This window comes from Actinoplanes sp. TBRC 11911 (assembly GCF_012933445.1).
In the GTDB taxonomy this organism is placed as follows: domain Bacteria; phylum Actinomycetota; class Actinomycetes; order Mycobacteriales; family Micromonosporaceae; genus Actinoplanes.
Genome location: NZ_JABBNC010000001.1, coordinates 514,760 through 572,430 on the forward strand (window position 1 = coordinate 514,760; position 57,671 = coordinate 572,430).

The 57,671-nt window shown below is 69.5% G+C and carries 52 protein-coding genes, 1 pseudogene and 1 riboswitch (2 of these 54 running past the window's edge); of the genes and pseudogenes, 27 read left to right on the forward strand and 26 right to left on the reverse strand.

Going from position 1 to position 57,671, the window contains the following annotated elements:
* Positions 1-63, forward strand: the 3' end of a protein-coding gene (locus HH310_RS02190) for an ABC transporter permease (RefSeq protein WP_169173643.1). Its footprint begins 1,122 nt before the window's first position; only the last 63 of its 1,185 coding nucleotides appear in the window; the start codon falls outside the window, past its left edge; it ends in the stop codon at positions 61-63.
* Between the two features lie 88 nt (positions 64-151).
* On the opposite strand, the gene HH310_RS02195 is transcribed toward HH310_RS02190, so the two are convergent.
* Positions 152-829 (reverse strand): response regulator transcription factor, encoded by a 678-nt coding sequence (locus tag HH310_RS02195; protein WP_169173644.1) that lies wholly within the window; start codon positions 827-829, stop codon positions 152-154.
* A gap of 86 nt (positions 830-915) precedes the next feature.
* Between HH310_RS02195 and HH310_RS02200 the strand changes: the two genes are divergently transcribed.
* From HH310_RS02200 to HH310_RS45190, 3 genes are all read left to right on the forward strand, one after another.
* Positions 916-2,286, forward strand: a complete 1,371-nt coding sequence (locus tag HH310_RS02200) for a cell wall metabolism sensor histidine kinase WalK (RefSeq protein WP_169173645.1) — start codon at positions 916-918, stop codon at positions 2,284-2,286.
* Positions 2,287-2,540: 254 nt separating this feature from the next.
* Positions 2,541-6,035, forward strand: coding sequence for a choice-of-anchor D domain-containing protein (locus tag HH310_RS02205; RefSeq protein WP_169173646.1), 3,495 nt, complete (start codon positions 2,541-2,543; stop codon positions 6,033-6,035).
* A gap of 91 nt (positions 6,036-6,126) precedes the next feature.
* Complete coding sequence (locus HH310_RS45190) at positions 6,127-7,260, forward strand: MFS transporter (protein WP_169173647.1); 1,134 nt, start codon at positions 6,127-6,129, stop codon at positions 7,258-7,260.
* A gap of 732 nt (positions 7,261-7,992) precedes the next feature.
* Here the strand turns inward: HH310_RS45190 and HH310_RS02215 are convergent.
* Positions 7,993-9,378 (reverse strand): MFS transporter, encoded by a 1,386-nt coding sequence (locus HH310_RS02215; protein ID WP_169173648.1) that lies wholly within the window; start codon positions 9,376-9,378, stop codon positions 7,993-7,995.
* 149 nt (positions 9,379-9,527) lie between these two features.
* Between HH310_RS02215 and HH310_RS43500 the strand changes: the two genes are divergently transcribed.
* Positions 9,528-10,193 carry a helix-turn-helix domain-containing protein gene (locus HH310_RS43500; protein WP_312033758.1) on the forward strand — a complete coding sequence of 222 codons (666 nt, stop codon included), beginning with the start codon at positions 9,528-9,530 and terminating at the stop codon, positions 10,191-10,193.
* Here the strand turns inward: HH310_RS43500 and HH310_RS02220 are convergent.
* Positions 10,148-12,058: a translation factor GTPase family protein gene (locus HH310_RS02220; protein WP_248293558.1), complete on the reverse strand. Its 1,911-nt coding sequence runs from the start codon at positions 12,056-12,058 to the stop codon at positions 10,148-10,150. The two genes, HH310_RS43500 and HH310_RS02220, sit on opposite strands and share 46 nt — an antisense overlap.
* Positions 12,059-12,358: 300 nt before the next feature.
* Between HH310_RS02220 and HH310_RS02225 the strand changes: the two genes are divergently transcribed.
* Genes HH310_RS02225 through HH310_RS02235 form a run of 3 tightly spaced genes read left to right on the forward strand, consistent with a single transcriptional unit; the run spans position 12,359 to position 15,824 of the window.
* On the forward strand, positions 12,359-12,544 hold the full coding sequence (locus HH310_RS02225) for a hypothetical protein (RefSeq protein ID WP_169173649.1): 186 nt from the start codon (positions 12,359-12,361) through the stop codon (positions 12,542-12,544).
* A complete protein-coding gene (locus HH310_RS02230; protein WP_312033759.1) occupies positions 12,511-15,246 on the forward strand; it encodes an AAA family ATPase in 2,736 nt (911 codons plus the stop codon). The genes HH310_RS02225 and HH310_RS02230 overlap by 34 nt, the downstream gene beginning before the upstream one ends.
* A 2-nt stretch (positions 15,247-15,248) precedes the next feature.
* Positions 15,249-15,824, forward strand: coding sequence for a sugar O-acetyltransferase (locus HH310_RS02235; RefSeq protein ID WP_312033760.1), 576 nt, complete (start codon positions 15,249-15,251; stop codon positions 15,822-15,824).
* Between the two features lie 10 nt (positions 15,825-15,834).
* On the opposite strand, the gene HH310_RS02240 is transcribed toward HH310_RS02235, so the two are convergent.
* On the reverse strand, positions 15,835-16,428 hold the full coding sequence (locus tag HH310_RS02240) for a TetR/AcrR family transcriptional regulator (protein WP_169173650.1): 594 nt from the start codon (positions 16,426-16,428) through the stop codon (positions 15,835-15,837).
* A gap of 39 nt (positions 16,429-16,467) precedes the next feature.
* On the opposite strand from HH310_RS02240, the gene HH310_RS02245 reads away from it, so the two are divergent.
* Positions 16,468-17,706, forward strand: coding sequence for an MFS transporter (locus tag HH310_RS02245; RefSeq protein ID WP_169173651.1), 1,239 nt, complete (start codon positions 16,468-16,470; stop codon positions 17,704-17,706).
* Here HH310_RS02245 and HH310_RS02250 read toward each other — a convergent pair.
* From HH310_RS02250 to HH310_RS02270, 5 genes are all read right to left on the reverse strand, one after another.
* Complete coding sequence (locus HH310_RS02250) at positions 17,663-18,808, reverse strand: RNA polymerase sigma factor (protein ID WP_169173652.1); 1,146 nt, start codon at positions 18,806-18,808, stop codon at positions 17,663-17,665. The two genes, HH310_RS02245 and HH310_RS02250, sit on opposite strands and share 44 nt — an antisense overlap.
* Positions 18,805-19,215 (reverse strand): YciI family protein, encoded by a 411-nt coding sequence (locus HH310_RS02255; protein WP_169173653.1) that lies wholly within the window; start codon positions 19,213-19,215, stop codon positions 18,805-18,807. Before HH310_RS02255 ends, HH310_RS02250 begins: the two co-directional genes overlap by 4 nt.
* Before the next feature lie 83 nt (positions 19,216-19,298).
* On the reverse strand, positions 19,299-19,739 hold the full coding sequence (locus HH310_RS02260) for a VOC family protein (protein WP_312033763.1): 441 nt from the start codon (positions 19,737-19,739) through the stop codon (positions 19,299-19,301).
* A gap of 90 nt (positions 19,740-19,829) precedes the next feature.
* On the reverse strand, positions 19,830-20,453 hold the full coding sequence (locus HH310_RS02265; protein ID WP_169173654.1) for a cation transporter: 624 nt from the start codon (positions 20,451-20,453) through the stop codon (positions 19,830-19,832).
* Positions 20,453-20,782: a helix-turn-helix transcriptional regulator gene (locus HH310_RS02270; protein ID WP_169173655.1), complete on the reverse strand. Its 330-nt coding sequence runs from the start codon at positions 20,780-20,782 to the stop codon at positions 20,453-20,455. Before HH310_RS02270 ends, HH310_RS02265 begins: the two co-directional genes overlap by 1 nt.
* Positions 20,783-20,913: 131 nt before the next feature.
* Between HH310_RS02270 and HH310_RS02275 the strand changes: the two genes are divergently transcribed.
* Complete coding sequence (locus HH310_RS02275; RefSeq protein ID WP_169173656.1) at positions 20,914-21,735, forward strand: MIP/aquaporin family protein; 822 nt, start codon at positions 20,914-20,916, stop codon at positions 21,733-21,735.
* A gap of 31 nt (positions 21,736-21,766) precedes the next feature.
* Entirely contained in the window at positions 21,767-22,204 is a 438-nt protein-coding gene (locus HH310_RS02280) for a VOC family protein (RefSeq protein WP_169173657.1), read from the forward strand.
* Here the strand turns inward: HH310_RS02280 and HH310_RS02285 are convergent, their stop codons facing one another.
* On the reverse strand, positions 22,205-23,131 hold the full coding sequence (locus HH310_RS02285) for an NAD(+)/NADH kinase (protein WP_169173658.1): 927 nt from the start codon (positions 23,129-23,131) through the stop codon (positions 22,205-22,207). It lies immediately after the preceding gene.
* 171 nt (positions 23,132-23,302) lie between these two features.
* On the opposite strand from HH310_RS02285, the gene HH310_RS02290 reads away from it, so the two are divergent.
* Positions 23,303-24,124: an alpha/beta fold hydrolase gene (locus HH310_RS02290; protein WP_169173659.1), complete on the forward strand. Its 822-nt coding sequence runs from the start codon at positions 23,303-23,305 to the stop codon at positions 24,122-24,124.
* A 190-nt stretch (positions 24,125-24,314) separates the two neighbouring features.
* Here the strand turns inward: HH310_RS02290 and HH310_RS45705 are convergent.
* A pseudogene (locus HH310_RS45705) lies at positions 24,315-24,641 on the reverse strand (hypothetical protein); the annotation flags it as partial.
* Positions 24,642-25,393: 752 nt separating this feature from the next.
* Complete coding sequence (locus tag HH310_RS02295) at positions 25,394-28,135, reverse strand: LuxR family transcriptional regulator (RefSeq protein WP_169173660.1); 2,742 nt, start codon at positions 28,133-28,135, stop codon at positions 25,394-25,396.
* 114 nt (positions 28,136-28,249) lie between these two features.
* Here HH310_RS02295 and HH310_RS02300 point away from each other — a divergent pair, with 114 nt between their 5' ends.
* The gene (locus HH310_RS02300) at positions 28,250-29,098 is read left to right on the forward strand and encodes an SDR family oxidoreductase (RefSeq protein WP_169173661.1); all 849 of its coding nucleotides are present in this window, start codon (positions 28,250-28,252) and stop codon (positions 29,096-29,098) included.
* The gene (locus HH310_RS02305; RefSeq protein WP_169173662.1) at positions 29,095-29,847 is read left to right on the forward strand and encodes an SDR family oxidoreductase; all 753 of its coding nucleotides are present in this window, start codon (positions 29,095-29,097) and stop codon (positions 29,845-29,847) included. Before HH310_RS02300 ends, HH310_RS02305 begins: the two co-directional genes overlap by 4 nt.
* A 67-nt stretch (positions 29,848-29,914) precedes the next feature.
* Here HH310_RS02305 and HH310_RS02310 read toward each other — a convergent pair whose 3' ends face one another.
* Complete coding sequence (locus HH310_RS02310) at positions 29,915-30,892, reverse strand: helix-turn-helix domain-containing protein (protein ID WP_169173663.1); 978 nt, start codon at positions 30,890-30,892, stop codon at positions 29,915-29,917.
* Positions 30,846-31,634 carry an SDR family NAD(P)-dependent oxidoreductase gene (locus tag HH310_RS02315; protein WP_169173664.1) on the reverse strand — a complete coding sequence of 263 codons (789 nt, stop codon included), beginning with the start codon at positions 31,632-31,634 and terminating at the stop codon, positions 30,846-30,848. Before HH310_RS02315 ends, HH310_RS02310 begins: the two co-directional genes overlap by 47 nt.
* Before the next feature lie 402 nt (positions 31,635-32,036).
* Between HH310_RS02315 and HH310_RS02320 the strand changes: the two genes are divergently transcribed.
* Positions 32,037-32,546: a MarR family winged helix-turn-helix transcriptional regulator gene (locus tag HH310_RS02320; RefSeq protein ID WP_169173665.1), complete on the forward strand. Its 510-nt coding sequence runs from the start codon at positions 32,037-32,039 to the stop codon at positions 32,544-32,546.
* A 137-nt stretch (positions 32,547-32,683) separates the two neighbouring features.
* Entirely contained in the window at positions 32,684-34,147 is a 1,464-nt protein-coding gene (locus tag HH310_RS02325; protein WP_211191624.1) for a GMC family oxidoreductase N-terminal domain-containing protein, read from the forward strand.
* Between the two features lie 70 nt (positions 34,148-34,217).
* Here HH310_RS02325 and HH310_RS02330 read toward each other — a convergent pair whose 3' ends face one another.
* The 3 genes from HH310_RS02330 to HH310_RS02340 form a co-directional block, all read right to left on the reverse strand.
* On the reverse strand, positions 34,218-34,592 hold the full coding sequence (locus HH310_RS02330; RefSeq protein WP_169173667.1) for a VOC family protein: 375 nt from the start codon (positions 34,590-34,592) through the stop codon (positions 34,218-34,220).
* A 59-nt stretch (positions 34,593-34,651) separates the two neighbouring features.
* A complete protein-coding gene (locus HH310_RS02335; RefSeq protein ID WP_169173668.1) occupies positions 34,652-36,106 on the reverse strand; it encodes an FAD-dependent monooxygenase in 1,455 nt (484 codons plus the stop codon).
* 134 nt (positions 36,107-36,240) lie between these two features.
* Positions 36,241-37,182 (reverse strand): LysR family transcriptional regulator, encoded by a 942-nt coding sequence (locus HH310_RS02340; protein WP_169173669.1) that lies wholly within the window; start codon positions 37,180-37,182, stop codon positions 36,241-36,243.
* Positions 37,183-37,253: 71 nt separating this feature from the next.
* Between HH310_RS02340 and HH310_RS02345 the strand changes: the two genes are divergently transcribed.
* A complete protein-coding gene (locus HH310_RS02345; protein ID WP_169173670.1) occupies positions 37,254-37,895 on the forward strand; it encodes a PhoU domain-containing protein in 642 nt (213 codons plus the stop codon).
* Between the two features lie 408 nt (positions 37,896-38,303).
* Here HH310_RS02345 and HH310_RS02350 read toward each other — a convergent pair whose 3' ends face one another.
* The 4 genes from HH310_RS02350 to HH310_RS02365 all read right to left on the reverse strand — a co-directional run bounded on the left by HH310_RS02350 (position 38,304) and on the right by HH310_RS02365 (position 43,137).
* Entirely contained in the window at positions 38,304-39,281 is a 978-nt protein-coding gene (locus HH310_RS02350) for a ribonucleotide-diphosphate reductase subunit beta (RefSeq protein WP_248293640.1), read from the reverse strand.
* A gap of 29 nt (positions 39,282-39,310) precedes the next feature.
* Positions 39,311-41,650 carry a ribonucleoside-diphosphate reductase subunit alpha gene (locus HH310_RS02355; RefSeq protein ID WP_169173671.1) on the reverse strand — a complete coding sequence of 780 codons (2,340 nt, stop codon included), beginning with the start codon at positions 41,648-41,650 and terminating at the stop codon, positions 39,311-39,313.
* A 96-nt stretch (positions 41,651-41,746) separates the two neighbouring features.
* Positions 41,747-41,952: riboswitch (cobalamin riboswitch) on the reverse strand.
* Positions 41,953-42,059: 107 nt separating this feature from the next.
* Entirely contained in the window at positions 42,060-42,899 is an 840-nt protein-coding gene (locus HH310_RS02360) for a CbtA family protein (protein ID WP_169173672.1), read from the reverse strand.
* A 19-nt stretch (positions 42,900-42,918) separates the two neighbouring features.
* The gene (locus tag HH310_RS02365) at positions 42,919-43,137 is read right to left on the reverse strand and encodes a CbtB-domain containing protein (RefSeq protein WP_248293559.1); all 219 of its coding nucleotides are present in this window, start codon (positions 43,135-43,137) and stop codon (positions 42,919-42,921) included.
* 280 nt (positions 43,138-43,417) lie between these two features.
* On the opposite strand from HH310_RS02365, the gene HH310_RS02370 reads away from it, so the two are divergent.
* The 7 genes from HH310_RS02370 (at position 43,418) to HH310_RS02400 (ending at position 49,727) form a co-directional block, all read left to right on the forward strand.
* On the forward strand, positions 43,418-44,386 hold the full coding sequence (locus HH310_RS02370; protein ID WP_169173673.1) for a class I SAM-dependent methyltransferase: 969 nt from the start codon (positions 43,418-43,420) through the stop codon (positions 44,384-44,386).
* A 61-nt stretch (positions 44,387-44,447) separates the two neighbouring features.
* A complete protein-coding gene (locus tag HH310_RS02375; RefSeq protein WP_248293641.1) occupies positions 44,448-45,479 on the forward strand; it encodes a M15 family metallopeptidase in 1,032 nt (343 codons plus the stop codon).
* A gap of 141 nt (positions 45,480-45,620) precedes the next feature.
* Positions 45,621-46,553 (forward strand): metal ABC transporter solute-binding protein, Zn/Mn family, encoded by a 933-nt coding sequence (locus HH310_RS02380; protein WP_312033768.1) that lies wholly within the window; start codon positions 45,621-45,623, stop codon positions 46,551-46,553.
* 5 nt (positions 46,554-46,558) lie between these two features.
* Positions 46,559-47,374 carry a metal ABC transporter ATP-binding protein gene (locus HH310_RS02385; protein WP_169173674.1) on the forward strand — a complete coding sequence of 272 codons (816 nt, stop codon included), beginning with the start codon at positions 46,559-46,561 and terminating at the stop codon, positions 47,372-47,374.
* Positions 47,371-48,261, forward strand: a complete 891-nt coding sequence (locus HH310_RS02390; RefSeq protein ID WP_169173675.1) for a metal ABC transporter permease — start codon at positions 47,371-47,373, stop codon at positions 48,259-48,261. Before HH310_RS02385 ends, HH310_RS02390 begins: the two co-directional genes overlap by 4 nt.
* Positions 48,262-48,501: 240 nt before the next feature.
* On the forward strand, positions 48,502-49,401 hold the full coding sequence (locus HH310_RS02395) for a hypothetical protein (RefSeq protein ID WP_169173676.1): 900 nt from the start codon (positions 48,502-48,504) through the stop codon (positions 49,399-49,401).
* On the forward strand, positions 49,398-49,727 hold the full coding sequence (locus HH310_RS02400) for a hypothetical protein (RefSeq protein ID WP_169173677.1): 330 nt from the start codon (positions 49,398-49,400) through the stop codon (positions 49,725-49,727). Before HH310_RS02395 ends, HH310_RS02400 begins: the two co-directional genes overlap by 4 nt.
* 46 nt (positions 49,728-49,773) lie before the next feature.
* On the opposite strand, the gene HH310_RS02405 is transcribed toward HH310_RS02400, so the two are convergent.
* Together HH310_RS02405 and HH310_RS02410 are read right to left on the reverse strand one after the other, a co-directional pair.
* A complete protein-coding gene (locus HH310_RS02405; protein WP_169173678.1) occupies positions 49,774-50,922 on the reverse strand; it encodes a hypothetical protein in 1,149 nt (382 codons plus the stop codon).
* Positions 50,919-51,440, reverse strand: coding sequence for a SigE family RNA polymerase sigma factor (locus tag HH310_RS02410; protein WP_312033770.1), 522 nt, complete (start codon positions 51,438-51,440; stop codon positions 50,919-50,921). The genes HH310_RS02405 and HH310_RS02410 overlap by 4 nt, the downstream gene beginning before the upstream one ends.
* A gap of 233 nt (positions 51,441-51,673) precedes the next feature.
* Here HH310_RS02410 and HH310_RS02415 point away from each other — a divergent pair, with 233 nt between their 5' ends.
* Positions 51,674-52,069, forward strand: coding sequence for a hypothetical protein (locus HH310_RS02415; protein ID WP_169173680.1), 396 nt, complete (start codon positions 51,674-51,676; stop codon positions 52,067-52,069).
* Between the two features lie 58 nt (positions 52,070-52,127).
* Positions 52,128-52,946 carry an SDR family oxidoreductase gene (locus HH310_RS02420; protein WP_169173681.1) on the forward strand — a complete coding sequence of 273 codons (819 nt, stop codon included), beginning with the start codon at positions 52,128-52,130 and terminating at the stop codon, positions 52,944-52,946.
* An 11-nt stretch (positions 52,947-52,957) separates the two neighbouring features.
* Here the strand turns inward: HH310_RS02420 and HH310_RS02425 are convergent, their stop codons facing one another.
* A complete protein-coding gene (locus HH310_RS02425) occupies positions 52,958-53,506 on the reverse strand; it encodes a CGNR zinc finger domain-containing protein (protein WP_169173682.1) in 549 nt (182 codons plus the stop codon).
* Positions 53,507-53,589: 83 nt separating this feature from the next.
* On the opposite strand from HH310_RS02425, the gene HH310_RS02430 reads away from it, so the two are divergent.
* Positions 53,590-54,243, forward strand: a complete 654-nt coding sequence (locus tag HH310_RS02430; RefSeq protein WP_169173683.1) for a pyridoxamine 5'-phosphate oxidase family protein — start codon at positions 53,590-53,592, stop codon at positions 54,241-54,243.
* Between the two features lie 44 nt (positions 54,244-54,287).
* Here HH310_RS02430 and HH310_RS02435 read toward each other — a convergent pair whose 3' ends face one another.
* Both HH310_RS02435 and HH310_RS02440 read right to left on the reverse strand, forming a co-directional pair.
* Entirely contained in the window at positions 54,288-54,647 is a 360-nt protein-coding gene (locus HH310_RS02435) for a response regulator transcription factor (RefSeq protein WP_169173684.1), read from the reverse strand.
* Positions 54,648-54,696: 49 nt separating this feature from the next.
* A protein-coding gene (locus HH310_RS02440; RefSeq protein WP_169173685.1) for a protein kinase domain-containing protein crosses the window boundary here: on the reverse strand, positions 54,697-57,671 show its 3' portion. 2,380 nt of this gene lie beyond the right edge of the window; the window shows 2,975 of its 5,355 coding nt (coding positions 2,381-5,355); the start codon falls outside the window, past its right edge; the stop codon is at positions 54,697-54,699.

The following is a 57,671-nucleotide window of genomic DNA, read 5'->3' on the forward strand; positions in this document are numbered from 1 at the left end:
GGCGTCTACCCGGCCGCACGCGCGGCTCGCTTGTCACCGGTGGAAGCGCTGCGCGCGCTATGACCACCGCCGCACCCCCCGGGGCGGTGCTGATCGTGGCCTCGGGCACCTTGTTCGGGACGCGGTCCTTGCTCACGGCCGCGGCCGGCGGCTACGAAATTCCGGAACGGGGCACGCGGTAGCCGGCGCCGCGGACGGTCTCGATCGTGTCGCGGCCGATCTTCTTGCGGAGGTAGCCGATGTAGACCTCGACGATGTTCGGGTCGCCGTCGAAGTGGGCGTCCCACACGTTCTCGATGATCGCGGTCTTCGTCACGGCCTCGCCGCGGTGCCGCAGCAGGAACTCGAGCAGGGCGAACTCACGGGGCGTGACCGCGATCGGGGCACCGGCGAGGCGTACGCGGCGCTCGGCCGGGTCGAGACTGAGGTCACCGACGGTGAGCACGGCCGGGCGTTCCGGAGCGCCTCGCCGGATCAGCGCGCGCAGGTGAGCGACCAGCACCACGAACGAGAACGGCTTGACCAGGTAGTCGTCGGCGCCCAGGTCGAGCGCGTCGGCCTCGTCGTACTCGCCGTCCTTGGCGGTGAGCATCAGCACCGGCGTCCACACTCCGCGTGATCGCAACCGCCGGCACACTTCGTAACCACTCAGGAGCGGCAACATGATATCGAGAACGATGACGTCGTACGCTCCGTGCGGCGTCTCGGTCGCGGCCCAGAGCCCGTCGACGCCGTCGTGCATGAGGTCGACGGTGAAACCCTCCCGGGCCAGCCCGTCACGGATCGTCTCCGCCAGGCTCACCTCGTCCTCCACCACCAGCACCCGCATGACTTCAGACTTCCCCCGTACGCCTGAGAAACCCCTGAACATCACATTCGGTGCTCATTGAGCGTGCCAGGGTTAACGTGGCCGCCATGCGAACACTGATAGTGAGGCTACGACGACGGCTGGGCGTGCGGATGCGATCCGCGCTCGCCGCCGGAGTTGTCGTCGCCGTCGCCTCGCTGCTCGCCGGCGGTGTGCTCCTGCTCACCGCGCGCTGGGTTCTGGTCAACAATGTGAACGCCGCCGCGACCGTCCGCGCCGACCAGGTGTCCGCCGCACTCGCTGCGGGTGACCAGTCGGCGCTGCAGACCGCCCTGCGTGCTCCCGACCGCACGGTCACGCAGGTCCTCGACCCCGCCGGCCGGGTGATCGGCGCCTCCGCGGCGGTTGCCGGCGAAGCGCCGGTGTCGGCCCTGCGCCCCCGGCCGGGCCAGCGCCTGCGGGCGACCGAGCATCTGCCGGGCGTGGACCCACCGTTCCGGATCATCGCGGTCGGCGTCGCCACCCCGTCCGGCACCCGGACCGCGCTGATCGCCGAGTCGATGGACTCGGTCGACGACGCCACCGACGCGATCATCGCGGCGGTGCTGGCCGGGCTGCCCGTACTCGCCGTCGTGGTCGGCGTCGCGACCTTCCTGTTCGTCGGCCGCACCCTGCGCCCGGTCGAGGCGATGAGCCGGCAGGCCGCGACGATCACCGCGCGGAGCCTGCACACCCGGCTGCCGGTGCCGTTCGCCGACGACGAGATCGCGGCACTGGCCACCACCATGAACACCATGCTGGACCGGATCGAGGCAGCCTCGGCCGCGCAGCGCCGGTTCGTCGCCGACGCCAGCCACGAGCTGCGCAGCCCCCTCGCGACCATCCACGCGAACGCCGACCTGCTGGTCGCCGCCGATCTGCCGGAGGCGGAGGCAGGCCCGGCCGGGCGCATCCACACGGAGAGCCGTCGCATGGCCAAGCTCGTCGACGACCTGCTCCTGCTGGCCCGCGTCGACGACCAGGCGCTGCGCATCCGGCACGAGGACGTCGACCTGGACGACCTGGTCTACGCCCAGCGGGATCGGGTCACGCTGGAGCAGCCGCAGTTGCTGGTGGAGGGCCGCGTCGAGCCGGTCCGGGTCACCGGGGACCCCGATCAGCTGCACCGGGTGCTGCGCAACCTCGTCGACAACGCCGTACGCCACGCGCGCAAGACGGTCACGATCAGCGTGACCACCGGAGACGGCGGCGGCGAGATCGTCATCGGCAACGACGGTCCGCCGATCCCGGCCGCGGACCGCGAACGGATCTTCGACCGGTTCGTCCGGCTCGACGACAGCCGCTCCCGCACGGGCGGCGGCGCCGGCCTGGGACTGGCGATCGCCCGCGACATCGTCACCGCGCACGGCGGCACCCTCACCGTCGACGACCTGGCCGACGGCGCGGCGATGCGGATCCGAATCCCCGCCAAGCGCTGACCGCGCACAAACGGCATGCGCGATCCGGAGGCAGCCGCATGGGCCCGCGGCGCCACGATCTTCGGCCAGGTCACGTCGCGGAGTCGCGCCCGCCGCTCCCGCTCCCCGCGCTGACGTTCCGAACTTACGACCGTCGCGTCTCAAGCTTGCAAAGATTTGTTTCGATATTGCGTTGATGTGTCGCAGCGATTACGGTCCCCCTTAGTTCCTCGCTCATCCCCATCGATGGCCGCTCCCCCTGAAAGCGAGCCCCCATGTCCAAAAGAAGGCTCGGCGCCGCCTTTGCCGGTGCCGCGCTGATCGCGTCCGCGATCACCGTGCTCTCTCCGTCCGTCGCAAACGCAGCCGCAGCCACCGGCGGCGTCGGCGCCACCCTGCCCTACACCGAGGTCCAGGCCGAGAACGCGAGCACCAACGGCACGGTGATCGGCCCGACCGCCGCCTACAACCAGTTAGCCGCCGAGGCTTCGTACCGTAAGGCCGTCACGCTCTCCGGCAGCGGAAAGTACGTCGAGTTCACGACCCCGGTCGCGACCAACTCGATCGTCTTCCGGTACAGCATTCCGGACAGTGGCGGCGGCTCGGTCTACACGGCGCCGCTGTCGCTCTACGTGAACGGCACGCGATCCACCGACTTCACTCTGACCAACGCGTACAGCTGGTATTACGGCGGATACCCGTTCACCAACTCGCCGGGCAGCAACCCGCACCACTTCTACGACGAGACCCAGCGGCTGTTCGGCAGCACGTACCCGGCGGGCACGAAGTTCCGGCTGCAGGTCGACGCGAGCATCCCGGTGACCGTCGACTTCGCCGACTTCGAGAACGTCGCGGCCCCGTTGTCGCAGCCCAGCGGCTCGGTGTCGATCACCAGCAAGGGCGCCGACCCGACCGGCGCGCAGGATTCGACCTCGGCGATGAACCAGGCGATCGCGTCGGCCGGCTCCGGCGGCACGGTGTGGATCCCGCCGGGCACGTTCAAGATCCTCGGGCACATCGCGGTCGACAACATCACCATCAAGGGCGCGGGCATGTGGTATTCGCGTACCCAGGGTGACCGCATCGGCTTCTACGGCAACTACGCTCCGACGCCGTCGACGAACGTGCATCTGTCGGACTTCGCGATCTTCGGGAACGTGCAGGAGCGTAACGACGGCGACCAGGTCAACGGCATCGGCGGCGCGCTGACGAACTCCACGGTGGACCGGGTGTGGATCGAGCACACCAAGGTCGGCGCCTGGATGGACGGGCCGTTCACCGGCCTGACGTTCAACCAGATGCGGCTGCGGAACTTCACCGCCGACGGCGTCAACTTCCACAACGGCGTGACCAACTCGAAGGTCACCAACAGCGACATCCGCAACGCCGGGGACGACGCGCTGGCGATGTGGGCCGAGCAGAACGCGGACGCGAACAACTCGTTCGACCACAACACGGTGCAGTACCCGATCCTGGCGAACGGCATCGCGATCTACGGCGGTCACGACAACTTCGTCACGGACAACCGGGTGATCGACTCCGGCCTCACCCAGGGTGGCGGCATCCACGTGGCGCAGCGTTTCGCGTCCACGGCTCTCGGGCGCACCGACGTGCTGCGCAACACGATCATCCGGTCCGGCGCCCTCGACCCCAACTGGCAGTTCGGCGTCGGCGCGCTCTGGTTCGACGCCCGCGACGGCGCGATGACCGGACTGACCAATGTGGACGACATCCTCATCCAGCAGAGCCCGTACGAGGCCATCCAGTTCGTCTCCGGTTCGCAGATCTCGAACGTGAAGATCAACAACGCGACGATCCAGAACACCGGCACGTACGTCGTACAGCAGCAAGTGGGTGGTTCGGCGACCATCACGAACAGCACCGCGACCGGCACCCAGGGGCCCGCGCCGCTCTACAACTGCGGGGTCGGCTTCACGCTCACCGACGGTGGCGGCAACTCCGGCATCTTCGGGTCGTCCGCGTGCACCATGCCGAACCCGACGTTCCCGCCGTACCTGCCGGACAACGGCTCGGCGATCTCGATCAGCCCGACCGCGCTCGGCTTCGGCACGGTCGCGACCGGTTCGACGAGCGCGGCACAGACCGTCACGGTGACCAACTCGGGCTCGGCGGCCGCGCCCGTCTCCGGGGTCAGCGTCTCCGGCGATTTCAGCCAGACGAACACCTGCGGATCGTCGCTGGCGGCCGGCGCGTCCTGCACGGTGAGCGTCCGGTTCGCACCGTCCGCGACCGGCTCGCGCACCGGGAACCTGACGGTCACGGCGGCCGGCATCACCAACACGATTCCGTTGTCCGGCACCGGTGTCGCTCCGGGACCGCGGCTGACGGCCGATCCGTCATCGCTCACCTTCCCGGCCACCCTCGTCGGTAACGCCTCGGCGTCGCAGACGGTCACGGTCACCAACGAGGGAACCGCGACGGCGACGATCTCCGGCGTCACCGCCGCCGGCGACTTCGGCCAGACGAGCAACTGCGGATCCCTCGCGGTGGGTGCCTCCTGCACGGTCACCGTCACGTTCCGTCCAACGGCTTCCGGTACGCGTACGGGAAGTCTGTCGGTGTCGGGGTTGACCGTCGCCTTGACCGGCAGCGGGATCGGCTCGACCACCAACGTCGCGGCCGGCCGCCCCGCCACCGCGTCCAGCCAGGTCAACGGCACCCAGGCCGCGTCCACGGTCACCGACGGAGACGCGAACACGTACTGGGAGAGCGCCAACAACGCCTTCCCGCAATGGGTTCAGGCTGACCTGGGAACGCCGTACGCGATCGGGAAGCTGACCTTGAAGCTCCCGCCGGCGACGGCGTGGGCCACCCGGACGCAGACGTTGTCCGTGCAGACCAGCACGGACGGCACCTCGTTCGGCACGGCGGTGAGCAGCGCGACCTACACCTTCAACCCCGCCTCCGCGAACACGGTCAGCATCACCGTGCCGGGCACCAGCGCCCGCTACGTCCGCGTCAACATCACCGCGAACTCCGGCTGGCCGGCCGGTCAGATCAGCGAGCTGGAGGTCTACCCGGGCAGCGGCGGCGGCACCGGAAGCCTGTCGGCCTCGCCGTCCGCCCTCACCTTCGGTAGCCAGGCACTGAACACCACCAGCGCCGGGCAGACCGTCACCATCACCAACGGTGGCACCGCGGCGGTCACCGGCGTGGGTGCCTCGACCACCGGCGACTTCGCGCAGACCAGTAACTGCGGGTCGTCGCTCGCGGCCGGCGCCACCTGCACGGTCACGGTGACGTTCCGGCCCACCGCGGCCGGCACGCGCACCGGCACGCTGACCGTCACGCCCGGTGTGTCGGTCGCCCTCACCGGCACCGGAGCCGGCCAGACCAGCAGCAACCTGGCGGCCGGGAAACCGACCGCCGAGTCCGGCCACAACGACGTGTACCCGTCGTCCAACCTGACCGACAGCGACCAGAACACGTACTGGGAAAGCCCGAACAACGCCTTCCCGCAGTGGGCGCAGGTGGATCTCGGTGCGGCGGTCTCGGCGAGCCGGGTGGTGCTGCAGCTGCCGGCGACGTGGGGCGCGCGCAACGAGACGCTGTCCGTGCAGGGCAGCACGAACGGTTCCAGCTGGACCACGGTGAAGGACTCCGCCTCGTACGCCTTCACCCCGTCCGCCGGTAACACGGTGACCATCACGTTCCCGGCGACAACCCAGCGCTACATCCGCGTCAACGTCACCGCCAACACCGGGTGGCCGGCCGCGCAGCTCTCCAGCCTGCAGGTCTGGAACAGCTGACCGCCGCAAGGGGGATTCCGGCCCACCAGCCGGAATCCCTCCCCGGTCTTATTCGGTGTCGCCGGACACATCGGACCGGTACGAAGACCACGTGCCCCTTTTCGTCCTCTTCGCCGCCGTCCTCCTGCTCGGCATCGCGGATTCGATGGTCAACTCGTACATCGTCCTGTTCGGCGCCGACGTCGCCCGGTTGTCGCCGCTGCAGATCGGCGTGTGGTCCTCGGTGTACGCCCTCGCCGGTATCATTATCGGCTGGTGGCTGGGCCGGCTGTTCGACCGGCGGCCGACCCGCGCGTACGCGATTGTCGTGACCCTGCTGGGCTCGGCGGGCTACCTGCTGCTGGCCCGGGTCACGAGCTTCCCGGTGCTGCTCCTGATGGCGGGCACCGTGCTCGGGGCGATGGGCGCGGCCTTCCCGCAGTATTTCTCGCTGGCCCGTGCCGTGCTGGGTGAGGGCACCGCCGGGCAGCGTTCCGCTCCGGTTTTGCGCGCGGCCTGGTCGCTGGCGTGGGCGGTCGGGCCGTTGCTGGGCGCGCTCGTGCTGTCCCGCGGCGGGTACTCCGGTCTGTTCGCGACGGCCGCCGTGGTGTTTCTCGTGGCCGCGCTGAGCGTGTTCGTCGTGCCGCGGCCGGGGTCCGTCGCCGTGCCGGCGGGTGAGTCGCCGGGCGGCGCCCCGGTGCTGCTCATCGTCGGTGTCACCCTGTTCTTCACGGCGTTGTGCGCGGGTGGCCTGGCGGTGCCGTTGTTCGTCACCCGGGTCCTGCACCAGCCACCCGCGGCGGTCGGCGTGCTCTTCAGCGTGTGCGCCGCGGTCGAGGTGGTGGCGACGCTCGGGCTGGCCGCGGTCCCGACCCGGATCAGTCAGCGGGCCCTGATCCTCGGCGGCTTCGGCTCGTTCGTCGCGTATTACGCCCTGACGGTGGTGTCGTCGAACATGATGATGCTGGTGGTCGCCCAGGTTTTCCGTGCCGTCGGGATCGCGGTCGTGGCCGGTGCCGGCATCCGCTACTTCCAGGACCTGCTCGCCCCGGCGACCGGCCGCGCCACCACGCTGTTCGCCAACGCCTGCACGGCCGGCCTGCTGGTCTCCGGCATCCTGTCCGGCGCCGCGATCGAGCACTATGGCTACCGCACGACGCTGTTGCTCTGCGCGGTGGTGGCCGGGCTGGGCGGGGTGGCTTTCACGGCCGGGAGCGGGCGGCGAGCTCTGGTGCCCGCCCGGTGACGCCGCCGATCACCGAGGCGGCGCTCTTGTCAGCACATATCCGATATTTCGGTCATTGGTGGCGTTGAAAGGTACGCGCGGGGCGTAGGCGCGTTGCCCAGGACGCGGGCGGGGGCGCGGGGCGCGGGGCGCGGGGCGCGGGGCGCGGGGCGCGGGGCGCGGGGCGCGGGGCGCGGGGCGCGGGGCGCGCCCATTATGTGGGACTGGCGGCCACCAGCTGAGACCAGCGGCCACGTCCTGGACTCGGCGTCCGCGATGTGGGACTCCCGTCCATCATGGACGATGCTTCTGGCTTGAAATACGCCTTTTGCCCGGCGGGTTTTTCATGGCGGATGTGGACCTTGGAGAGTTATGGCTCATATGTGGGCGCAACTCTCCAAGGTTCACAAAAATCCACGATGTGGCCGCGGAATCCACATAGTGGGACCGCCCGACCCGCGAACAGACCGGCGACTGGCGAACAGGCCGCTGCCGACCCGCGAACAGACCGCCGGCGGCCGTGAGCAGATCGCAACCGACCCGCGAACAGGCCGCTGCCAGCCCACGAACAGACCGCCGGCCACCGCGACGACTATCCCGGCCACCTAAAGGGTGACAAAAACCCTATGGGGAGCCGTTACCACGGTGTGGGCTGCGTTCCCCGAGCGTATGCCCACCTCGACCACCAACCCGACATGCTCAGCGAGTAGCGACCCAGCCACACCGACACTCCGGCGCCCGAAGGAAATCCATCTAGGACGCCTCGGCGTACGCCGGCGATGAAGCTTCCTCCTCCTCGACGTGCTGGTGATGCCGAGGCACCAGAAAGGCCGCCACCGCCGCTCCCGCCGTTGCGATGCCGAGCGCCGTGAAGCCGTACGTGTAACCCTCCTCCGTAGGCAGGCCGCTAACCATGGTGTGCCCGCTGACGATGCTCGCCATCACCGCGGCGCCGATCGCCCCGCCAATGCTGCGGATGTTCGTGTTCATCCCGTTCGCCACCCCGGTCTGGTGCGGCGGCACCGCCGAAACGATCACATTGGACATGGTGGCGAAGGCCGCCCCGAACCGCACCCCGAGCACAGCCATCGCGAGCAGGATCTCCCACTCGCGGTCGTGCGCCGCGACGAGGATCACGAACGACACCAGCGCGATGATCGTGGCGCCGGCCAGGATCCACTTGGCGCCGAGCCGGTGCACGAGGCGGGGCGTGGACACCCCGGACAGGAACATGGTCACGCTCATCGGCAGCATCAGCAGGCCGGCCTTGGTGATGCTCGCCCCGAACCCGTAGCCGGCCGCCGACGGGGTCTGCAGAAACGCCGGCAGGAAGCCGATCAGGCCGTACATGGACGCCCCGAACAGCATCGACACCAGGTTGGTCGTCCACACCCCGGGCAGGCGCATCATGCGCATGTCGATGAGCGGGTTCGCCACCTTCGCCTCGACCACGATCCAGACGATCAGAAGAACAAGGGCGGCAAAGAGCATTCCCAGTACGCGTGTGGAGGTCCACCCCCACGTGGACGCCTCGCTCAGCGGCACGAGCAGCAGGACCAGCCACGCCCCGAGCAGCACCGAGGCGAGCCAGCTGAACTGACCCGCGCTGCGCGTCGGCGACGGCGGGATCACGAAATACGCCGTGACGGCCGCGATGATCACCAGGATCATGGGCATCCAGAACAGCGCCCGGTAGTTCACGGCGTCGACGACCGGACCGGCCAGCACCGCGCCGAGACCGAGGCCGACCGCCAGCAGCGAGGCGAGGACGCCGACCACGCCGGCGACCCGGTCGCGGGGCATCTCGTCACGGACGATGCCGAAGGCCAGCGGGAAGATGCCGCCGCCGAACCCCTGGATGACCCGGCCCACGAGCATCACGCCGATGTTGGGGGCGACCGCCGACACCGCCAGTCCGACGGCCAGCACGATCAACGAGACGAACAGGACCTTGTCCTTGCCGATCCGGTCACCGAGCCGGCCCAGGATGGGCGTGACGATCGAGGCGGACAGCAGGTACGCGGTGATGATCCAGGTGACCGTGCTCTGCGAGGTGTGCAGTTCGCGCTGGATCTCCGGCAGCACCGGCGAGACGAGCGACTGGATGATCGAGAACGAGAAGGCGCTGAGGATCAGCACCGGAAATATCAGGCGCGCGGCCCTACCGCTTCCCGACATGGATGCCCCGACTCGGAAGATGTGTTTCCAAAGACATGATGCGAGACTATCCATTAGAAGCCTCTCTAGCCAATAGTGAGACTTCACCTGTGAGGTAAGGTACAAACCTTGTGACCAGCAGTTATCACTCCCCACGGCGCGCCGACGCGGCGCGGGCCACCCGCGCTGCGATCTTGGCCAGCGCCCGCGCGATGTTCCTGGAGCGCGGCTACGCCGACGTCCCGGTGAGTGACATCGCCAAGGGCGCCCGCGTCGCCATCCAGACGGTGTATGTCAGCGTCGGCAGCAAGGCCGCGATCCTGGCGGCGCTGCTGCAGCCGGCCATCGGCAGCCCGATCCTCGACGAGACCCTCACCGCCGTCGCCGCCACGAACGATCCCGGCGAGGTCATCGACCGCACCGCGGACGGCACCCGCCGGGCCAACGAGCTGCACTGGGACATGCTGTACGGGCTGTTCCGCCACGCGCCCGCCGAACCCGCGGCCCGGCAGGTCCACCACGACGCGGTAACCGCCTACCTGGCCGCGCTGCGAACCGTCGTCGACCGCCTGACCGACCTGACCGCCCTCGCCCCCGGCCTGACCCCGGAGCGCGCGCTGGACCTGCTGTGGTTCCACCTCGGCCAGTCGGCCTGGTTCACCCTGGTCGGCGACCGCGGCTGGAGCTTCGACGAGGCGCAACCGTGGCTGGCCGGCGCGGCCCGCCACGCCCTGCTGGACCCGGCGCCGATTCAGCGGGTCCGCCGTCGCGACGGCGGTTCGCCGCGCACCGGCTGATACCCCGCGAACGCCGACTCGAGCACCCCGTCGCCGTTCGTCACGGGCGGCAGCGCCCGTTGCACCCCGGGCAGCCGGTCGGCCGGCAGATCGGCCTCGACGCTGACGCTTCCGTCGTGCACCGACTGCCCGTGAATCACCGCGCCGTGCCGGGCGAGCATCCCCAGGACGCTTCCCAGACTCGTCGCCGGCGCGTCGATCCGCGCCCGGGACATCGGCTCGCACACGCGGGTGCCGGCCTGCCGCAACGCCCGCATCAGCACCAGCGGCGTCAGCTTGCGGAAGTCGGCGGCGGTCGCGAGGGGCCCGCGCCGCGACGGCGGCCCGTCCGCGATGCTGTAGTTGCTGCTGATCATGGTGACCAGGCAGTCGTTCACCTGCCAGCCGTACAGCCCCTCGCCGAGCGCGGCCCGCACGTACTCCTGCATCGCCGCCGCGAACTCGTCCACGTTGCGGTAGACGTACAGCGGCACCGACTGGTAATCGACGTCGAGACGGAACGCGAAACCCGAGGCCGGTTCGACGCGCAGACCGATCGCGGCGTGGAACGGGTTGGTCGGGCTGTTCAGGATCTCCTCCGCCGCACCGACGCCGACCGGCCGCTCGATGTAGAGCGGGCTGGTCTCGCGGAACGTCACCGCGATGCCGTAGTCGGCGGCGAGCGTCGCCTGGATGACCTCCTTCTGGACCTCCCCGTAGAGCGACACGGACAGCTCACCGGACGGTTCGGAGCGGATGTTGATGAGTGGGTCCTGCTCGACGAGCTGCGCCAGCGCGGCCCGCAGCGCGACGTGCTGGTCGTGCCGGTCGGGAGTGATGCGGGCTTCGAGCGTCGGCGGCGCGAAGTGGTGCGGTGCCGCGTCTTGCGCCGAGGAGCCGATCGCCTCGCCGACCCGGACGTGCGCGAGTCCGGACAGCTTGCCGATGTCCCCCGCTCGAACGGTGCTCCGGCGCACCCACGCGCCGCGCTCGAAGACGCTGATCCCGGTGACCTTGTCGGCGTCGTCGCGCACCCGATCGCGTACCTGCAAAGCGCCCGAGAACATCCGTACGTAAGCAATCTTTTCGCCGGCGGCACCTCGCTCGATCTTGAAGATGCGGCCGGCACCCGGCCCGTGATCGTCCGGTTCGGCCACCGGCAGCAGGCTGACCAGCCCGTCCATCAACTCGGCGGTGCCCACGCCGGTCATCGCCGAGCCGGCATAGACGGGGCACACGAGCGACTTCGCCGTCTGCTCGGCCAGCGCCGCCCACAGCCGGTCCGGGGTCACCCGTGCGGAGTCGGCCACGTACGCCGCGAAGAGCGCCTCGTCATCGTCGGCGAGCGCGTCGATCAGCCCGTCCGGCGCGGCCTTGGCGACGGCAGCCGCGCGCGTCCCGGCGGCGCTTGCTTCAGTCAACGGCACCGCCCGTACGCCTAAACGCCGTTGAATTTCGCGCAGCACCGCCGCCACGTCGGCACCACCGCGGTCGATCTTGTTGATGAACATCACCGTCGGCACGCGCAGCCGCCGCAGCGCCCGCATGAGCACCCGGGTCTGCGGCTGCACGCCTTCCACCGCGGAGACCACCAGCACCGCGCCGTCGAGCACGCCGAGCACCCGGTCCACCTCCGCGATGAAGTCGGGGTGCCCGGGCGTGTCGATGATGTTGACCGACACGTCGCCGATGACCAGCGAGGCGACCGCCGAGCGGATGGTGATGCCGCGCCGGCGTTCCAGATCGAGCGAATCGGTCAGCGTCGTCCCGTCGTCGACGCGCCCGATCGCGCCGATGGCGCCCGCCTCGTACAGCAGGCGTTCGGTCAGTGTCGTCTTACCGGCGTCGACGTGCGCCAGAATGCCGAGATTGAGTGTGCGCGACAACAGCCACATCCTTCGAACCAAGGGACAGGTTTTCGAGAGACATGACGGCTGGACGCATGCGGACTCCTCGGGTTCGGCAGCAGTTCCGGTCAGCTAAGCACGCGGCCCGGCGGCGGGCGACCGATTTCCGAACCGCATGACCCAGTCTCGGCGGCCTAGGTATACCTAGACCCGTCCACGACCCGCCTAAACCCTTCTGACCAGCGAATATAGGTAATCGCTGCCGATGTGACAGCTCCCTCGCCGACCGAAGATTGACTCATCGAACGGAACGCGAAACGGAAAGCAGGGAGACAGGCCATGTCGATGTACCCGGACCTCATGCTCGCCATCGCCTACGACCGCCACCGCGAGATGATCGCCGACGGTCAGCGGGAGCGGCTGCTCGCCAGCGCCCGGCGAGCCCGCAAAGCCCGTCGGGTTCGCGGGCAGCCCACCGGTACCCTGGCGGCGTGCGAACCCTCCGCGGTGGTGCCAGCCCGATGATGATCGGGCGAGACAGCGAGCTGCGCCGATTGGCGCGGCTCGCTTCGGCACGTGAGCCGGCGGTCGCGATCATCGCGGGCGAGCCCGGGATCGGGAAGACCAGGCTGGTGCACGAGCTGCTGCGGGCCGTCCCGGCGGGCACGGTGGTGCTGGTCGGCCAGGCCGAGCCGGGTTCGCTGTCCCGCCCGTACGAGGTGCTGCTGGACGCGATCGACGGCCGCCCCGGGGTCGACGAGGAGCAGCTGGCGGCGCTCGCGGACGCGCGGCGCAGCCCGGTCGAGCGGCTGCACACCGGGCTCACCCTGCTGGCCGACCTGATCGGCGACTCCCCCGCGGTCATCGTCTTCGAGGATCTCCATTGGGCCGACTCGGAGAGCGCGGCGCTGTTCGAGCGGATCGCCGACCAGAGCGGGCCGCGGCTGCTCATCGGCACGTACCGGCCGGACGAGGTGACGCTGCGCCAGCCGGTGGCCGGCCTGCTGGCCCGGATGGAGCGCCGGCACGCCGTCACCCATGTCCACCTTGATCGCCTGACCCCGGCGCAGACCGCGGCGTTGCTCGCGGCGGCCACCGGCGCCCCGGCTCCGCTGCGCGCCGCAACCGCTCTGCACCAGCGCACCGGCGGCAACCCGTTCTTCCTGGAGGAGCTGCTCCGCGCGCTGCCCGGCCACGACCTGGAGGCGCTGGTCGACCAGCCGCTGCCGTGGAGCCTCGCGGACGTGTTGCGCCGCCAGGTCGACGACCTCGACCCGGTCAGCCACCGCATTCTCGAGGCCGCCACGGTGCTCGGCCACCGCATCCCGTTCGACCTGCTCGCCGACGTCACCGACGCCCGCGAGGAGGAGCTCATCGCGGTGCTGCGCGACCTGGTCACCCGGGGTGTGCTGGTCGAGTCCGGCGAGGACGAGTTCGCGTTCCGGCACGCGCTGGTCCGCGAGGCGATCGCCGGTCAGATGCTGGGCCGCCAGCGCCGCCGGCTGCACGAGGCGGCACTGGAGGTGCTGCTGCGCGCCGGCGCCTCCGACCCGGCCATGGTGGCGCACCACGCACGCGGCGCCGGCCGGTACGACGACATGATCGCCGCGGCGCGCAGCGGCACCGCGCTCTACCTCTCCATCGGCTCGCCGTACCAGGCGTTGCAGCTGGCCGAGATGGGCCTCGACGAGATGCCCGACGACCCCGGCCTGCTGGGCGCCGCGGCCCGGGCGGCGTGGCTGGTCGGCCTGCTGGACGACGCGCTGCGCTACGGCCGCCGGTGGCGCGACCTCGCCGGCAGCGCGACCGACCGGGCCGAGGCGCTGTACCTGCTGGTCCGCATCGCGTGGGAGTCCCGGCTCACCGACGAGATGCGCGAGCTGACGCACCACATCGAGACCCTGATCGCGGAGCTGCCGCCGGGTGCCGCCCAGGCGCGGGCGATGACCGCGATCGCGCAGTCCACCTCGCTGCGCGACGAGTTCGATGCGGCGCTGCTCTGGTCCGATCGCGCGATCGCGCTGGCGGACGAGTTCGATCTGCCGGTCGTCCGGCTCGCCGCGCTGCTGGAAAAGGGCTTGGTGCTGCTGGAACGGCCGCAGACCGTCGCCGAGGGCCGGGACATCCTGTCCGCGCTCATCGACGACGCCGAGAAGGCGGGCGAGTGGGTGCTGGCCGCTCGCGCATTGCAGAACCTGGTGCAGGGCGAGCCGCCCGCCTCGCCGATCGAGCACGCCGAGATCCTGGAACGGATGCGGATCGACGCCGAGCGCGCCGGTTTCGAGTCGCTCGCGGCGGCCAGCTATTTCCAGGGCCGGGCCCGGCTGGCGATGCGGGCCGGCGACCTGCGGGCCGCGATCGGGGCGCTGGAGGCGGGCCGCGAGCAGGACATCAGCTACCGGCGACCGGGCCGCTGGGCCGACTATCACGGGGTCTTCTTAGCGGGCCTCTACCTGGAGGCCGGCGAGCTGGACCGGGTCGAGGAGCTCATCGGCGACCTGGCGGCACTGCCCGACAACCCGCCGACCACGATCCCCGGCCTCGCGTTCCACCTCGCCTGCCGCCGCGGCGACCTGCCCCGCGCCGAGTCGACCCTGGACGAGCTCATCGCGGCCCTGGACGAGCAGACCTGGCGCGCGGGCGAACAGGCGCACGACCTGATCTCCGCCGCGCTGGAGGTCGGCCTGCCGATGCCGCGGCTCGACCAGATGGCCGTCGCGCTGCTCGACGCCGACGTCTGGGACGCCTTCCGCACCCTCGTCGACGCCCAGCTGGCGGAGGCGCGCGGCCGGCACGCCGAGGCCCTGGCCGGCTATCTGTCCATCATCGAGGCACACGTTCTCAACCCCCCAACCCGGGGCACCGTACGCGTCGGCGCCGCCCGCTGCCTGCTCGCCGCGGATCGCCGCGCGGAAGCCACCGTGCACGTCGAGGCGGCCGCGTCCCTGCTGGCCGAGTGGGAGGGCTGGCGGGTGGCCCAGCTGGCCCAGGTCCGCGCCCGATTAGGGATGGCCCCACTCGACGCGCCGGACGCGGTCACCGGCCCGGCCGCGCTGACGCCGCGCGAGCGCGAGGTGGCGTTGCTGATCAGCGACGGGCTGACCAACACCGAGCTGGCCCGGCGCCTTTACATCTCCCCGAAGACCGCCGCCGTGCACGTCTCGAACATCCTGCGCAAGTTGGGCGTCTCGTCGAGGACCGAGGTCGGCGACCTACTAGGTTCATAGCCGTGGTCTCGGAAACCGACGGTCGATCCATGCGGGAGCGGATGCTCGCGGGCGACCTCTACATCGCGGACGATCCGGAGCTCGCCGCGCAGAGCCTGCGGGCGATGGACCTGACGGACGCGTTCAACGCCACGTCGGCCCGCGACCCGGAGCAGCGCCGCCGGCTGCTGACCGAGTTGCTCGGCGAGGTGGGCGAGGGCGTGGAGATCCGGCCGCCGCTGCGGGTCGACTACGGCAGTCACATCCGGATCGGTGCGGGGACGTTCGCCAATTTCGGGCTGATCGCGCTGGATGTCGCGCCGATCTCGATCGGCGCCGACGTGCAGATCGGCACGAACGTCCAGTTGCTGACGCCGACCCACCCGATCGATCCGGGGCTGCGGCGCGCCAAGTGGGAGGCGGCCGAGCCGATCGTCATCGGCGACAACGTGTGGCTGGGCAGCGGCGCGATCGTGCTGCCGGGGGTGACGATCGGGGAGAACACCGTGGTGGGCGCGGGGGCGGTGGTCACCCGTGATCTGCCGGCGAACGTGGTCGCGGTGGGCAACCCGGCCCGGGTGGTGCGGAGCATCGACTGACGCCGGAGCGTCAGGTCCGGGTGTCGGACCGCAGGGCCGTGATGCGTTCGATGGCGGTGCGGACCAGGGCCGGGTCCTGCGGCTTGGTGTCGAGGGCACGGTGAATGGTCAGCCCCTCGATGAGCGCGTCGAGCATCTGCGCGGTGACCGGGTCGAAATGGCGTTCGAGCGCGGCGCGGCTGCGGGTCATCCACGCGTTGGTGATCACCCGGTACGCCGGCTCGCGCGAGGCCAGCGTGTACAGCTCGTGGGTGAGCACCAGGTCGCGCTGGCTGCCGAACACGTCGCGGGTGATGAGGTCGGCGACCGCCCGGCGGGCCGAGTCGACGTCCGTCGCGGCGGTCATGCGCTGCTCGAACTGGTCGCTGACGCCGCGCGCGAACCGGGTGAACGCCTCGACCAGCAGCTCGTCCATGCCGGCGAAGTGGTAGGTCATCGAGCCCAGCGGCACGCCCGCGGCGGCGGCGACCCGGCGGTGTGAGGCGCCGGCGACCCCGGACTCGGCGATCACGTCCAGGCAGGCGTCGATGATCCGGTCGCGGCGGCCGGGATCGTTGCGCCGGGTGCGGGCCGGTGCTGTGGAATACGGCACAACTTCCTCCATGCGTACGATCGTACACTCCCTATGTGTACGATCGTACGCATGAGCCAGCAGACCCTCGACCTCCGGCGCGCGCGTGTCGCGGTGGCGGCGCTGTTCTTCACGAATGGCGCGCTGTTCGCGAACCTGATCCCGCGCTACCCGCAGATCAAGGCCGGCCTGGGGCTCAGCAACGCCGCGTACGGGCTGTCGATCGCCGCGTTCCCGACCGGCGCGATCGTCGCCGGGATGGCGGCCGGCATCCTGGTCCGGCGGTTCGGGTCCGCGAAGGTGGCCGTCGCCGGCACCCTGCTGACCGCCGCCGGGGTCCTCGCGGCCGGCCTCGCCCCGGCGGTGGCCGTGTTCGCCGCGGCACTGTTCCTGGCGGGCTCGATGGACGCGATCACCGACGTGGCGCAGAACGCGCACGGCCTGCGGGTCCAGCGACACTACGGGCGCTCGATCATCAACTCGTTCCACGCGATCTGGTCGGTCGGCGCGGTCACCGGCGGCGCGATGGCCGCCGCCGCGATCGCGCTCGACCTGCCGCTCGGGGTGCACCTGAGCATCTCCGGCGTGCTGTTCGGGGTCGTCGCGCTGGTGGCCCTGCGCTTCTGCCTGCCCGGCCCCGAAACGCCCGGCACCGAAACGGCGCCGCTCCAAACCCGCGCCGACACCGCCCGCACCGCGCTGCTCGGCCCCCGGATCTGGCTGATGGTCGGCGCTCTGGTGCTCATCGCCATCGGCGGCACCCTCGTCGAGGACGCCGGCAACTCGTGGGCCGCCGTCTACCTCTCCGGCTCGCTGCACACCGCCGCCGCGACCGCCGCCTGGGGTTACATCACGCTGGTCGGCGCCCAGTTCATCGGCCGCCTGATCGGCGACCGGCTCGTCGACCGGTTCGGCCAGCGCCTGGTCGCCCGCACCGGCGGTCTCATCGTGGCCGCGGGCATGGGCCTGGCCTTGGCCGTACCGACCGTCCCCGGCACGATCCTCGGCTTCGCCGCCGCCGGCTTCGGTGTCGCCACCCTCGTGCCCGCCGCCATGCACGAGGCCGACGAACTGCCCGGCCTGCGGCCCGGCACCGGCCTGACCGTCGTCTCCTGGCTGATGCGCCTGGGGTTCCTGCTGTCCCCGCCGGTGGTCGGCGCGGTCGCCGACGCCACCAGCCTGCGCGCCGGCCTGCTCGTCGTCCCGGCCGCCGGTCTGCTGGTCATCGTCCTGGCCGGCGTCCTGCAGCCGCGCCGCCGGCTGCCGGTCAGCTCCGCAGCCGAGCGTTCAGCCGCGCTGCCTGTCGGGTGAGGTGATCACGTTCCGGCACATTCGGCGCTGACCGCGCCGCCTCCGCGTAGAGCCGCGCCGCACTGAGCAGGTCACCGTCGCGCTCATGCAGATACGCGGCAGCGGCGGCGTAGCGCGGCAGCGACGAATCGATCCCGGCGAGGGCCGTCAGCCCGGCCCGCGCACCGTCGGCCTCCCCCACGGCGACGGCCCGGTTGAGCCGGGCCACCGGGTTGCCGGTGAGCCGCAGCAGCTCGTCGTACCACTCGACGATCTGCACCCAGTCGGTCTCCTCGGCCGTCTGCGCGTCGGCGTGCAGCGCCGCGATGGCCGCCTGGCACTGGAACTCCCCGAGCCGATCGCGGGCCAGCGCCGTCTGGAGCACGTCCACGCCCTCGGCGATCATGCGGGTGTCCCACATTCCGCGGTCCTGCTCGGCGAGCGGCACGAGGCTGCCGTCGGCGCGGGTCCGGGCTGGGCGCCGCGCGTGGTGCAGCAGCATGAGCGCGAGCAGGCCGGCCACCTCCTCGAGGTCGGCCAGGGCGGCGAGCTGGCGGGTCAGCCGGATCGCCTCGGCGGCGAGGTCGACGTCGCCCGAGTAGCCCTCGTTGAAGACCAGGTAGAGCACCCGCAGCACGGTGCCGAGGTCGCCGGGCTGGTGGAACCGGACGCCCGCGACGGTCCGCTTGGCCCGGCTGATCCGCTGGGCCATGGTCGCCTCGGGCACCAGGTACGCCTGCGCGATCTGCCGCGTGGTCAGCCCGCCGACCGCGCGCAGCGTCAGCGCCACGGCCGACGCCGGGGTGAGCGACGGGTGCGCGCACAGGAAGTACAGCCGCAGCGTGTCGTCCACCGCGCCGACCGGTCCGGGCGTGGGCTCGCCGTCGAGGCGTTCCTCGCGTCGCCGCCGGGAGGTGTCGGCGCGGGCGGCGTCCACGTACTTGCGCCAGGACACGGTGAGCAGCCAGCCCTTGGCGTCCCGGGGCGGATCGTCCGGCCACACGCGTACGGCCTCGACCAGGGCGTCCTGCACGGCGTCCTCGGCCGCCGCGAAGTCAGCTCCGCGACGGACGAGGACACCGATCACCGCGGGTACGAGGTCCCGCAGCTGCGACTCGTTCACTCGGTGGCCGTGGCCGACCCGCCGAGGAACGGCCGGACCTCGAGCCACTCGAAGATCGGCTTCCCGCCCGGACCCGGCGCCGCCGACAGCTCCCCCGCCAGCTCGACCGCGCGGTCCCACGACTCGACGTCGATCACGTACCAGCCGGCGATCAGGTCCTTGGTCTCGGCGAACGGCCCGTCGGTCACCGGCGGCCGGCCCTCCCCGTCGTAGCGCACGAACGCGCCCCCGGGAGCCAGCGCCTGGGCGTCGGCGAACTCGCCCGCCTTCTCCAGGCGGGCACCGAAGTCGTGCATGAACTGCATGTGCGCGTCGACCTCCGCCGGCGTCCACTGATCCATCGGCGGGATCTCCACGGCTGGGGCGTGGCCACCACGGTAGTGCTTGAGAAGCAGGTACTTGGCCATCACGTTCTCCTTAGGCGTACGGGCTGATTGTTGCCTTGTCGCTCCTGGGACGGAACCGCGAGCGGATTCTCGACATCGCGCGGTCAGCCAAGTTCCTCGGACAGCGCCACGATGATCCCCTCGGGTCCGCGCACGTAGCAGAGGCGGTAGATGTCGGCATATTGCACGACCTCTCCGATGAGCTCCACGCCGCGGGACCGCAGACCGGCGACCATGGCGTCGATGTCATCGACGACGAACATGACCGAACGCAGGCCCAGCGTGTTGCCGAGCGCGTTCTTCGGCTCGGGGCTGATCACCGCCGGGTGGTGAAACTTCGTCAGCTCCAGCCGGCCCTGGCCGTCCGCGGTGCGCATCATCGCGATGTCGACGCGGATGCCCTCGAGCCCGTTGATCCGGTCCGCCCACGGTCCCTCGATCGGCGTCTGGCCCTCCAGCTCCATACCGAGGTCGGCAAAGAACGCGATGGCGGCGGCAAGGTCGTCGACGACGACGCTCACATGGTGCATCTGCCGAATCGTCACGCTGGTCTCCTCTTGGTCGCGCGGCCGGTCGTGGCCACAGGTGTACCAAGGACGGAGCCGCCGCCGCATTCTCGACACCCCGCGCCGGAATCAGCAGTGATCGCCTCGCCAGGCCTCGGTGCCTTCCCGGACGGCGACCACCGCGATGAACAGCGCCGCCACCGGATCGGCCCAGGTCCAGCCGAAGAGGCTGTTCAGGGCCAAACCGACGAGCAGGACCCCGGAGAGATACGTGCAGAGCAGTGTCTGATGCGAGTCCGCGACCGCGGTGCGGGAGCCGAGTTCGCGGCCGGCCCGGCGCTGCGCGTGGGACAACGCGGGCATGACGGCCAGCGACACCGCGGCCAGCACGAGTCCGACGCTCGAATGCCCGGCGCCCGCGCCGCCCAGCAGACTGCGCAGCGACTCCACGGTGACATAGGCGGCGAGCGCGTAGAACGAGATCGCGATGATGCGCAACGCGATCTTCTCGCGTGCCTCCGGGTCGCGGCCGGCGAACTGCCACGCGACGGCCGCGGCCGACGAGACCTCGATGACCGAGTCGAGGCCGAACCCGATCAGGGCGGTGGAGTTCGCGGCGGCGCCGGCGCTGATCGCCACGATCGCCTCGATCACGTTGTACCCGATGGTCGCGGCGACCAGCAGCCGGATCCGGCGGGCCAGCACGGTGCGGCGCGCCGGGTCGGGCCCGGCCGCCGCGATGGGCAGGCTCATCAGCAGCAGTCCTTGTCCACGGCGTGCGGGCAGGCGGCCGGATCCACCGCGAGGACGAGGCCGAGCAGGTTGTCCAGGGCGCGCCGGATGCCGGGATCGGCCAGCTCGTAGCGGGTGCGCCGGCCTTGCGGGACGGCCACGACCAGGCCGCAGCCACGCAGGCAGGCGAGGTGGTTGGACAAGTTCTGCCGGGTGGCCCCGAGCAGGTCGGCGAGCTCGGCCGGGTAGCCGGGGGCGTCACGCAGCGCGAGCAGCAGCCGAACCCGGGTCGGGTCGGACAGGGCGTGGCCGAAGCGGGTGAGGACCTGACCGTGTGTTGCCGTCTCCATGTCCCGGACAGTACAGCAACCGCTGTATTCAGCGGAAGCTGTATCGCAGGGACGTCCGCCACGGGTGATGGCGTACGTCGAATTCGGGCCTAACGTGCCGTCGCAGTGAACCGTGGAAGGAGTGGTTGACGATGGCTCAGGACCAGGCCCAGGGAGATTTGCGGGTCCTCGAACGCTGGTTCGAAGCGGATGTCATGAAGCCGATGGCCGACTTCCAGAATCCGTCCCAGGAATGGCGGCGGCTGTTCTCCGAAGTGCTGGGAACATTCCTGCTGGTATTGGTCGCGGCCGGCGGCGGCATGATGGGTCAGGCCTTTCCCGGCACGATCAGCCGTACGGCGGCGGTGATCGCCCCCGGCATGATGGTGCTCGCGATGATTCTTTTCATGGGCAAGGTCTCCGGCGCCCATCTCAATCCCGCGGTCACTCTCGCGTTCGCATTACGCGGCGACTTCCCGTGGGTCCGCGTGCTCGGCTACATCGTGGCCCAGCTCGGCGGCGCGGCACTGGCGGCCTGGTTCCTGCAGGCGGTGGTCGGTGTCTCCGCCACGTTCGGAAGCAACTACCCCGCCGCCGGCTACTCGTCGTTCGACGCATTTCTGATGGAACTGGTCCTCACGTTCGGTCTGGTGAGTGTCATTCTCGGGACCGCGTCGGGTGCCCAGAATGTCGGCGTCGCCGCCGCGCTGGGCGTGGGTGCCTACATCGCGCTGGCGGGTCTGTGGGCCAGCCCGATCTCCGGCGCTTCGATGAACCCCGGACGCACCTTCGGTCCCGACCTGATCGGGGCGAATTTCGAAAACTACTGGGTATACGTCGTCGGACCGCTGACCGGCGCGGTGATCGCGGTGGGCGTCGCTTTCGTATTGCGCGGTTATGGTGGTGGGCGATCCGGCTCCCGAGGCGCACAGGGCGATCTGAGCACCCAGTACCTGCGCCCCGATCAGCGATGAGACGCAGCGTCACCCGAGGAAAGGGGCCGGCATGACCGACATTCCCGCTCGCCTGTCCATCGTCACGCTGGGCACGCGCGACATGGGCGTTCTCCGCTCGTTCTACCGCGGGCTGGGCTGGCCGGAGATAGCCATCGGTGACGACACGTGGACCGGGTTCCACGTCGGCGGCGTACTCCTGGCGCTTTTTCCGATGTTCGACCTGACCGCCGAGGCCGCGCCCGGCAGCACCCACCCGACCGGCTGGGCCGGCGTCACCCTGGCCTGCGCGGTCGACACCCGCGACGAGGTCGATGCCGTCTTCGCGGCGGCCGTTCGCGCGGGTGGGACCCCCGTCGCCGAGGCCACCGACCGGCCGTGGGGCGGGCGTTCCGCGTTCATCGCCGACCCGGAGGGCAACCGCTGGGAGATCACCTGGGGACCCGAGGCGACCTTCGACGAACGCGGCGCACTGCTCACCTGGGGGTGATCACGCCTCGGTGGCCCTGCGGCGCAGCTCCGCCGGGATCAGCTCGATCAGCTGGTCCGGACGCAGCGGCAGATCGAGCAGACTGAGCTTGACCCGGCTCCGGCTCGCATATTCACGCGCCGACAACCGCACCACCTGACCACCCTCCGGACGCACCGTCACCGTCAGCCGATCGCCGCGCCCGGCCCCGCCACCCTGCGTGCCGTCGACATCCACGGCGACCGGCGCGCTGTCCGGCGCCACGGTGAGCGCGACCTTGTCCTCCGCGCCCAGCACGATCGGCCGGCTGACCCCGGAGATCGGCGCGACCGGCGTGACGACGACCGCCCCGGACGACGGCGACAGCACCGGTCCACCCGCCGCGTAGTTGTAGGCGGTGGAGCCGGTCGGCGTCGCCACCACCACGGCGTCGGCCCGGTAGTAGCCGTAGTCCACGTCGTTCACGGTCAGATCCACGGAGACGGCACCGGCACGGCCCACCCGGCTCAGGACCACGTCGTTGAACCCGAACCGGGCCTCCAGCGCCACCCCGTCGACCTCGAGGCACGCGTGTTGCTCGATGGTGAAGTCGCCCGCGGCCAGCCGCGCCAGCGCCGCCGGCAGCCCGGCCGGCGTCACCTCGACGAGGAACCCGAGGTTGCCGTGGTTGATGCCGAGCACCGGGACCGGCCGCTCGATCATCAGGCGCATCGCCCCGAGCATCGTGCCGTCACCGCCCAGCGCGATGACGCCGTCGACCTCCCGCACAAAGGCCGCCTCGGACACGATGCCGACCTCGGCCGGCACCCGGTCACGGTCACCCGGCCGGGCCAGCACCCGGATCGGCCGCCCCCGCGCGGACGCGACGATCGTGTCCACCGACTGCTCGACCGACTTCGTCGGATGAAGCACCAGACCCACGGCGCTCACCCGCAGCTCAGAGGTCACGATCTCACCTTATCGCAGGTCAACAGCCATCCGCGGGGCCCACCAAGCATCGACCACGGTGACTAGCCTGCAAGCATGGAATGCTTCGTCTGCTTGGCCATCTCACTGCGCGCGCAGCTTCAGCCCGCCCACAATGGATAGCGTCCCCACTTCGGAAAGGCGGCGGTTCCGATGCTCGTTCGCAACGGCGAGATCAGCCTGAACGTGCGCGACGACGGCGCGGGCACACCCGTCGTCCTGCTGCATGGCTGGCCCGACACCGGCGACCTCTGGGCACACCAGATCCACACCCTCGGCACCGCCGGCTACCGCACGATCGCCCCCGACCTGCGCGGCTTCGGCGATTCCAGCAAACCCACCGACCTTCCCCCGTACGCCTTGACGGAACACGTCCGTGACGTGGTCGCGATCCTCGACGCGCTCGACATCCCAGCGGCGCACGTGGTCGGGCACGACTGGGGCGCCGCGATCGCCTGGCGCGTCGCCGCTTTCGCCCCCGACCGCGTGTCGTCGCTGACCGCGCTGTCCACCGGCCATCCGGCGTCGTTCGCCACCGCGGGCACCCGCCAGCGCGAACTGTCGTGGTACATGCTGCTTTTCCAGTTCACCGGCGTCGCCGAGGAATGGCTGTCGGCAGACGACTTCCACAATCTCCGGACCTTGATGGCGCACCCCCGAGCCGACGAGGTCGTCCGCCGGCTCAGCGTCCCGGGCGCGCTCACCGCGAGCCTCGCCATCTACCGCGCCAACCTGCCACCCGAGTCGCTGATCGCCCCCCGGCGGCAACTCCCCCCGATTACCGCACCGGCGATGGGCGTCTGGAGCAGCCGCGACGGCGCGTTGACCGAGAAAAACATGACCGGCTCAGCCGCGTACGTGAAGGGTCCCTGGAGGTACGAGCGAATCGAAGACGCGGGCCACTGGATCCCCTTGGACGCACCAGCCAAACTAGACGCGCTACTGCTCGACTTCTTGGCAACAGCCGCCAAGTGAGTGACCGCGCCCGCCCGTCAGAGTTCTCGTGACTCACGAGGCGCGGCGAAGCGTGCGCCCCCGCTCCCGGGCCGGAACCGCACGCATCGCACCCATCGAGCGAACCGCAAACCGCGAACGCGCGAACCGCGAACCCCAAACCGCGAGCGCGCGAACCGCGAACGCGAACCCCAAACCGCGAACGCGCGAACCGCGAACGCGCGAACCGCGAACGCGCAAACCGCGAACCGCGAGCGCGCGAACCGCGAACGCGCGAACCGCGAACGCGCGAACCGCGAACGCGCGAACGCGCGAACCGCGAACGCGCGAACCGCGAACGCGCGAACCGCGAACGCGCGAACCGCGAACGCGCGAACCGCGAACGCGCGAACCGCGAACGCGCGAACCGCGCCGTGGCAGGGCGGCGCCATGCGCCGCCGCCCGCCTGCCGCCCACACGCCGCGCATATCCGACATTTCCGGTGACCGCCGGCACCTGGCAGCGCCGGGGTCGACGGGAAGAACGACAGCCGCGTCACCGCCGAACCAGCTAGACAGCTGAGCGGCTGGGCGCCGACGAGTGATGCGCAGGGTCACCGCGCGCTGCACCACCGAACGGCATGGCGCTTCCATTCCGTGGGACGGGCGACCGCATGCTGAGACCAGCGACCACGTTCTGGACCCTCGTCCACAATGCGAGATTTTCGTCCATTGTGGACAAACTTTTTGCCCATCGATGCGGCTTTCGTCCGGCAGGTTTTCCGGGCTGAATGTGAACCTTGGAGAGTTATGGCTCGTATGTGGGCGCAACTCTCCAAGGTTCGCAAAAAGTCCACGATGTGGCCGCGATATCCACACAGCGGGAACGCCCGCCCCTGCGCGCACATCGTCGGCTGGTGGAGACCGATACACATCACGAGCCAATGGCAGCTAGCGGACGATTGTTCTCGATCCGGCTCGCCGGCGACCAGGACGTCGAGCCGTACACGCATCACGAGCCGATGGCAGCTAAGGGCGGTTGCTCACGATCCGGCTCGCCGGCGACCAGGACGTCGAGCCGTACACGCATCACGAGCCGATGGCAGCTAAGGGCGGTTGCTCACGATCCGGCTCGCCGGCGACCAGGACGTCGAGCCGCAGACGCATCACGAGCCGACGGCCGCAGCTACGCCCAATTTGGACTTCCGGGTTCGGGTGCGCCGGTGTTCAGGCGCACCACCTCTAAGCCATCCTAGGATGTTTCTGGTTGTTCACGATGCGGGCCGCTGGCTACCAAGCGTACACGGAACTCTCAGGTTGCCGGTCGAGGTGCTTCGCTCGGTGACGCAGCCACCCCCGTCCCGCCCCGGACCAGGTCGGTGCGTGACGCGATGCCCAGCTTCGCGAAGACCTTGCGCAGGTGATACTCGACGGTCCGAGGGCTGATGAACAGCACCGACGCGATCTCCCGGTTTTGCATGCCCTGCGAAACCAGCGTCGCGATCTGAAGTTCCTGCGGCGTCAGCCGATCCATCGCGGCGGGATCGCGCGGCGTGAGACGCTCGCCGGTGGCGCGCAGTTCGACAGCGGCTCGTTCGGCGAGCGGCCCGGCCCCCACCCCGCTGAACGTCTCGTACGCCGCACGAAGATGTGGCCGGGCCTCCTGACGTCGTCGCCGGCGCCGCAGCCATTCGCCATACAACAGCTGGGTGCGCGCACGCTGCACCGGGAACAGCGCGCCACCCAGGGCGAGCGCGTCGGCAAACGCCTCGTCCGGCGGTCGTCGTTCGAGGAGAGCCTCGCAGCGGGCCAACAGCGCACGGCGGGCGTCGGTCGGTGCGGCCGAAACCCATCGGGTCAGCGCGGTCAACCGGCGCATGGCAAAGTCGCCCCGCTCCGCCCGCAGCAGCGTCTCGATGGCGTCGGGCATGGCGGCGAACCCGATGACCGGGTTGAACTCGGGATCATCGATGTCGGTCACGACCAGCATCCGTTCCGCCGCCTCCGCGACCCGCCCCGCACCGCCGTCCGCGTGGCCGAGCGCCATCCGGGCACCGGCCGCGTGATAGGTCGAGCCGCTACGTTGCGCCAGCGCCAGCGCCTCTTCCCCCTGCCGGTACGCCTCGTCGACCCGCCCCCGCACGGCCGCCACCGTAGCCATGTGGACGAGGTGCGTCGCCCGTCCTTGTCCCAGCTCGGTGGCCAGGCGCTCACCTTCCGACGCCGTGGCGTACGCCAGGTCATAATCACCGACGCCGATCAGTTCCGCCGACTGCTGGGCGAGCGCGAGCGGAAGCAACCCGACCAGACCGCGCCGCCGGGCCAGATCAACACCCAGGTTCGCGTACGCCACCCCGCAGCCCATGCTGTCACTCAGCGACGCCGCCCGCGCCGCCCAGATCAGCGCCCGTGGATCGTCGACGTGACCGGCGTGTGCGAGGGCGTCGGCGAGCAGCCGATAGGCCGGCTGATAGTCACCGGCCAGCAGTTTCGCGTGTCCCTGCACCAGCCGGGCGATCAGCAGGTCCCGGGATGTCGCGGTGGCTACAGCACCGGCGCGCTCGCCGATCTCGCCGAGGCGGGACGCATCGCCGAGGGAGAACGCGGGGCCCGCGGCCTCGATCAGAGTCTCGAGGATTCGCGGCGGGTCGGCCGTGGCGCGCGCCGCTTCCAGGAGCCGATCGCAGGCGTCGCGCAGGTGGCCGTTACGCGCGGCGATGACTCCGGACAGCCGGAGCAGCCGCGCGTACAACTCGCCCTCGGCGTGCGGCAGCGCTCGATCGACGGCGGCTTGTGCCTTGTCCGGTTCGCCGGCGGCCCAGGCCGCCTCGGCCGCCCCGGCCAGGCGGCGGGTTCGCTCGGGCCCGGCGGCGCTCAGTTCGGCGGCCCGCAGCAGTGCGGCCGCGGCCGACGCGTGCGCGGCGCGCCGGGTGGACCGGTGCGCCGACTCGTCCAGCTCAGCGGCGATGGCCTCGTCCGGGTCGATGGCGGCCATCGCCTGCTGCCAGACGCGACGATCCGCGTCGTCGCCGATCAGCGCTTCGGCCAGGGCGGTGTGCGCCGCGCGGCGCTCGGTCAGCGTCGCTCCGTCGTAGACGGTGGCACGAACCAGCGGGTGGCGGAACGTGAGCCGCCCGCCGTCGGTGCGAATCAGCGCGGCGGTCTCGGCCGCGTCCAGCGCATCCGGCGGCAGCCCGAGCCGGGCCGCCGCGCGCAGCACCACCGCGGTGTCGCCCGTGTTGTCCGCGGCGGCCAGCAGGACGGCGGTGCGCGCGGCGTGGCTCAGCCGCCGGATCGGTTGCCGGAACAGTCGCCCGAGCAGCGGGGTCAGCGGGATGCGGTCGGGCAGCGCATCGCGGCCGTGGAGTTGACCGGCGGACAGGCTGCGGGGCAGTTCGAGCAGGGCCAGCGGGTTGCCGTCGGCCTCGGCCAGTAGCCGGCGGCGGACGCTCGGAGCGAGCCCGGTCGCGGAACGTGCGAGCAGATCTTCCGCCGCGCTTTCGGTGAGGCCGCCGATCGGTACGTCCGGGATGCCTAGATGGTCGAAGCCGTCGCGGACCGCGAACAGCATCGCGATCGGCTCGGCGTCGAGTCGGCGCGCGACGAACAGCAACGCGTCCGCCGACGGGCGATCCAGCCATTGCACGTCGTCGACCAGGACGAGCAGCGGAGCGACGGCCGCGAGGAGCCCCAGTAACTGAACCGAGATGCGGAACCGATCGATCTCGCCCGCCGGCGGCAGGCCCAGCACGGTGCCGAGCGCGTCGGTCTGGGCGACCGGGAGATCGTGCAGCACGCCGGTGATCGGCAGGACCAGCTCATGCAGACCCGCGAAGGCCAGGTCGGACTCCCGCTCGATCCCGACCACGCGGAGCACCCGCGCCGGCCCGGCCCGCGTGGCCGCGTAGTCGAGCAGCACCGTCTTGCCGATTCCGGCCGGGCCGCGCAGCACCACCGCACCGCCCTGACCGGCGCCGGCCCGCGTCAGCAACCGGTCGATGACGCCGACTTCCTCGTCGCGCCCGACCAGGGGCGGGATCTGCGCTGCGGTCACATGTTCGGAGGCTACCCCGGACTGGTGATGTCACGGATGCCGCGACGCGGGTGGCGCACCAGGATTGTCGACGAACAGGTCCTTAACTGGACCAAACCTGGCAAGGAGCATGAAATGGCACAGCAGACGTGGCTGATCACCGGTGTGGGTGGCGGTTTTGGCCGGCACCTGACCGAGCAGCTTCTCGACCGCGGGGACCGGGTCGCCGGCACCGTCCGTGACCTCGACCGGATGACTGCCCTGAAGGCGAAGTACGGCGACCGGCTGTGGCTGGCCCACCTGGACGTGACCGACTTCGCGGAGATCAAGCAGGTGGTCAACCGAGCGTTCGCCGCGTTCGGCCGAATCGACGTCGTGGTCAACAACGCCGGCTACGGCCTGTTCGGCGCCGCCGAGGAATTCACCGACGAGGAGGTTCATCACGAGCTCGACACGAACCTGGTCGGCCCGATCGAGGTGACCCGCGCGGCACTGCCGTTCCTGCGCACCCAGGGTGCTGGCCGGATCATCCAGATGTCCACGTACGGCGGCCAGGCCACCAACCCCGGTGCCACGATCTACCACGCGAGCGAGTGGGGCATTGAGGGGTTCATGGAGTCGCTGGCCAGGGAGGTCGAGGTGTTCGGCATCGGCGTCACCATCGTCGAGCCCGGCGGCGCCCGCACCGAGTTCCGCTACGGCAGCTCACGGCTGGCGACCCCGCTGAGCGCGTACGACAACACCCCGGGCGCCATGACCCGCATGATCAAGAACCTCCCCCCGGCCGCCGGCGACCCGGCCAAGATGGCCGAAGCCATCATCGCCAGCGTCGACAGCTCCCCGGCACCGCGGCGTCTGGTGCTCGGCAGCGACGGCTACAAGTACATCCACGACGCACTGCTCGAGCGCCTCGCCGAGGTGGAGGCCCAGGAGACGAGCGCCGCGACCACCGACGCTCCGCTGCCGGAGCAGGCGACACGGTGACCGACCTGTCCGGCAAGGTCGCCCTGATCACCGGCGCGGGGCATGGCATCGGACGGGCCATCGCGCTGCGATACGCGTCCCTGGGCGCCGACATTGTGATCAACTACGCCCACGACGCGACGGAGGCCGAGACCGCTCGCGCAGCCGTCGAGGCGTACGGCGTAAGGGCTGTCACCGTGCGGGCCGATGTCTCGGTCCCGGACGACGTCACCCGCCTGTTCCGGACCACAGTGGACTCTTTCGGCAACCTCGACCTGGTGATCCTCAACGCCGGCCTCGAACACCCCGGGCTGCCGGTGGCCGACTTCACCGAAGAAGAGTTCGACCGGTTATTCGCCGTCAACACCAAGGGTGCGTACCTGACCATGCAGGCCGCCGCCCGGCACGTCGCCGACCAGGGCCGGATCATCTATGTCAGCTCCAGCACCACCGTGTACCCGATGGCCGGCTATGGCATCCACGGCGGGAGCAAGGTGGCACCGGAATACCTTGTGCAGGTGGCGGCTCGCGAACTAGGACCCCGGGGCATCACCGTCAATGGGATCCGGGCGACCGCCACCGCCGGCGCCGGACTGCACACCGACGTGAAATCCGATTCGCCGATCCGTGAGTTCGTCAAGGACTTCAACCCGATGTCTCGCATGGGCACCCTCGACGACGTCGCCAACGTCGCCGAGTTCTTCGCGGGGCCGCTGTCCTCCTACGTCAGTGGCCAGCTCCTGCTCGTCAGCGGTGGCGCCACCGCCTGACCGGCCGGCAGCGCCGAGGTCACGCCGAGGGGAGCGTGACCTCGGTGCCTTCGCTGCCGTGGCCTTCTCACGCTTGCCGATCCCGTACGTCTCCGCGCTCATGCTCCACCGGCGGCTCTTGGCCGTGCCTGCGGACCTCGATCGGCGACACGCCGTAGCGGTTACGGAAAGCGCGGCTGAAGTGGGCAGGGCTGACGAAACACCATCGCGTCGCCACCTCCCCCACCGGGTCGGCGCCAAACAACAGGTCGTCATAGCTGCGGGTGAGCCGCCGGTTCCGTACGTAGCCGGCCGGCGTCACGCCCAGCCCGTCAAACGCCGCATACAGAGTGCGGACCGAGATGCCGTGAGCGGCCGCGACGGTGGCCACGCTCAATTTCGCGTCCCCCAGGTTCGCGTCTATATACGCCAGAATTTGTTCTCTCAACCGCAGTGCCGGGCTGAGTTCCGCGTGATCGAGTGGCTTCAGCATCTCGGCGACGAGCCGCGCCGCCGCCTCGCGTGCGGTGCCCGTCATCGAGGGCAACTGGTCATCCAGAAGCGTCAGCAACCGGACGAGCGACCGGCTCGGTGCATGTTGCCCCGACACGGTCCGCAGGGACGACTGCCGGTAACGGGGCAAAACAGTGGCCGCCAGCGAACGCGGCACGATCAAGGTAGTTTTCACGAGCGGCTCGAGAATCTCGTAGCGGCCCGTGGTTGCGCCGTCCCAGATCAGCGCATCGCCCGGTCCGAGCAACACGCGCTCCCCGTCAAGCTCAGCCGCGAGTTTCCCGGTCCGGACGAAGTGCAGGCCGACCACGTCATGAGAATTGGCGGCCACATGACGCCAGGTGCGGCGACCGCGATGCGGCAACACCGAGGTGCGAAACAGCGACATCGCACCCAACTTGTTCTCGTGCACGTCGGCCGCGATGTCCTGATCCAGACCCGGTGCCGTTTCGATCGCGAACGCGAGGTACGTGGCTGACATGATCTCGAACCACGCGCCGAATCGCTCACGCGGCGGAATCTGGCTGACGCTCCATTTCCAATCGGCTTCCACGCTTACGAGGATATGTCCATTCGACCTCGTCGCCAAGGCCGAAAACATCTGCAATCCGCACTTTCGCGATGTCTCCGTCCAAGGCCCGCCTGGTCGAACTGGTGATTTCGTCGAGGAACACCTCGGAACGGCCCTCGCGCAGTGCCCGCAATACACTGCTCACCATGTGCTTGGTGGTTGACTTGGGAGCTTTGACAATCGCTGCGGACGTTGTGTCGATCCAGAAGGAATGAACGCCGAGAACGGCAGTTCCCTGCTCTTCCAGTGCCACCCGCAGAGCATTCGTCAATGACCATTCGGCAGCTTTCGCTGCCGAGTACCCGGCCATCTCCGGAACGGCCGCCCACGATGTGACCGACAAGATGTTGACGACGGCGCCGCCGTGGTTCCGGGCCAAGACCGGAGCGAACGCCTGGCACATCTGCCATGTCCCGAACAGATCCACCTCCATCTGCGCGCGAGCGTCGTCGATGGATCCGTCCAGGACGTCGAGCAGGGAACCGCCACCCGCGACGTTGACGAGGAGATTCGCGTCCTGCGCGGTCTCGGCCGCAGCGGCAACGGTGGCCGGATCGGTGACGTCGAGTTGCACCGGCGTCAGACGTGCATCAGAGATCTCCTCAGGTCGCCGTGCGGCCGCGTAGACCTTTCTGGCGCCGGCTGCGATAAGCCCATTCGTGAACTCGCGACCAATATCACTGTTGGCGCCCGTTACCAGGGCAACAGATCCGTCAATGAGCATCGTCGTGCCCTTCCATCAAAGGTTGTCCGGCCCCGATCTTAAAACGCAATTCCACGCGACGCTTGACTCGCTCTGCTAATCCATTGCCACTTTGCACGCGGTTCGAGAATCGTTCGTATCCGCGCACAGACCGACGGCCCAACGGCAGCAGTCCAACCAGCCGCGACCAGCCATGACGCACACGGATAGCGGATTTCGCCGCACACTGAGGCACCGGCTGACCAGGTAGGGCCGGGCAAGTCACACGTGGACATATTCTGCACGGCTGCAGCGTTTCTTGCCCAATCTCAGTCGCATCGACCATGCCTATGCGAGACGAGATAGCGTAGTGACTGTCCTTTTCCCGAGATCCTGATGTCAGAATGGCAATCCAAAGATTGCCGGCCCGGAGGCCTTGAACCGATGGAAACCGAGGATCGCCTGACGGCCGAGGAGCAAGGCTTCTTCGAGGTTCTGGTGCAGCGGGCCGCCGTGGCTCAGCGGAAGGTCGACTACGATCTCATTCAGGAGACCAGGACGACGCTGAGCGAGTACACGACGATGCGCTGCCTCGCTGACGCTCCCGATGGCACCATGCGGATGGGCGATCTCGCCGCCGCGACCGGCGTGTCGCCGACCCGGATCAGCCGGATCGTCGAGAAGCTCGCGCACGACGACCTAGTCGTCCGGGAGAAGCCCGCGGGTGACCGGCGGCGATGGAACGTTTCGCTGTCCGACCGGGGACGGGCAGGCTTGAGCCGCGGTGATCACTGCTATGCCGCGAGCGTACGGCGCAATTTTCTCGGTTATCTGACTCCGCAGCAGCTCCGGGCGCTGGTGTCGTTGCTGGAACGGCTTCCCGCCCCTCGGCAGTCGGACTCAGCAGACCGCAAGGATTTCCCTGTCCAGGGTGGCGACGAGTCGGCATGGTAGGAAATGCAGAAGCTGATCCTTGCGCATTTCTTACCTTTCGCCAGAGCTTGGGGAATCCTTCGTCACAGCGATGAAGATCGGGCCAGCTGATACGTCTCCAGACCATGAATTCAAATAATCCCTCCTACGATTTTATCGTGGTCGGCGGTGGCTCCGCGGGTTCCGTTCTCGCGGCACGCCTTTCCGAAAACGAGAACGTCAACGTGTTGCTGCTTGAGGCGGGACAGCGGATTCTGCCGGCCGCGGTGCACGTACCCGCAGAATGGCCGACGCTCGCCGGCAGCACGGCTGACTGGGCGGACGTGAGCACCGTTCAGGAGACAACCGGCGTTACCGAGCCGATGCCGCACGGGCGGGGTCTGGGTGGGTCCAGCGCGATCAATGCGATGGTCTTCACTCGGGGACACGTCAGCGGATACGACGCCTGGGGGATCCCTGGCTGGACCTACGCCGACCTGTTGCCGTATTTCCGACGTAGCGAACGGACCGTAGGCCGGGATCCGCGTAACCGTGGAATCGACGGCCCGCTGAACGTCGCTCCAGCCCAGCGGCCACTTCCTATCGCGGTGGACGCCTTGGCGGCTGCGCTCGAAGCCGGGCAACCGTTCGCCGACGACCCGTCAGGCGGTCTTCAGGAAGGCATCGGTTGGCCCGATTTGACGATCTGGCAAGGGCGCCGCCAGACCGTGGCGGATGCCTACCTCATGCCGCTGCCCGGCAGGCCGAACCTCACCGTGTTCACCGACGCCGTCGTGCACGGCGTGACCCTCCACAACGGGCGGTGTACCGGTGTTGTCGTCGTCCACGACGGCCAGCGTAAAGAGATCGCGGCCACCACCGAGGTCATCCTCGCTGCCGGTACGATCGGGTCACCTCATCTGCTTCAACTGTCCGGTATAGGCCCCGAGGACCAACTCAAGCGCGCCGGGATTCGAGTACAGGTCGACTCGCCCGGGGTGGGGCGGAATTTGCAGGACCACCCCCTCACCGGCATCGTCTATCAGGCCAGTACTCACGTCGCGGCCGGGGACGGCAACTTCGCCGAGGTCGTTGGTCTCCTGCGCAGCCCGGCGGCGACCCGGCCGGATCTGCAGATCATGTTCACCAACGTCCCATTGCGGCGCATCGGTCTTCCCGGACCCATGCCGGGAGACGGCTACACGTGGAACGTCTCGCTGATGGCACCCTACAGCCGCGGCACCGTGCGGGCGGTCTCCGCCGATCCCGCCGTTCGCCCGCTCATTGACCCGCGTTACAACACCGACAGCCGTGACGTGACGGCACTGGTCGCTGGTCTCGAGATCGCTCGCAGCATCGGCGAATCTGCTGTCCTCGACCGGTGGCGGGCAGAAGAGGTTCTTCCCGGCCCGGGTGGCGATCTGACCGCTACGGCGTTGGACAACATCAGCAGCTATCACCATTACGTCGGGACCTGCAGTATCGGTGACGTGGTCGACGGCGAACTGCGCGTCAACGGCGTGGAAGCGTTGCGCGTGGTCGACGCCTCGGTCATGCCTTTGATCCCGACGGGCAACACGAACGCCCCGGTCGTGGCCATCGCGGAGCGGGCTGCCGACCTGATCGCACGGGGCGCGATGTAAGGACGGATCCTCATCCGGATCGCCGTCCCGCACCGCCGACGGCGATCCCTGGGACTGTCCTAAGGTGATGTCATCCGGCCGTCTGGAGCAGCTTCGCCATGTCCGCGTTCGGCAGCAGATACTCGATTACCATCCCGTCCGAGTGCCGGGCGATGATGTTGCGGCCCGAAGGCACGTCCGTGGGACCTCTGAGGATTTCAGCTCCGCCGTCGGTCAGCGTCTGCAGCGTTTCGGAGAGTTCATCCACGACACAAAGTGCTTGGATGACCCAAGCCGGCCCCGTTCCAGCAGGAATCTGCACGAGAAGAAAGTCCTGCGCGATTCCTATCTGCCACTCCCGATACGGAAACCGAATACCCGTGGTGTCCGTCAGATCTTCGAATAGCGGAAGCGAGTCATCCAGACTGTCGACGACTATACGCACAAGCGTTCGCAATATCTGCATGCTCTCAAGACGGCCACCCGAGCACAGAATTCAGGTTTGCAGAATCACACTATTCCGAACTAACTGCGGGGAAGCAATTTTGCCAGGTATTCGGTGAGCGTCTGCTCGTCCGCCGGGGTCGTCCTGGCACCGATGTATCCGTCCGGCCGCACGATGATGAGCGCGTCGTCCGCGACGTCATAGGTTTGGCGAGTTTCCGGCGTGGGGTCGGTAGCCGCCTTCACATACAACGGGTGGCGTGCCGCTATCCGCTCGGCGATCTTGCCGCTGATCGGCCCGGTGGCCAGCGCGGTGAGGTGGGGACCTCGGAAGACATCAAAGAGCCGTGCGCCACTCGTCAAAAGGCCATCCGGCGCACGATCGCCACCACCGTTCCCACTGAGGGAACTCTCCCGGTAGTTGACGCTGAGCTGAAGGAGGTCCGCCGTCTGACCTGTCGTCGGCAGAATGTTGGTGTAGCCGGGGCGGTTGAGTGCGGTGGTGAGCCCGACGACGTTGGCACCGACCGGCAACCGCTCCTCCTCGTAGGTGTCCAGGAGTGTTTCCGGAGCTCCGGCCAAGACGTGCGCCAATTTCCAGGCCAGGTTGTAGCTGTCTTGCATGCCCGTGTTCATGCCCTGTCCCCCGGCCGGCGGGTGCACGTGTGCGGCGTCGCCGGCGATGAACACGCGGCCCGCTCGGTACCGATCGGCGATACGGACGTTATGCCGCCAGATGGATGACCAGATGATCTCGCGAACCCGGATGTCCGTACGGCCGCTCATGCCGTCGATGATTTCCTGCATAGCCGGAAGCGTGAGCTCCTCAACGAGGGGCGGATGCGCGATCTGCAGCTGAAAGGCGTCGACCCCGGGCAAGGGGCACAGAGCGAGCAGGTTGTGGTCCGCTTGCGGCCACTGATGCCAGAAGTCCCGGTCGAGCCCCTCGAGCCGAAGATCGGCCACCAGGTGCCGGCTGTCCGCCTCCGACTCACCGAAGAAGTTGATCCCACTCTGCTTTCGCACCGGACTATGGGCACCGTCGCAGCCGACCAAATAGGACACGAGAACGGTTTCGGTTCGGCCGGATCGGTCCAGCACCGCGGAGACGCCTTGATCGTCCTGGGTGAAAGAGACGAGCCGCGTACCCCTCTCCACGTTCACACCGAGCTGGGCGAGCCGATCCCGCAGGATCGCCTCCGTCCGGTACTGCGGGATGATCATCGTGCGGGTGTACGGGGTAGCGGCGTCCGGCTCCCGGCCGAAATCACTCAGCTCGTGCGTGACCGGCGCCGCGCCCTCCACGTACTTGCGCAGCAATATCCGGAAACGACCACCGGCAACGATCTGGCCGGCCACCCCAAGATCATCCAGTACCTCGATGCTGCGCGGCTGCAACCCCTTCCCCCGGGAGCCCGCCAGCGGTTGCACGGCCGCGTCGATCACTCGAACGGACACCCCGCGCCGGGCCAGATCGCAGGCAAGGACAAGTCCGGCCGGCCCGGCGCCGACCACGAGAACGCTCGCTTCACTCATATCCGGAGCGTGGCACGCCCTTCACAGGCCACCAATGCTTTCTCGGTCCGGCCGCCGCGCGATAGGCATCACCGCAGGTCGACGACGGCCTAAGGAGAACGGACCACGGTCCACGCATCCTGGTTCTGGAAGGGCTACTCATCGCCTCCGTCGCGACCGATCGGCCTGGACGGCCGACCGTTTGCCGCGGCCTGGGCGACCTCCTGGATCAACGGTGAGGTGGCATCCGTTCGCCACGCCACGAGGACCTGGTTCGGGCGCACCCCGTTGATCTTCACCATTGCCAGCTCCTCGCGGGAATAGCTCTGGGCGGCCTGTTGGGGAAGCACCACGATCCCATGGCCCGCCGCCACATGTTCGAGCTTCTCCTCGATGTTCTCGGCGATGGCGGGCGCTTCCCGTCGCTTCCCGGGCAGGCTGAGCCACTCCGGCATGATCTTGGGCACTTGCAACAGGACCTCATCGGCCAGGTCGGCGATGCCCACCGACTCCATTCTCGCCGCTCGATGGCCGGTCGGAAGTGCTACGAACCACGGCTCGGTGTACAGCGGCCGGCCGCTCAGCCCATCCTGGTCGAACGGCGTACGGACAAACGCCAGGTCGGCCCGGCCACTGTGCAGAACCTCGGTCTGGTCGGAAATCGTCGTCCGGATGAAGTCCACCGCGAGCCGGGGGTGACGAGCGGCGAGCGCACGAGTAAACGGTGTCGGCGAAATCCCGCACATGAACGCGATCCGGATCCGCTCGATCCCCTCGGCGGCGTCCCGAAGGGAGCGCATCAGCGAGGCGGCGGCGCCGACGATCGCGGGCGCCTCCGCTGCCACGCGACGGCCTGCCTCGGTCATCCGGACGGATCCACCGTCGCGATCCAGCAGCTTCACACCGACGTCCTCCTCGAGCAGGCGGATCTGCCGTGACAACACCGGCTGGGTGATGTGCAACGAGGCAGCGGCCCGCCCGAAATGAGGTTCGTCCCCCAACGCGAGGAAATACCGAATCCGGCGGAGGTTCAGGTCCTTCATACCCCGATTGTCCGCACGCGCAGTGATCTGCCCAGTCCACGAGACCAGCGCCACCGGCGCCGACTCCCCGCTGCGCACATAGGATTGCACTGCCAGCGCGCGGAGCGTCCACGGCGGGAGATGCCATGCGGGGAGAATTCCACGACGAGCTGACCAGGGCCGTCAGCTCGCTCGTGACCATGGCCAGGGCCACCAGGGAGGCGATGCGCCAGGCCAGCACCGCCCTGCTCACCGCCGATCACACGCTGGCCCAGGGTGTGATCGTGCGCGGCGCCGAGGTCGACGTGCTCTACCGCGTCGTCGAGGACCGCGTCTACGACCTGGTCGCCAGCCGGCACCCCGACGCCGGTGACGTGCGGATGATCATGACGGCGATACGGGTGGCCGCCGACCTGGAGCGGATGACCAACCTGGCCACGCACGTCGCCGAGGCGGCGCTGCGCCGGCACCCGCTGCCGGCCGTGGTGCCGGAGCTGGCCGGCCTGTTCCGCGCGATGAGCGGCGTGGCCGACGAGCTCGCCGAAAAGATCGTGTCGGTGCTGGCCGGGCAGGACGCGACGCTGGCCGGTGAGCTCGACGGCGACGACGACGCCATGGACGATCTCCATCGCCGGCTGTTCGCCGTCATGCTCAGCCCGGACTGGCCGCTGGGCGTCGAGGCGGCCATCGACGGCGCCCTGCTCGGCCGCTACTACGAGCGGTACGCCGACCACGCTGTCAACGTCGGCCGCCACGTCGTGTTCCTGGTCACCGGCAAGACCGACTAAGCGCGTAGTCCGAAGTCCTGTTCGTAACTCACTCGGCCGAGGGGACATATCAGCGCGAAGACCGTGTCAGGGTGGCGATCGAGCGCAGCCCCTGGACGGCGGCCCGCGGGTGTGGGGAGTCCGGACAGCGGGGGCGCCGCAAGTCCCCACACCTCGGGAGCGAGCTGCGGGTGTGCGGAGTCCGGACGGCGGGGGCGTCGCAAGTCCCCACACCCTTGGGAGCGGGCTAAGGGTGTGGCGAGTCCGGACAGCAGGGGCGTCACAAGTCCCCACACCTCGGGCGCGGGCTAAGAGTGTGGCGAGTCCAGACAGCAGGGGCGTCGCAAGTCCCCACACCCTCGGGAGCGGGCGGGGCTAACGGTGTGGGGCATGCGGCGACGGTTACGGGCAAGACCTCCGATCAGGCGCTTAGAACTCGTCGTCAAAGCTGACCGTTCCGGTCACGCCGACCTGGTACGCGGAGACGCGGCGCTCGAAGAAGTTGGACAGCTCCTGCACGTCCTGCAATTCCATGAAGGCGAACGGATTCTTCGAGCCGTACATCGGCGCGATGCCCAGCACCGCGAGCCGCCGGTCGGCGACGTGCTGGAGGTATTCACGCATGTCGGCCGGCGACATTCCGGAGACGCCCTGTTCGAGCAGATCCGCGGCGAACTGGACCTCGCATTCGACGGCCTCGGCCAGCATGTCGCGCACCTGCTGCTCCATTCCGGCGTCAAACAGATCGGGTTCCTCGGCCCGGACCGTTTCGACCACGTCGAAGGCGAACGCCATGTGCATCGACTCGTCCCGGAACACCCAGTTGGTGCCCGACGCCAGCCCGTGCAGCAGGCCCCGGGAACGCAGGAAGTACACGTACGCGAAGGCACCGTAGAAGAACAGCCCCTCGATGCACGCGGCGAAACAGATCAGGTTGAGCAGGAAGGCGCGCCGGTCGTCGCGGGTGGCCAGCGAACGCAGCTCGAAGATGGAGTCGATCCACCGGAAACAGAACTCGGCCTTGCGGGCGATCGACGGAATGTTCTCCACCGCCGCGAACGCCTCGAACCGCTCCTTCTCATCCGGCACGTACGTGTCGAGCAGGTTCAGATAGAACTGGACGTGCACGGCCTCCTCGAACAGCTGCCGGGACAGATAGAGCCGTCCCTCCGGCGAGTTCACGTGCTGATAGAGGTTGAGCACCAGATTGTTCGCGACGATCGTGTCCCCGGTCGCGAAGAACGCCACCAGCCGCGACACGAGGTGCCGCTCGGCGGGCGAGAGCTTCGCCAGGTCGGCGAGGTCGGCATGCAGGTCGACCTCCTCGACGGTCCAGGTGTTCTTGATGGCGTCCTTGAACCGGTCGAAGAAATGCGGATACCGCATCGGCCGCAGGGTCAGGTCCATGCCGGGGTCGAGCAGGCGGGATTCGGTGGTCACTGGCAGGCCTCGCACGATTCCGGGTTTTCCAGGGAGCAGGCCAGCGCCTCGGCGTCCGGGACAACGACCGGCGTCACCGCGACGGTCGCCTGCTGAATGCGTGTCGCGGGCCGCGACCGCAGGTAATACGTCGTCTTCAAGCCGGCTTTCCACGCGTAGAGGTACATCGAGGAGAGCTTGCCGATGGTCGGCGCGCTCATGAACAGGTTCAGCGACTGCGACTGGTCGATGAACGGCGATCTGGCGGCGGCCAGGTCGATCAGCGCACGCTGCGGGAGTTCCCACGCGGTGCGGAACAATTCCCGGACGTCCGCGGGCAGTTCGACGATGCCCCGCACGGAACCCTCCGCCCGCTTGATCTGCTCACGAATCGACGAGGTCCACAGCCCGCGCGCCTTCAATTCGCGTACCAGATAGGTGTTGATCTGCAGGAATTCGCCGGACATCGTCTCGCGCTTGAACAGGTTGGACACCTGCGGCTCGATGCACTCGTAACAACCGGCGATCGACGCGATGGTCGCGGTCGGGGCGATGGCCACCAGCAGCGAGTTCCGCAGCCCGTACGCGGCGATCCGCTCCCGCACGCTCGTCCACCGGCCGGGCTGCGAAACCGGCGCACCCCACAGGTCCGGGTGCAGCTCACCCTGGGCGGCACGGGTTTGCGCGTACGCCGGATGCGGGCCGAATTGTTCGGCCAGTTCCACCGACGTTTCCAGCGCGGTCAGGAAAATCTCCTCCTGTACGCGTGTGGACAGCTCCCGGGCCTGGTCCGAGTCGAACGGCAGGCGCAGCGTGAAGAACGCGTCCTGCAATCCCATCAGCCCGAGTCCGACCGGCCGCCACCGCGGGTTGGACGCCTCGGCCTGCCGCGACGGATAGAAATTGATGTCGATCACCCGGTCGAGAAAGACGACCGCGGTGCGCACGGTCGCCCGCAGCCTCGCCCAGTCCACGCCTTCGGCCGAAACGTGCGCACCCAGGTTGATCGACCCGAGATTGCACACCGCGGTCTCCGCATCGGAGTTGACCTCGAGGATCTCGGTGCACAGATTCGACAGGTGAATCGTGTTGCCGGGCGCCGCGGTCTGATTCGACAACGCGTTCGAGCGGTCCTTGAACGTCATCCACCCGTTGCCCGTCTGAGCCAGGGTGCGCATCATCCGCCCGTACAGGTCCCGGGCCTGGACGGTTTTGACGGCCTTTTTCTCCGCCGCCCGGTACGCCTCGTCGAACTCTGCGCCGTACAGATCCGGCAACTCCGGCGCGTCCGTCGGGTCGATCAGCGACCATTCGCCGTCGGCCTCGACCCGGCGCATGAACTCGTCCGGGATCCAGTTGGCCAGGTTCAGATTGTGCGTGCGGCGCGAGTCCTCCCCGGTGTTGTCGCGGAGTTCGAGGAATTCCTCGATGTCCGGGTGCCACGGTTCGAGATAGACCGCCGCCGCACCTTTGCGCCGGCCGCCCTGATTGACCGCCGCGACTCCGGCGTCGAGCGTCTTGAGAAACGGCACGATCCCGTTCGACGTGCCGTTGGTGCCCCGGATCAGCGCACCCCGCCCCCGGATCCGCGACCACGAGATGCCGATGCCGCCGGAGAACTTCGACAACTTGGCGACCTGGTGGTACCGCTCGTAAATCGAGTCCAGCTCGTCGCGCGGCGAGTCGACCAGGAAACACGACGACATCTGCGTGTGCCGGGTCCCCGAGTTGAACAGCGTCGGCGAACTGGGCAGATAGGCCAGCGACGACATCAGCCGGTAGAAACCGATCGCCTCGCCCGGCGTCCGCGACAATCCGCACGCCACCCGCAGCAGCCAATACTGCGGCGTCTCCACCACGAGCCGCGTCTGCGGATGGCGCAGCAGATAACGGTCGGCGACCGTACGCAATCCGAAGTATTCGAACCGCAGATCGCCGTCCACATCGATCGCGTCGTCCAGTTCGCGCGCGTTACCCGCCACGAAAGCGGCGGTCTCGTCGCCGATCAGCCCCTGCTGGTGGGCGTAGCGGAACGACTGGCTGAAACTCGCCACCGATTGCCGGCGAACTTCCTTTTCCACGTACGCCGCGAGAAGGCGTGCCGCGAGCCGGGAGTACTGCGGCTCCTCACCGATCAGCTCGGCCGCCGTCTGGATCGACAGTTTGTCGAGCTCGGCCGTGGTAGCGCCGTCGTAAAGCCCGCTGATCGTCCGGGTCGCCACCCGCAGCGGATCGACCTCGTCCAGATCGGCGACCCACCGCTCGACCGCCTTGACGATCTTGCCGACGTCGACCGTCTCCAGGTCGCCGTCGCGCTTACGGACCTGCATGTGTCCCCTCCTCACGCCAGAACCCATGGGTCGTCGGGCGCGCAGGGGGACGCCACCGAGCTTTGTCGCCGGCTCGGCATCATGGCGTCGGCCGTCCCGCGCGGCCTCCGACCGCCGCACACCGGTGGCGTGCGGCGCGCTGGCAGGTCTTCGGACTCGCGGGCGTCGTACTCGTTTCCTACCGGCCGTCGCTTCCCAGGTTTCCCCAGTGCTTCGTTGACGGCTTTCGTTCCCACTCACCGCTGCGGGGCAGTCCCGGACTCACACCGGGTTCCCTGTTGCCTCGAACGTCCACGAAGGACGCCCGAACCAGCTGCGGACAACACCATATATGGGTGCGGGCGCGAAAGGGAAACACCAGATGCTGTGCCTGGCGTGTCGCGTGCGTCACGCGGGCGGAGCGACGCCGGAGTGCACCGGCGCCGCTCGTCCGCGCTCAGGCGCCGACCAGCGCGGCCTTCGTCGAGGGTGCCAGCAGCCGCTCGGCCATCGGGGCGAAGACCAGCCCGATGGTCGCCCACAGGATCAGCTGCGCGCCGATCGAGTACAGGCGGAAGTTGTACAGCAGGTCGGCCGGGAAGCCCGGGAACGCGATGTTTCCGCTCGCGTCGGTGAGCGGACCCGGCGTCTCGGTGGCCTGGTGCAGTGCCTTGTTCGCGGCCAGCTCCCCGAACGAGGGCAGGACCAGCATCACGATCGCGGTGGCCGCGAGGAACACCCCGCCCGCGATGAGCGTGGCGTTCCCCGTGCCGAACCGCGGCCGCAGCCGCTTGCCCAGCCACACCGCCAGGACCAGGAACAGCAGCGACGCGGCCACCATCAGCAGGTAGAAGCTGCTGCGCTGGGAGATCGTGTCGCCGTTACCGACGGCCGGCGGGTTGGCCGGGTACTTGACGAACGGCACCAGATACATGCCGACGAACCCGCCGCCGGCCACCAGCAGCGCCAGGGTGCGCGGCCGGACCCGCCCGGCACGGCCGAGATAGAGCGCGTACGCGACCGCGAACAGCGCACCCATCGCCGCGCCGAAGAAGATCAGCGCGACGCCGATGCCGAAGTTGCCCTGCACGGCCCGGCTGAAGACCTCCGCGCCCTCGTGATGGTCCATCGGCGCCCCGGCCGCCTGGTCCAGGGCGTGCTGGGCGGCGTCGCGGCCGGCCTCGTAGTCGATGGCCTTCTGAATCTGCGGCTCCGCGAAGATCCGTGCGAACACGAACGCGAGCAGCCCGCCGATGGCGCCGGCCAGGATGCCGCGCCAAATGATCCGCTTTTCCATTGTTCAGCTTCCTACCTGGTCAGTGGCAGGGGAAGCCGAGGAAATGGCGGCCATCGTGGACGAACTCGTGGATGTGCGTGTCGCTGCCGAAGACCGACACGGCACCCTGGTCGATCCCGATGAAGTAGTACGCCAGCACGGCGAGCACCGCGGTGCCGAGCAGCCAGAACACGGCTTTGGAACCGGGGATGACCAGCGGCGTGGCGGCGGTGGTGGGGGTATGCGGCATAGAGCTCATGAAGAGCCTCCTTGGGGATCGTGCGTCCCTCGTACGGATGGGGCATGGCGACGGGTGAGGGTCTGACTTGCCGGCGGCTGCCGGACTCACAGTGGCGCGACCGCGCTGGATCCTCCCCAGCTTCCTCACAGGTCCCACCGAGGAGGCTATGGTTCCGGCCCCCGCCCGTCAATGTGCACCGAGCGTGACGACGCTCGGCAGACACGCCTCCGCACCGGCGTGTCGGGTTGCATTTGCGGGCGTACTGGTCACTTCGGGGCCGCAGTTGCATGATGTCCTCATGAGTGCTGACCGCACGCTGGACTGGGCGGCGTTGACCGCCGAGCAGCGCGCCCGGTGGACGACGGTCCTGGACCACCTGATCGGCGCTCTGCCCGCGCACGGTTGCCGGATCCTGATCGACGGCGCCGACGGCGCGGCCGATCTGCTCGGCGACGGCCTGAGGACGGGGCTGGAGCGGCAGGGACGCTCGACGACCCGGACGCCGGACGGGCTCGTCGTGGACGAGCCCGTCGAGAGCGCCTGGCGGATGCGGGTGTGGGTCCGCGGCGACGAGCCGGGCACCAGTGCCGACGAGCCCGACGTGGTCGTCGACCTGGTCGATCCGCACTGGCCGGTGCTGCGGCACGCGGATCCCGGCCTGATCGCGGCCGATCTCTGGCATCGGGCCGAGTCCCGGGCGTTCTTCGCCGCGCGGGCCACCACCTGGGACAGCAAGTTCGGCGCGGATCTGCCCGCGTACGCCGCGGCCGTCGTCGAGGCGAGCATCGCCGTGGGCGGGGTCGCGGTCGACGTCGGCTGCGGCACCGGCCGGGCGCTGCCGGCCCTGCGCGACGCCGTCGGACCCGGCGGAACGGTCATCGGGGTCGACCACACGCCGCAGATGCTCGCCGCCGCCGGCGACCACGCCCGGGCCGGCGACGCCGTGCTTCTGCTGGCGGACGCCGGCAACCTGCCGCTGGCCGGCCGCAGTGTCGACGCGGTGTTCGCGGCCGGCCTGATCAACCATCTGCCCGACCCGGACGCCGGCCTGGCCGAACTGGCCCGCGTCACGCGCCGCGGCGGCCGGCTCGTGCTGTTCCACCCGTCCGGCCGGGCCGCCCTCGCCGCCCGGCACGGCCGCGCGCTGCGCCCGGACGAGCCGCTGGCCGAGCACGTGCTGCGCGCCTCCACCGCGCGCACCGGCTGGCAGCTCACCACGTATCAGGACCCGCCGCATCGGTTCCTGGCCGTCGCCGTACGCCGATAACCCGATTGCACCCTCGGCCGGGACGGCCGTGCACCCGTCGGGACGCACGCTTCTCCGGGTGATGAAGCGACTCTGGGTTTCCCTCGTGGTGCTGCTCGCCGCCACCCTGACGGGCTCCGGTACGCCGGCGCAGGCCGCGATCCCGAGCGCCGCGCAGACGTGGTCGGACCTGATGCGCCGCAGCCTCACCGCGACCCCGGGCCCCGCGCGACTGCGCATAAGCCTCGCCGCTCAGCAGAACGGGTGCGCGAGCGGGGCCACCGAGGTCACCTCGGCCCGAGCCGCGATCGCCACCGCTCAGGCCGGGCTCACCGCGGCCGCCGCCGCCGACACCGCCGCCCGGACCCGATACCTGGCCGCGACCCAGGCCGTGGCCGGCGCCAGGAAGACCATGCTCCGGGTCCAACGGCAACGTCCGTATCGCAGCGCCCGGGTCGCCCACGCGAAGAGCGCTGTCGCCATCGTCACGAAGACGATGATCACGCGCCGGGCGCAGTCGGGGAAGGCGACGGCGGCACTCACCGCGGCGCGCACCGGGCTGAGCATCGCTACCACGCGGCTGGCCGGCGCGACCTCCCGATGGAAGACCACGTGTGCGGCCGTCAAGGTGACGCAGCAGAAGCTGACCGGCACCGCGCCCACCGCCGAGCTCACCGCTCGGGCCGCCGCGATCAGCCGCGACGTCGTCACCCAGGTCCGCGCCACGTTCACCACCGCGGACGCGACCACCGTCTACGGCATCACCGTGCACCGCAGCGTCGCGTTCGCCTTCCAGCGGATGATCGACGACGCGAAGGCGGACGGGATCGTGCTGTCCGGCGGCGGATTCCGGACCAGGCAGCGCCAGATCGAACTACGGAAGATCAACGGATGCCCGGACATCTCGACGGCGCCGGCCTCGTCGTGCCGGGTCCCGACCGCGATCCCGGGCCGGTCGCTGCACGAGATCGGATTGGCCGTCGACATCACCTCCGGCGGCAAGACGCTCACCGCGAAAAGCGCCGGGTTCGCCTGGTTGAAGGCGCACGCCGACGAATACGGGTTCGCGAACCTGCCGTCCGAGCCATGGCACTGGTCGATCACCGGATCATAAGGAAGCCACATACTGATGAGAATGTATGCATAAGTGACCAACATGATAATCGGTTCCAATAGCTTGTGACCTCGGCACGACACCCTCTAACTTTTCCCGAGATGGAATTCATTTTCAGAATTCCCTACGGAAGGTGAGACGGTGTTGACCCGGTTGAGCACGAGCTTGTTCGGCGTCGGCGCGCTGTCCCTGGTGATGGCCATGTCGGCGTGTGGTTCGTCGTCCTCGGCCAGCCCCGGGCCGAGTGCCGCAAGCACGGCGAGCACGACCTTGTCGGTGGTGGCGTCGACGAACGTCTACGGCGACATCGTGAAGCAGATCGCCGGCGACAAGGTGAAGATCACCTCGATCATCAGCGACCCGGACGCGGACCCGCACTCGTACGAGGCCAACAGCCGCACCCAGCTGGAGCTGTCCAAGGCCGACGTGGTGATCGAGAACGGCGGCGGCTACGACGACTTCGTCGACACCATGCTCAAGGCCGCCAAGAACACCAACGCGACGGTGTTCAACGTCGTCGACATCTCCGGCAAGAAGGCACCGGCCGGCGGTGATCTCAACGAGCACGTCTGGTACGACTTCCCCACCGTCGAGAAGTTCGTGGACCAGCTCACCAGCACGCTCGCGGCCAAGGACCCGGCCGACGCGTCGACGTTCAACGCCGGCGCCGCGGCCTTCAACCAGAAGCTGACGCAGATGCAGGGCACCGAGGCGTCGATCAAGGCCGCGCACGCGGGTGCCGGCGCCGCCATCACCGAGCCGGTGCCGCTGTACATGCTGGAGGCGTCCGGGCTGGTCAACAAGACCCCGCCCGCGTTCAGCGAGGCGATCGAGGAGGGCACCGACGTGTCCGCGAGCACGCTCGCCGACACTCTGGCGCTGTTCTCGCAGAAGAAGGTCGCCCTGCTGGCCTACAACGAGCAGACCTCCGGCCCGGAGACCGAGAAGGTGCTCACCGCCGCCAAGTCCGCCGGCATCCCGGTGGTCCCGGTCACCGAGACCCTGCCCACCGGCAAGGACTACGTGTCCTGGATGACCGGCAACCTGTCCGCGATCCAAACGGCGCTGGGATAACGACCATGTCCGCACCGGTGCTGGAAATTCACGACGGCTCGCTGAGCTTCGGCGCGCGCACCCTCTGGTCCGATCTGGATCTGACCGTCCAGCCGGGCGAGTTCCTGGCGGTGCTCGGCGCGAACGGATCCGGCAAGACCAGTCTGCTCCGCGTCATCCTGGGCCAGCAGCGCCTCGGCAGCGGCACCGTGAAGATCGCGGGTCATCCGGCCCGCCGGGGCAGCCGCGACGTCGGCTACGTCCCGCAGCAGCGGCGCATCGACGCTCTCACCCCGTTGCGGGCCCGCGACCTGGTGGGGCAGGGGCTCGACGGGCACCGCTGGGGCATCGGCCGGCCCAGCGGCGCCCGTCGCCGCCGCATCGAATCGCTGCTCGACCAGGTCGGCGCGAGTGACTACGCGAACCGCCCGGTCGGCCTGCTCTCCGGCGGCGAGCAGCAACGCGTCCGGATCGCGCAGGCCCTGATCGGCGACCCGCGGCTGTTGCTGTGCGACGAGCCGTTGCTCTCCCTCGACCCGCACAGCCAGAGCACCACCACGGCGCTCGTCGATCAGCGCCGGCGGACCGCGGACACCGCCGTCGTCTTCGTCACCCACGAGATCAACCCCGTGCTCCCGTACGTGGACCGGGTCCTGTACCTCGCCGGCGGCACCTTCCGGGTGGGCTCGGTCGACGAGGTCCTCAACTCCGCGACGCTGAGCGCCTTGTACCAGACGCCCGTCGAGGTGATCCGCTCCGGCGGCCGGATCCTGGTGGCCGGCCTCCCGGAGACCATCGGCCAGCCGGGTCACGAACCCCATCACGTGCTGGGGGCGTCATGAGCGTCTGGCATCAGATCTTCAACTTCGCCGACTACGGTCAACTGCTTTCCCTCGTACGCAACTCGATCATCGCCGGCCTGATTCTTGGTATTGTCGGTGGTCTCATCAGCACCTTCGTGATGATGCGCGACCTGCCGTTCGCGGTGCACGGGATCAGCGAGCTGTCCTTCGCCGGGGCGTCCGGCGCGTTGCTGCTCGGCGTCAACGTCGTGGTGGGTTCGCTGACCGGGTCGATCCTCGCCGCCCTCACCATCGGGGCGCTGGGCAGCCGCGCCCGCGACCGCAACTCCATCATCGGCGTGCTGATGCCCTTCGGACTCGGGCTGGGCGTGCTGTTCCTGTCCCTCTACAAGGGACGCGCGGCGAACAAGTTCGGCTTGCTGACCGGGCAGATCGTCGCGGTCGACACCCCGCAGCTCGCGTGGCTGCTCGGCACCTCCGCGCTCGTGCTGCTCGGCCTGTTACTGGTCTGGCGTCCGCTGACCTTCGCGAGCACCGACGCCGAGCTGGCCGCCGCCCGAGGCGTACCGGTCAAGGCTCTTTCCACGATTTTCATGCTTCTGCTCGGCCTGTCGGTGGCCATGTCCGTACAGATCGTCGGCGCCCTGCTGGTGCTCAGCATCATCTGCACACCGGCGGCCGCGGCCATGCGCGTCACGGCGTCGCCCCATGTGGTCACGCTGCTGAGCGTGCTGTTCGGCGTCGTCTCGGTGGTCGGCGGCATCCTGCTCTCGCTGGGCAGCAACATCCCGATCAGCCCGTACGTCACGACGATCTCCTTCGCGATCTACCTGGTGTGCCGGGCGCTCGGCAACCGGCGCGCCCGGCCGGTCAGCCATGCCGTCGCTCCCGCGGTCGCGCCCACGCGATCCACCGTCACCGGGTGACCGAGTACGCCGCCACCACCTCGGTGAGAGTGCTCGCCGACGCGGCCCGCAGGGCGGCGGCACCTTCACCTTCACGCGGCTCGCCTTCTCCGACGGCAACGGGCAAGTCTCCCCCGGCATCAGCGGCAAGGTGTCCTGGACCTGCAAGAACTGACCGTCGGTTAGCCGACAGATCCCGCCTGAATATCGCGGCCCTCTCCCCGTCTGGTGGCGTGAAAGATCCGGACAGAGGAGACGAACGTGTTCACAGTGAACGGTGTGGCCGGCGAGGTCGGTTTCCAGATCGTGAAGGAGTTGCTGATCCGCGGCGTCAGCTCCGATGACATCCTGGCCATCTCGCACGATGTGCCGCCGCTGGGCGGGAGCATCGACGACGTCAAGGAGCTCGGCGTCCAGGTGCGCGAGGCCGACCTCACCAAGCCGGACGGGCTGAACGACGTGTTCGCCGGCACCACCCAGCTCATGCTCCTGCCGTACATCGGCCTGGAGAACTTCGAACCCAACACCGACGAGAATCTCCAGCGCAACCGCAACGCCCTCAACGCCGCCAAGGCCGCCGGCGCCACCTGGGTCGGATACATCAGCGGCCTCGGCGCCCAGGACACCAACGCGGACATCTTCGCCGCGCACAAGGTGACCGAGAACCTGATCAAGAGCATGTTCCCGGACTCGTTCACGTTCCTGCGTGCCGGGCTTCAGGCCGAACGGTACCTGACCACGGTTTTCCAGGGCGGCCTCGACAGCAACCAGGTCTTCGGTCTCGCCCGCGACGGCCAGGTCTCCGCCATCGCCCGCGCCGACCTGGCCAGCGCCGCCGGCCAGATCCTGGTCACCCACCCGCACGCGGGCGCCTCCTTCGAGCTGGCCGGCGAGACGCCCTTCACCGAGGCCGACTTCGCCAAGTTCGCGACCGACCAGCTCGGCCAGCCGGTCGAATTCGTCGAAGTGTCCGAGGCCGACTACCGCGCCTTGATCAGCATCGAGACCGACGACGTCGAGGCCGGCCTGGCGCTGGAGCTGGCCTGCCGCGACGGGCGTCTCAAGTCGGACAGCAAGGACCTGCGCACCCTGCTCGGCCGGACCCCGGTCACCGTGCCCGAGGTGCTGCAGGCCTTCGTCGACCAGAGCCAGAACCAATGACCACCGACCAGCTGGCTCGCACGCCCACCAAGCACTTCGGCCGCGACCTCGGCCTGGGCGTGCTGGTCCAGGCCATCGCGTTCGGGCTGGCGTTCGGCATCGTCGCCCTCACGTCCCTCGGCGACGACGACATCGTCGGCTCGGTGTTCTTCCTGCTGTTCATCCCGGCGCTGGACGTGCTGGCCCTCATCGTCGAGGTGATCCTGGTGGTCATCCCGGCCACCCGGGCGCGCCTCTCCGGTCCGGGGCTGCTGCTGGGCTGGCTGATCGGCCTGATCCTGCAGGTCGCCGCGATCGTGGTGCCCATCATTGTTATCAACACCTAGCCGCAGCGTGCCCGAAGGTGTGCGCGCACACCTTCGGGCCGGTCGCTCAGGACGAGGTCAGCAGGGTGGAGCCGTGGAAATCGGACGGTTCGGTGCGGGAGTCGAGAACCTGGCCGGCCGGGCTGACCACGGACAACGTGTGGGTGTTGCCGGTGGGGACGCGTACCAGGAGATTGTTGCCGGGCATGGGATAGATCGCCGCCTGACGCGGATTCTTCGGGGTGACCGACGCCGGGAGGCTGATGGTGCGGCCGGTCCGCGTGTCGACCACCCGGAAGCCGGTGCGCACGGCGCCCGGATCGCTGTTGAGCATGCCGACGATCACGCGGCCGCCGTCATCGGAGACGCCCTGGACGCTGAACCCGCCGGTCGGCGTCTCGTCGGCGTGGGTGACGCGGTGGACCACGGTGCCGTCCGGGCGGGCCACCACGATCTTGCCGGACTCGGCGTAGGCGACATACGTCCCGGCCGGCGACCAGGCAACATAGTCGTTCACGTTCCCCAGCGGGGTGCCGGCGAGGTCGCCACCGCGCAGGTCGAGAACCTCGCGTGGCTTGCCGTACCCCTGCCGGACCAGCAGCCTTTGCGAGCCGGGCATCCAGACCGGGCTGTTCCCGCCGGTGCAGACGACGCCGTGCAGCACCGTCTTCTTGCCGGCGCCGTTCGGGCTCGCCACGACCAGGTCACCGGTCGCGAGGCCGTCGCCGATCACGTAGGCGATCCGGGAATGGTCCGGCGAGATCGTCAGCCCGCACGACTCGGTCCGGGGCTGGAACAGCGGGGCGCCGGTCGAGCCGTCCAGTCGCTGCAACTCGCCGGTGGTGTCCAGGTAGAACAGCCGCTGCGGCACGACGGCGTGGGCCGGTTGTGCCGGCTTGGACGGCGGCTTCGATGTCGGCTTGGACGTCGGCTTGGACGTCGGCGTCGACGGCGCGGGCGACACGCTGACCGCCGGAGCCACATCCTTGCGCGGTGAGGTGGGCAGGCCACCCCAGGCGACACCCGAGGCCACCGCCACCGCGGCGATCGCGGCCACCGACGACAGCACCACGCGCCGGCGCACGGTCACCCGCCGCGACGAGGTCAGAACACGGTCACGCAGGTCCACGAGAGTTACCTCCTCGGCCATTCCGGCCATCTGGTCGTGCAGCGCTACCCGCGCCGGCGTACGGGACGGATCTGTGGGGTTGGTCACGACAGGGCTTCCTTCCGGCCGTCGACGTCGGCGAGTTCGGGAGCGATGGTCCGCAGCCGGGCCAGCGCCTTGGCGGTCTGGCTCTTCACCGTGCCGATGCTGACGCCCAGCATGTCGGCGACCTCGCGTTCGGTGCAGTCCTCGAAGAACCGCAGCACCAGCACCGCCCGCTGACGGGCCGTCAACCGGGCCAGCGCCTCCCGCAGCGCCAGCCGCAGGCTCACCTCGCCGGCGTGGTCCTCGCGGCCGGGCCGGTCCGGCATGCGTTCGGGCAGCACCTCGGCCACCCGGCGGCGCCGCCACCAGGACACCTGGAGGTGATACATGGTGCGGCGCGCGTACGCCTCGGCGTTGCCGCTGTGCGCCAGCCGCTTCCAGGACTGATGCGTACGGGTCAGCGCCGACTGCACCAGGTCCTCGGCCAGCTGTTGGTCACCGGTCAAGAGATAGGCCGAACGCAACAACGCGTGCGTCCGGGCACGTACAAAAGTATCGAACTCGTCCTCGGCGGTATCCACCCGTAGGTTCCCCGTTCCGTCGTGGCGAAATCGGCCGCGAAGCGCCGGACCCGCCACGCCGAGCGTGTCAGGGGCCATTGATGCTCCTCAAGAGATGTGTCGCTCGCCTATGTCGACACCCAAGACGCTCACCCGGCCGCCAATGGTTGTCGTCGATGCGCAGGGCTGGCACGAACCCGGGAGACGGGGCCGCGCGTTGTGTTCTTGAGGCCCATCTCTGCGAAGGAGCAACCATGCACTCTCTCGTCCTTCCGCTCGTCGCCGCCGTCGGCCTGGGAGTCGCTCCGGCTCCCGCCACGGCCGACTCGTTCCGGCTGGTCGCCGGCGGTGTCGTCGGACACGGGACCTACCAGCGGAACCCGATCCGCATCGCCGGCACCCTGACCGGGAAGGGGCCGTCTCGCTGTGCCGCGATCCAGGTCGCCCGCAGCGGCCCGGCGGACGGCATCGAATGGCACACGTTCGGCCGGCACTGCGGCCGGGGCCGGACCAGGTTCCGGGTCGAGGCGTCCTACCTGTTCCGTGGCGTCTATCCGCCGGTGCGGCTCTGCGCCGGCCGCACCATCCACCAGGCCGAACGCGGCCGCTCATGTGACCGGTACCAGCCGCCGGTGGATCGATCTGAATAATCGGCCCGGACAGACGTTTGTCCGCCGGACAAACCGTTCTTCAGAAGGGCCTTGTACGTTGAAACGAGTACTCGACCTGTTCCGGGTCGACAATCGCGTCGCCATCGTGACGGCGGCCGGCCGCGGTATCGGTGCCGCGTCGGCCGTCGCGCTGGCCGAGGCGGGCGCGGACGTCGTGATCGCCGCCCGCAGCGGCGACCAGCTCGAGGCGGTGGCCGACCAGATCAAGGCGGCCGGGCGCCGCGCCCGTGTCGTCGCGGCGGACCTCGACGACGAAGCGACGATGCGATCGCTGGTCACCGCGGCCGTCGAGAGCTTCGGCCGCCTCGACATCGTGGTCAACAACCTGGGCGGCACGGCACCGGCCGCGATCCTGGACACCACGGTGGACTTCCTGAACCAGGCCTTCCACTTCAATGTGGGCACCACGCACGCTCTGGTCACCGAGGCCGCGCCGGTCATGGCGCAGACCGGCGGCGGCGCGGTGGTGAACGTCGGCGCCGTCTTAGGCCGGGTCGCCGGCCGCGGCTACCTGGCGTACGGCACGGCGAAGGCGGCATTGCTGCACTACACCCGGCTCGCCGCGGAGGACCTTTCGCCCGGCATCCGGGTGAACGCGGTCTCCCCCGGCCCGACCGCCACGTCCGCCTTGGAGGGATTCCTCGCCAACGAGCAGGCGCGGCAGGCCATGGAGGGGGCGATTCCGCTGCGCATGGTCGGCTCGGCGGACCACATCGCCGCCGCCGTCCTCTATCTGGCGTCGCCGGCGTCCGGCTTCCTCACCGGCAAGGTGATCGAGGCGGACGGCGGCCTGCAGCGGGCGGCCCTGGACATGCCGTTCCCCGACCTCGCGATCGAGGCGTCCCCCCAGCCCTGACGCGACCGGCCTCACCGCCGCGGTGGTGAGGCCGGCGCCCCGGCCGCGCCGCGCCGGCGCTGATAATGGCGAGCGGCCTTGCTGCGACTGCCGCAGCCGTCCATCGAACACCAGCGCCGGGTGCCGTTGCGCGAGGTGTCGTAGAAATAGAGATTGCAGGCGGGATGGGCACAGCGCCGAATGCGATCAGCCGACCCGCTGAGCAATTCGAGATAGTCCTTGACCGCCCGCCACGCCGGCACCCAATCAGATTCAACGTCATAATCTTCCCGTACGCCGTGCGGGCCGATCGCGAACCGCACCACGCCGTACGACAGCACCCGGTTGACCCCGTCCTCGGCGGCCGGCCCCGGTTCTTCCAAGATCCGGCGTAGCGCGCCACGAGCCTGCCGCAGCGGCCCCTCGACGGCGCCCGCGTCCCCGGCGAAGTGGTGCTCCGCAAGCCAAGCCGGCAACTCGCCAGGACTGTCGAACAGGTCGACGATCTCGCTCCGGTCGAGCCACTGCGTGTTCACCAGGTCCAGGGCGAGTGGCTCGCCGACCAGCGGTCGCTGCACCATCCCGCGATCTTACCACCAAAGCCCTCTTGACAGGTGAGATATTCTAACCCCCAAAGGCTTCGAGAACGGTGAGAGGGTGCACGATGCCGCATCGCTACCTGCAAGAGCTCACCACCCAGTCCGTCGCCGCCGCGCAGCAGCGCTATGGCAGCCGCACCGCCATGGCACGCGTGACCGCCGGCTGGCACACCGACGCCCTGCTCGACGACGACGCGGCCGCCTTCATCACCGAGCGCGACGGCTTCTACCTGGCCACCGTCGGCGAGACCGGCTGGCCGTACGTGCAATATCGCGGCGGCCCACCGGGTTTCCTGCACGTGCTCGACCCCGACGACGCCAACCACAGCGTGCTGGCCTGGGCGGATGTCCGGGGCAACCGCCAGTACCTGTCGGTCGGCAACCTCACCGCCGCACCCCGGGTGTCGCTGTTCCTCATGGACTACGCCCACCGGGCCCGCCTGAAAATCATCGGCACGGCAACGACTTTCGACGTACGCGACGGCATCCCCGACCACCTCGGCAAGAGGTTAGCCGCGAACCTGGCCGACGGCATCGTGGAGCGGCTCGTCACCGTCACCGTCCAGGGCCACGACTGGAACTGTTCGCAGCACATCACCCCGCGCTACACCGAGGCCGAACTGGCCGGCGCCTTGGCACCGGTCCGCGCGGAACTCACCCGCCTGCGCGCCGAGAACGCGGCTTTGCGCGAGCAACTCGCGCTGCGAGCCGGAGTCTGAGCGGCCGGCGTGTCCACTCCGGACGCCCGCAACGGGCGGCCGGGTCAGGTGATGCCGAGCAGGCGGTGGATGGCCACGGCGGACAGCTTGGTCTTGGACAGGAAGCCGGCGACCGGGGCCTCGGCGATCAGATCCGCGTAGTCGGCCTCGGCGTACGAGGAGATCATGATGAGCCGGCCCGCGTGGCCGCTGGCCGCCAGCACCCGGGCCACGTCGAAGCCGGATTCCGCGCCCAGGCGGATGTCGACCAGCACGATGTCCGGGCGGAGCGCGCCCACGCGCTGGACCGCCGCGGCGCCGCTGTCGGCGACCCCGGCCACGATCACGCCCCCGCGTTCCAGCGAGGCCCGGGCGACATCGAGAAAGTTCTCGTCGTCGTCGACGATCACACACCTCAACTGCACTCAGCCATCCTTCCACCGACGGGACGTCCGCGGCTCGCTCACATGGACATTATTGACCCGGTTTGGTGCTGGCCGTGGTGATCGGAAGCTCCGCGGTCAGTCTCGTCCCGCCGCCGTCCGGGCTGTTGACCCGCAGCCGCCCGCCGAGCGCCTCGACACGGTCCTTGAGACCGACCAGGCCGGTGCCGCCGCCCACCACCGCGCCGCCGGTGCCGTCGTCGGTCACCGTGACGCGTAGCAGGTCGCCCACCACCTCGGCATGGATGCTCACCGCCGACGCGCGGGCGTGCTTGGCCGCGTTGGTCAGCGCCTCGGCCACGATGTAATACACGCTGACCTCGACGGGCTCGGGCAGGCGCTGATCGGCGAGCAGGTCCAGGCGTACCGGAATCGTGGAGCGCCGGGCCAGCGCGTGCAGCGCGGGCCGCAACCCGCCGGTCGCCAGGACGGCCGGGTGGATGCCCCGGGCGATCTCGTGCACCTCTTCCAATGCGTCGTTGGCGCTGGCCACCGCCTTGACGAGCTGGGCGCGCAACTCCTCCAGCCCGGGCGGGACTGCCGCCTGCGCCTCGCGTAGCCACAGCGCCAGCGACACCAGCCGCTGTTGGGCGCCGTCGTGCAGGTCGCGCTCGATGCGCTGACGTGCCTGGTCGGCGGCGGCGACGATGCGCGCGCGGGAGGCGGCCACCTCGGCCCGTGCCTCGGCGTTCGCGATCGCGGTCGCCACCAGTTCGGCGAAGGCGGACAGCCGGGTCTCGCTGTCCGGCGGCGGCGATTCGTCGCCTATGGACCCCGCGAGCAGGACGCCCCACAACCGGCTCTCGGCACTGATCGGCACGCCCACCGCGGCCTGCCAGCCCCACTCGTCGATGGCGATCTGGCCGATCGGTCCGGTGGCCTCGGCGCGGTAGATGCGGGCGGCGCGCTGCGTGTTGAAGACGAGAGTGGTCACGTTCGTCCCGCCGAGGGGCAGGCGGGTGCCCAGCGGTGTCGGGGGAACGCCCTCCCGGGCGGTCCACATGCCGACGATCTCCATCATCTCGGACTCGTCGTAGCGGATCAGGGTGGCGAAGTCGACGCCGAGCAGTTGCCCGGCCTCGGCGGCCACCGTCGCGAACACCGCGTCCGGCGGCTCGGCCCGGGCGACCAGAGTGGCCACCCGTCGCAGTGCCGCCTGCTCGTCGGCGATGCGCCGGTACCCCGCGTAGAGCTGGGCGTTGTCCAGCGAGACTGCGAGTTGCCCGGCGATGAGCCCGACCGCCTCCAGCCGCCCGGTCGTGAAAGCCCCTCGGATGAGTCGATTTTCCAGCAGGAGCACCGCGCGCAGCGCACCGCGGCCGAGGACCGGTACGGCCAGCAGCGAGCAGCAGGCGAGGCCGTCGAAGTACGGGTCGCGGGCGAACCGGTCGTCGGTGGTGGCGTCGCTGACGGCCAGCGGTTCCTGGGTGCGGTGCAGGTAGCGCAGGACCGACATCGGCGCCGCCGGACCGCCGGGCAGCAGCCAGTCCTCGCGGGCCTCGTCCCACAGCACGAGATCCACGCCGGTGGCGCCGGTCATCGCGCTCAGCACCTCCGCGACCCGGGCGTGCAGGTGTTCGACGCTCGTCTCCGAGCTCAGGGCCCGCGACGCGGACAGGATGCCGAGCAGGTCGGTGGCGCCGGCCGTGACCGTGGCACGGCGCGGGTGGTCGTCGGCCTGGCCGTCCTCGGGCGACGGGTTGAGGCCCGGGTAGGCCCATTCCATCTGCTCGGCCTTGGCCGGGGCGCCCCAGGCCAGGTATTGCTCGCGGGCCTGGGCGAGGAGCTCGTAGCCGGTGTGTTCGAGGCCGTGCGCCAGGTAGAAGTGGCCGGCGCGTTCCGCGATCAGGGCCCGGTGCCACGGGCGCTGCCGCTTCTCGACCTCGCGCCGGGCGGAGTCGTACGCGAAGGCCGCGGCGCGGAAGTCGCCCATGGCCCACGCCTGCTCGGCCTCCACGAGCCGCAGCAGGTGCAGGAAGTTGTCCGGTGCGTCGGCGGCGCGGGCGCCCAGCCACCGCAGTACATCGTCCAGTTCGGTCAGCAGGGCGGCACGCTCGTCGCCGTGCGCGGACCGGGCCTGCCCGGCGAGGCCGAGCCCGTACAGCGGGTGGGCCAGGGCGCTCACCGTGAACCCGGTGATGACGGGCAGGAGGCGTACGGCTGCCGCCCCTTGCCGTGCCAGCTCGGCCGGGTCTCCGAAGATCGCGGCGGCGATCGCCCGGCACAGGTGAACGTGGATCACCACCAGGGGGTTGCCCGCGTACCGATCGATCGGGATCGGCTCGGCGGCCGCGGCCGAGCCGGTACGGCGCAACACGTCGGCGAGCCAGTCGTAGCTCTCCAGCCACAGCGAGGTCTGCCCGCTGCCGGTCCGCCGTGCGAAAGCCTGCGCCGCGTTCACCTGGGCCATGCAGGCGTCCAGCACCGGCCCGCAGTCCAGCAGCCCCACCACCGTCTGGTGGTACGTGTAGCTCGCGTTTGACAGGTCGCCGCCCGCGGTCAGCCCCTCACGGGCGCGCAGGCTTTCCTGGATGCTGTTCTCCACCGGCTCGAACCAGGAGGTCAGGAACGACACGGCCAGGCGGGCGTGCGAGGTGTCCGGCTCGTAGGACCGGCTCTCGCCGAGCGCGAGGATCCGCCGTGCCGTCCGGTAGGCCGCGGTGTAGTCGCCGCTGCGGGTGATGGCGTGGAAGGCCGCGTTGGCCGCCGATCCGACCAGGGTGTGCCCCGGTCCGTGCTCGGTCCAGATGCGCAGCGCCTCCAGGCCCGCCCAGGAATACGTGACCTGGTCGCCGACGAAGTAGACCGGTGCCAGCATCGCGTTGAGCAGGCTGCCCGCGGTCAGCAGCGCCGGATCGGTGAGATCGGGGCGGGCCATGTCGCTGGCGAGATCGGTGTGGTCCAGCCAGTCGTAGAGCCGGGCGAACTGCCGGTCGATGGCCGCCGGCATGCGTTCGTCGTCGGGCACGTCGATGCCGCACTCGCGCAGCGACCTGATCACCAGCT

What these genes read in the sequence shown, in the direction of transcription:
- HH310_RS02195 (WP_169173644.1), bottom strand. Translation starts at nt 829, where the DNA reads ATGCGGGTGCTGGTGGTGGAGGACGAGGTGAGCCTGGCGGAGACGATC.
- HH310_RS02200 (WP_169173645.1), top strand. Translation starts at nt 916, where the DNA reads ATGCGAACACTGATAGTGAGGCTACGACGACGGCTGGGCGTGCGGATG.
- HH310_RS02205 (WP_169173646.1), top strand. Translation starts at nt 2,541, where the DNA reads ATGTCCAAAAGAAGGCTCGGCGCCGCCTTTGCCGGTGCCGCGCTGATC.
- HH310_RS02225 (WP_169173649.1), top strand. Translation starts at nt 12,359, where the DNA reads ATGTCGATGTACCCGGACCTCATGCTCGCCATCGCCTACGACCGCCAC.
- HH310_RS02240 (WP_169173650.1), bottom strand. Translation starts at nt 16,428, where the DNA reads ATGGAGGAAGTTGTGCCGTATTCCACAGCACCGGCCCGCACCCGGCGC.
- HH310_RS02245 (WP_169173651.1), top strand. Translation starts at nt 16,468, where the DNA reads ATGAGCCAGCAGACCCTCGACCTCCGGCGCGCGCGTGTCGCGGTGGCG.
- HH310_RS02255 (WP_169173653.1), bottom strand. Translation starts at nt 19,215, where the DNA reads ATGGCCAAGTACCTGCTTCTCAAGCACTACCGTGGTGGCCACGCCCCA.
- HH310_RS02265 (WP_169173654.1), bottom strand. Translation starts at nt 20,453, where the DNA reads ATGAGCCTGCCCATCGCGGCGGCCGGGCCCGACCCGGCGCGCCGCACC.
- HH310_RS02270 (WP_169173655.1), bottom strand. Translation starts at nt 20,782, where the DNA reads ATGGAGACGGCAACACACGGTCAGGTCCTCACCCGCTTCGGCCACGCC.
- HH310_RS02275 (WP_169173656.1), top strand. Translation starts at nt 20,914, where the DNA reads ATGGCTCAGGACCAGGCCCAGGGAGATTTGCGGGTCCTCGAACGCTGG.
- HH310_RS02280 (WP_169173657.1), top strand. Translation starts at nt 21,767, where the DNA reads ATGACCGACATTCCCGCTCGCCTGTCCATCGTCACGCTGGGCACGCGC.
- HH310_RS02290 (WP_169173659.1), top strand. Translation starts at nt 23,303, where the DNA reads ATGCTCGTTCGCAACGGCGAGATCAGCCTGAACGTGCGCGACGACGGC.
- HH310_RS02300 (WP_169173661.1), top strand. Translation starts at nt 28,250, where the DNA reads ATGGCACAGCAGACGTGGCTGATCACCGGTGTGGGTGGCGGTTTTGGC.
- HH310_RS02315 (WP_169173664.1), bottom strand. Translation starts at nt 31,634, where the DNA reads ATGCTCATTGACGGATCTGTTGCCCTGGTAACGGGCGCCAACAGTGAT.
- HH310_RS02320 (WP_169173665.1), top strand. Translation starts at nt 32,037, where the DNA reads ATGGAAACCGAGGATCGCCTGACGGCCGAGGAGCAAGGCTTCTTCGAG.
- HH310_RS02330 (WP_169173667.1), bottom strand. Translation starts at nt 34,592, where the DNA reads ATGCAGATATTGCGAACGCTTGTGCGTATAGTCGTCGACAGTCTGGAT.
- HH310_RS02335 (WP_169173668.1), bottom strand. Translation starts at nt 36,106, where the DNA reads ATGAGTGAAGCGAGCGTTCTCGTGGTCGGCGCCGGGCCGGCCGGACTT.
- HH310_RS02345 (WP_169173670.1), top strand. Translation starts at nt 37,254, where the DNA reads ATGCGGGGAGAATTCCACGACGAGCTGACCAGGGCCGTCAGCTCGCTC.
- HH310_RS02350 (WP_248293640.1), bottom strand. Translation starts at nt 39,281, where the DNA reads ATGGACCTGACCCTGCGGCCGATGCGGTATCCGCATTTCTTCGACCGG.
- HH310_RS02355 (WP_169173671.1), bottom strand. Translation starts at nt 41,650, where the DNA reads ATGGGTTCTGGCGTGAGGAGGGGACACATGCAGGTCCGTAAGCGCGAC.
- HH310_RS02360 (WP_169173672.1), bottom strand. Translation starts at nt 42,899, where the DNA reads ATGGAAAAGCGGATCATTTGGCGCGGCATCCTGGCCGGCGCCATCGGC.
- HH310_RS02365 (WP_248293559.1), bottom strand. Translation starts at nt 43,137, where the DNA reads ATGAGCTCTATGCCGCATACCCCCACCACCGCCGCCACGCCGCTGGTC.
- HH310_RS02370 (WP_169173673.1), top strand. Translation starts at nt 43,418, where the DNA reads ATGAGTGCTGACCGCACGCTGGACTGGGCGGCGTTGACCGCCGAGCAG.
- HH310_RS02375 (WP_248293641.1), top strand. Translation starts at nt 44,448, where the DNA reads ATGAAGCGACTCTGGGTTTCCCTCGTGGTGCTGCTCGCCGCCACCCTG.
- HH310_RS02385 (WP_169173674.1), top strand. Translation starts at nt 46,559, where the DNA reads ATGTCCGCACCGGTGCTGGAAATTCACGACGGCTCGCTGAGCTTCGGC.
- HH310_RS02390 (WP_169173675.1), top strand. Translation starts at nt 47,371, where the DNA reads ATGAGCGTCTGGCATCAGATCTTCAACTTCGCCGACTACGGTCAACTG.
- HH310_RS02400 (WP_169173677.1), top strand. Translation starts at nt 49,398, where the DNA reads ATGACCACCGACCAGCTGGCTCGCACGCCCACCAAGCACTTCGGCCGC.
- HH310_RS02415 (WP_169173680.1), top strand. Translation starts at nt 51,674, where the DNA reads ATGCACTCTCTCGTCCTTCCGCTCGTCGCCGCCGTCGGCCTGGGAGTC.
- HH310_RS02425 (WP_169173682.1), bottom strand. Translation starts at nt 53,506, where the DNA reads ATGGTGCAGCGACCGCTGGTCGGCGAGCCACTCGCCCTGGACCTGGTG.
- HH310_RS02430 (WP_169173683.1), top strand. Translation starts at nt 53,590, where the DNA reads ATGCCGCATCGCTACCTGCAAGAGCTCACCACCCAGTCCGTCGCCGCC.